This window comes from Streptomyces sp. NRRL WC-3618 (genome assembly GCF_001280005.1).
Taxonomy (GTDB): Bacteria; Actinomycetota; Actinomycetes; order Streptomycetales; family Streptomycetaceae; genus Streptomyces.
Window position 1 is genome coordinate 55579 of sequence record NZ_LGDW01000040.1, and the last position, 43106, is coordinate 98684.

A 43106-nucleotide genomic window follows, 5' to 3' on the forward strand; every position below is an offset into this window, starting at 1 on the left:
GGCCCGGTCCTCCTCGAAGACCGTCCGGTTGAAGTCGTATACCGCCTGGACGGGTTGATCGGTGTCGAAGTCCCGGGCGATCGGGGCGAACATACGGGTCAGGCGGGCGGACACCGGCGAGGCGGCGTTCATGATGTTCAGCCGCCCGCCGCCGGGAAAGTGCACCACCAGGGTGGCGGTGAAGGGCAGGTGGACGTCGAAGTGGCGCAGCCACCGGAAGCCGGGCGGGGCCTGCTTGCCGCTGCCGTGTGGGTAGTTGGAGGCCGTGCTCCAGTAGTCGACGGAGAAACCGTGCTCGTGGCGAACCGGGGTGTAGTCGGGCACGACCGTGTCGTCGGGGTCGCCGAAGGAGTCCAGATGCACGAAGCCGAAGTGGGCGACGTCGAGGAAGCCTTCGAGCTGGCGGCCGGCGAACGCGGCGATGTCGATGCTGGGGCAGTTGATCCGCTGGAATCCCTCGTCGTCCCAGTGGGCCATGGACGGGATCATCGGGTCGGCGTCCGGGGCGGGCCGCAGGCAGGTCCACACCAGCCCGTACCGCTCGACGACGGGATAGGTCCGCAGGTTCAGCCGCGACGGGATCTTCGACTCGGGGTGCGCCGGCACATGCACGCACCGCCCGCCGTCGCCGAAGCGCAGACCGTGATAGGCACAGGTGATGCCGCTCCCGTCGCCGCCGCCGAGGCTGAGCGGTACGCCCCGGTGCGGGCAGATGTCGTGGGCCACGACCACGTTGCCGCTCACCCGGTAGGCCACCAGCGTCTCGTCGAGCAGGCGTACGGCGGTCGGCGCGTCGCCGACCTCGCCCGAGAGGGCCACCGGATACCAGTGCTGGGTGAGGATGGCCCAGTCGTCGGGGTCGAAGGTGCAGTCCCGGGGCGGGGCGGGACGGGGAAGAGCAGTGGTCATGCAGAAGGTCCTTCTACGGATTACGCGGCCGGATACGCGGCCGGAACGGCCCGGCAGCCGCGTGCAAGGCTCACAGTCCAGGTCGGCGGCACAGGAAAACGCGTGGAACAGGCGGCGGGTGACAAGCCGATTTCCGAAGCGCGACGCCTGCGGAGCCGCTGACCGGGCGGGGGCGTCGGCCTCGGACAATCGGTAGGCGGTCAGGCGTCAGACCGCTCGGACGCCGAATGTGAACCGTGCGCCACACGTCCACGGGTCCAGGCCGACTGGTGGACACGGCAACGGAGATCCGTGACGCACTTGCTGACGAAGCTCATCGCAATTCCCTCCGTGCTCAGTGCCGACTGCGACTCGCCGGACGACCAAGCCGAGAGTGACTTACGCAAATTGCCTAGCCATTCCATGATTGTTACCTAAGGATTTCTTGGCCGGATTGGAACCGGAGGGGAGAAATCGACCCCGCGCAGGACCGCGGCAGCCGCGAGAAACTCGGCGGCGAGTAGACCTCGTCTACCGGCGCGTAGGTGGGTGCGGTCATCGGCTCGGCCATTCCCGGAGCGGGTACCGTCGTGGGCGGTGTCGTCGGAGGCGCCCTCGGCAGCGGTGCGGCGTCCGAGGCCGCCGACAAGGTCATGAATCGGTTCTGGCTCTCGATGGAGGCATGCTCAGCATGAGGGGTACCGAGCCTGTCGGACTGCTGAAAGTCGTGATCGTGTACGAGCGGCCCTCGGCGAACAGGGTGGTCTGTCACGCTCGTTGCGTCAGTGTGGGGCGGAGTGTCTTCCCTGGTGATTCGGTGCTTCCGCTGGACAGCCCGCAGGGGTCCGGGGGATCCCCGGCTCGGGTGGTGCGGATTCACCGGCTGCCCGTCGGGGAGTTCACCGAACTGACCCCCGGCTGGAGCGCCGCCATCGATCTCGAGGCGCCCGAGGGCACGGACCTGTCCTGGGTGCAGCCCATGGCGAACCTCCCGGTGGTCCTTCCGGCGGCCCCGGTGGAGGACGGACAGGCGGGCTGAGCACCGCCTTCGGCGGCGGCCGGCCGGAGCCCCCGACAGGCCCTCGGCGACCAGGACAAGGACTTCGCGTTCCCGTTTGGTGATGCCTGTCGGCACCGGGGGTGCGGGGGCTGACCGGGCGGCGAACTCCTTGATCAGCCGCCGACTTCCGTGCCGGTGGCCGCTCAGGCGACTGCCGCCGGTTGGGGCTCACTGAGGGGAAGCCAGGCGGACGAACTCGCCGTTGTGGTGCAGCAGTGGTCCTGCGCTCACCCCGGGGCAGGCGTCGAGTACGCGGCCGACGACGAGCGCGTGGTCCGCGACCGTCTGGACGCTGACCGTCGCGACCACCAGAGACGCGAGCACGCCGTCGAGCACGGGGAGCCCGAAGGCCCCCCGGTGCCAGGTCGCCGGGCCGAACTTCGGCGCGCCCGGCCGGGCGAACCGGCGGGCGACGTCCTCCTGACCCTCGGCGAGCAGGTTGACGATGACACACGGTGCCCTCGCCATGGTCGCCCAGGATGCCGTGTGCAGGCCGACGGCGAACGACACATGGGGAGGTTCGAGCGCGACGGAGGCCAGGGAAGTGGCGCACAGACCGACGGGGGCGTCATCGCCGGCGGTGATGACCGCGACCCCTTTGGCGTGATGGCGCATGACTGCCCTGAACAAGGCGGGACGCATGGTGCCGTCCCGCTCGTCACCGTCCGACCGCGTCGTGGAGATGTCCGTCGTCACGTCGCGCTCTCCGGCTCCCGCGCCTGGTCGAACAGGCCGTCGGCGCGCTGCTTGATCCGGACGGTGAACGGCGACGGTTCGCCGGGACCGTACGCGGCGAGGTGCGCCCGCCAGTCGGCGTACGCGCCGTCGGTGTCACCCAGCGCGTACCGGCTGTCCCCGCGCCGGTAGAGCAGGTCGGGGTCCTCGTCCGCGAGGGCGGGAACCGCGATGTCGAGGTCCGCGAGCGCGCGGCGGTGCTCACCGAGGTCGTGCAGTGCGACGGCTCGGTTGGCCCGCAGTACGGCACTGTCGTCGAGCTCGACGGCGTGGTCGAGATCGTCGACCGCTTCCGCGAGCCGGCCCGCGGAGTATGCGAGGACGGCGCGGTTCGCCCAGGCGGCGACGTAGTCCGGGTCCGCCTGGAGGGCGGCGGTGAAACTCTCGTACGCGCTGTGCTCATCGTCTTCGGCCAGCAGAGCGCCTCGCGCGCACAGCAGGTTCGGGTTCTCGGGATCCAGGGCCAGGCCCGCTTCGATGTCGGCCCAGGCCCGCTCGGTCTGTCCGAGTTCCATGAGCAGGTCGGCGCGGTTCACGAAGGTGTCCACATGGCTGGGATCGAGCACGGCGGCGTAGTCCAGGTCCCGTAGGGCGCCCTTCTCGTCACCGAGTTCGCGCAGCAGGTCCGCCCGGTTGAAGTGGGCCTCGTGGAACGGCGGGCTCAGCCGGACCGCTTCGGCGTAGTCCTCCAGGGCGGCGGCGTGGTCACCGGCGGCGCGGCGCTCGCCGGCCCGCTCGAAGTAGTAGTCGCCGTAGTCGGGATCGCGGCTGATCACCAGGTCGTAGTCCCGCAGCGAGCCGGTGTGGTCCCCGAGCGCGGCGAGGATCTGCGCCCGGTTGTAGCGGAGCACGGAACGGTGCAGGAGCTGCTCGTCGGGCCCGAGATCCGCGTCGGTCATCGCGATCGCCTCGTTCACCAGCGCCAGCGCGTTGCCGGGTTCGCCGCGGTGCAGCTCGACAAGAGCCCGTGCGTTGCGCATGAACGCTCCGACGAACACGCGCCGGTGCGGATCGGGATTGCTGTCGGCGAAGGCGATCGCGGTGTTCACCCATTCCATCGCCCGCGTCTCGTCGTGCATGCCCTTCGGCAGATGGCGGGTGTAGAGCATGGCCATCATGTAGCAGCTGTTCATGTGGATCTCGGGTTCGATGCTGCCGGCCCGCAGTTCGGCGAAGTACGAGAACCCCTTCTCGCCCCGGCGCAGATAGGAAAGACAGGCACCGATCTTGTTGGTGAGGTTCCAGTACGCCTTCGGCCGCTCATCGCCGAGCAGCAGTCGTCCGCGCTGGGAGATGTCGAGCGCCGCCTCGTAGAAGCCCGCGTCGAAGCAGGCCTCGGTGGCCTCGACGAATGCCGTTGCGGCAGCGGCGGGGTCCGTGCCGTGCTCCAGGTGGTAGAGATGCGCTCCGAGGTTCGTCCCCGGTGTGGCGAGGGCCGCCAGCTGTGCGGCGCGGGCGCTGTGGCGACGGGCCCGCTCGTCCGCCGGAAGGGCCGCGTAGGCACGTTCCGTTTCGGGGTCCGTGCTGGTTCCGTCGGCGTCGATGAACGACTGGGCGGGATCGGTGCCGGCGGGCAGCGGGGGCGCGGATCGCGTCGGCCGCGCCGCGTGGTCGGCGTAGGTGCCTACCGCACGGCCGAGTTCGTCGTCGGTGCCGCCGTCGGTCTCCGTGACCATGGTCAGCACCTCCGGGTCGCAGCGGCGCAGGAGCACGCCCACCAGCTCCCGGTCGGTGGGATCCGCGTCGTCCAGCTCGCGGAACTCGATGACCACGCCGTCCGGACGCATCAGGCGCGCCCAGTCCATGAGCAACTCCGCGATGCCGTGGGAGACCCGCAGGGTGCGGGCCACGGAGTAGAAGCGGGTGCGTTCCGCACGGCTGGCGAGGCTGGTGAGGGTCTGCGGCGCTATCGGGACCAGCGGGGCGAGGTCCGGGGCGAGCGAGATGATCTCGACCGCCCTCGCCTCCACCAAGTCGGCGTGCCGCTCGACGAGTTCGGGCACGACGGCGCGCAGGAGAGCCCCGCCCCCGGTGTAGGGTCCGCGGAGCCGGCGGTGACAGCGCACCACGAGGTCGGGCTCGGGCGGTGGCGGAAGGGTGCTGTCGACCGGGGCGCCGGTGCCGAGGACGGTCCAGTGGCGCCGCGGCGAGGATGCGGTCATGACGGTGCTCCTTGGTTGGTGGCCTTGCGGGCGCGTCGGTCTCGCATGGTGACGTACAGCAGCAGACCGATCTGAAGAGATGTCAGGCCGACGAAGCTCGCCGCGTCGAGCAGACCGCTGGTCGTGGTCCCGCCCCTGAACCGGTCGGTGATCTGCGACCAGAAGTGCGCGGTGGTCGGAATCCCGGCCCAGAGGAGACTGGCGATGGAGAAGCCGTAGCCCGCCACCAGCAGCGGGGCGTACCAGCGTGCGGTCGCCCGGTCCCGGTCCGACCAGTCGGCAGTGGGCTCCGGAGGTGTCCGGCGCAGCAGGCGCCGCAGCAGCGCGCGCAGTTGGAAGCGGGTGGCGTTCTGCAGGTCCGAGCAGCGCAGGGCGTTGGCCAGGACGTAGTAGAGGTCGGTCTCCAGGTAGAACATGAACTGCCAGATCAGCCGCATCACACAGGTGAACGCCACGGCCAGGAACAGCGCGGACCACCAGGCCGGCCCGTGGCCGCGCAGGGCGAGCGACAGCAGCGTCATGCCTGCGAGCAGGACGGCGTCGGCCAGCATCCCCGCGACGAACGGAAGATAGCGCCGTCGTCGCTCCACGCTGAACAGGGAGTCCAGCCGGGTCTCCGCGACCAGGTAGTACAGCCGCCGGCTGATGGTCAGCGTGGAGGGGAGGCCGAGCCGGCGCCCGGAGAGCGCGTGGAAGCCCTCATGCACGAGGATGCAGGGGATCTGCACCACGGTCAGGGTGATGGGGATGAGCGAGAGGTGGTCGGTGAAGAACACGGCGTGGTACGAGGGCCGCAGGGACCGGTCGCGGACCATCACCACGATCGCCGCGCCGATCAACGCGGCGTAGCACAGCCAGGCGGGCCAGGAGAACGTCCACCGTCCCAGCCGCTGCCACCGCACAGGCGCGGCGGCCGGGTCGTCCTCACCCTCGGCCCGCAGGAAGCCGAGTTCACCGAGGACCTCCAGGAAGTCCTCGACGTCGAGGGGCTCGCCGCACGTCTCCTCGTACCATGTCGCCACGTCGGAGACCGGCACACCGGAGTCCAGCATGCGCAGGGCCTGCGCGCCCTCCTCGGGGAAGACCGCGTAGGAGGCGATGTCCGGTCGTCCGACCATCACCCCGTCGTCCTCGGGGATCATCGTGAGCTTGTGCAGGCGCACAGTGGTGCTGTCTGAAGAGGCCACGGTCATGGGGCAAGCGCCTCTCTGCGTGAGAAGTGAGCGGAGCCGGACTCCGGGTGGATGCCCGGAGCCCGGCTCCGATCTGGGCCTGACCTAGGGGTGTCCCTAGAGGGCGGAGCAGCAGTAGTACGCAGAGCTCGTCAGCCGGATGGTGCCGGCCTTGCGGATCGACATCTTCTTCATGGTGTCCCTCCTCCCTCTCTCCTCGGGTGAACGGCGGAACCCGGCCAAGTCTGCGGACGAGGGACAGCGCGTACGTCCGCACCATGACGTATGCCGGGCTGCGAGAATTGACTAGTTGGGGCCACCGCCGGGCTCGGCCGGCCGGTCCGATGAGTGGACCCGGGCACGACAGCCCGCCTCTGCGCGTATCACCCTGTCCTCGACCAGTCCGACGGGGGGAGTGATCGTGATCTGGGCCTGTTTCACGTGCGCGTGTCCTGGTGTTCCGGGTGCTGAAGCCGGGCGGAGGCGCGTCGTATGAGCGAATCGCCTGCCTTCGTAGGACGGGACAGGGAAAAGAAGATCGTGGCCACGGTGCACGAGCGCGCGGCGGGCGGCCGGGCCCAGGTGCTTCTGATCACCGGCGAGGCCGGTCTCGGCAAGACCCGGCTGGTGGAGGAGCTGGGTGTGCTGGCCGTCGCCGCCCATGGCGGCACCAGCGTGCGAGTCGGTGCCGCGGTGCCGCTGAGCGGCGCCGGCCTGCCGTACGGGCCGTTCGTGGAAGCGCTGCGTGACGGCGCCGAGGAGCTGTTCGCCGATGACGGGACGTGCGGTGTGCTGACGGCGCGGCAGTATGCGTTCGAGCGGGTACTCGCCTTTCTGTCCGGTCTCTCGGACCGTTCTCCGCTGGTGTTCGTGCTGGAGGACCTGCACTGGGCCGACGAGTCCACCCGCGCTCTGTTCGCCTTCCTCGCGGTCCGGCTGCGGCGCCAGCGGGTCCTGGTCGTCGGGACGGTCCGCGAGGAGGATCTCGGCGATGACGCACGGCGCTGGTTCGCGGAGCTGACCTACCGTCCCCGGGTGACCTGGCTGCGACTCACCAAACTCGCAGACCCCGAGATCGCCGTCCTGGTGGCCGGTCTGCTCGCGGCCGACGACGGGCAGGCCGGTGAGATGGACGTGGCCGCCGTGGTCTCCGCCGCGGGAGGCAACCCGCTGTACGCGCGGGAACTCGTACGGTCCGCCCCGCACTGGCCGCCGCTGGCGATCGCCGAGCCCGTGCTGGCCAGGGCGTCCCGCTGCGAAGCGCCGGTCCGCGAGGTGATCGACCAGATCGCGGTGGCCGACGGAGGCATGTCCCATGAGCTGCTCGCCGCGACACTGCGCCGCTCCGAGAACACGCTGCTCGCCTCGGTCCGCGCGGCGGTCGGCCTGGGGCTGCTGGCCACGACACACGACGGCTACGCCATCCCGCACGGGCTGGTCCGGCGGATCCTGTACGCCGATCTCCTTCCCGGGGAGCGCCGCTTCCTGCACCGGCGTCACGCGGCCGCACTCGCACAGCGCACAGGGGATGCGGACCCAGCGCGGCTGGCCCACCACTGGTACCTGGCCGGCTGTTACGACCAGGCCGCGGGCGCTGCCCTCACCGGGGCGCGCCTCGCGTTCACGGCCCGTGCCTACGAGGAGGCCGACCGGTTGTACGCCCTGGTCGCCGAACTGGAGCAGTGGATGCCCGAACGGGGACCAGGGGTGTGGGAGGAGGCGGAGCGGGCGGCGGCCCTGGCCGGGCACCCCGGGCGAGCCGCGCGGCACAGCGCGCGGGCGCTTGCCGCCAACGAGGCGGGGACACCCGCGGACCGGGCCCGGATCCTCGAACGCGCCGGCGGTCACCGGTGGGAGGCAGGCGACCTCAGGGGCTCCGTCGAGGCCCGGGAGCAGGCGGTGGCACTGCTGGACGGACATCCGCCGTCGGCGTTACGGGCCCGGCTCCTCGGCTCGCTGGCCACCGCGCGACTGCTGCTCGGTACGCCGGACGGTGTGCTGGCGATGGCGCGACGCGCGCTGGAGATGGCCAACGAGGTCGGTACGCCGGCCGAACAGGCCCACGCCCTCACCGCGCTCGGCGTCGTCCGGGCCCGGTACGGCGATCCCGGCGCCGCAGCGGACGCGTTGCGCGCGGCGTGCGCCCAGGCACAGCGGGCGGGCGCCGTGGAGGATGCCGTACGTGCCATGAGCGGTCTGGTGAACGTACTCGCCGGCGCCGGCCGTTTCAGCGAGGCTCGAGAGGTGGTGCGGCTCGGTCGGCAAACGGCGAAGGACCTGGGGGCGCCGCCCACCCTCACCGCCGCCCTGGAGGCCGGCGCGGCGGCGATCCTCGTCGCGTCGGGACGGTGGGCCGCGGCCGATCGGCTGCTGCACGAACTTGTCGGCAGGGTGACCCCGTATACCGCGAGGCATCTGCTCCTTCTGCAACTGGAACTGGCTGTCGCCCGCGGAGAACGGGCACGCGCCACGGATCTGGCCGCCGCGCTGAACGTGACGTGCGACGACCCGCTCGTGGCCGGCCCGGCACACGCCTGCCTCGCGGAACAGGCGCTCGACGCCGGTGATCCGGTCACGGCCGCGGATCAGGTGCTCCGCGGCTTGATCGTGCTGGGAGGGGGCATGTTCTCGGCCGAGGAGATCCGGCTGCTGGCGGTCGGGAGCCGTGTCGGAGCGGACCTCGCGCGGCTGCCCGAATCGATGCGGCCGCAGGGACTGCCCCCGGCCTGGGACACGGTCGCGGGCACCTTCTCGGACCGGGTCCGCATCGCCGTCGAACGGCACCCCGGCGAACCGCAGGTGATCGCCTACGGCGTCCTGGCCGCCGCCGAGCACGCCCGGACGGTCATGACCGACGACCGGGTGACATGGCGGACGGTGGCCGATGTGTGGCGTGCGGCGGGTCTGCCGTACCGCGAGGCGTATGCCCGCCTCCGCGAGGCCGAGACAGCGCTCCGGGCGAGCCGACGTGAACAGGCCGGGCGCGCCCTTGCGGCCTGCGTGAGCTTGGCCGGCCCACTCGGCGCGGTGCCGCTGCTGCGTCTCGCCGAGGAACTGGCGGAGCGCGGCAGATTGACGCCGCATCTTGCCCGGAGGGGCCGTTCCGCCGTGCTCCGCGGCAGGTTCGACCTGACGGAACGTGAGTCACAGGTGCTCGCCCTGCTGTCCCAGGGCGCGAGCAACCGACAGATCGCCCGGTCCCTGTTCATCAGCGATCGCACGGTCGCCGTGCACGTGTCGCACATTTTCTCGAAACTCGGCGTCCGAAACCGCACCGAGGCAGCGATCGCCCGCACACACCAGCTCGCGACGCCCTCCTGACGCTTCCGAAGCATTAGACCGTGCGCCTGACGCTTCGGCAGTGCCGCATAGGGCCCCGGCGGGCCATGGTGGAGAACCTCACGGCGGGCCGACCCTATGTCCCTTCCCCTGGATCCTCTGAGGAGTCACGTCATGCCAGTCGGTCGTGCGGAAGACGTGGACCTTGATTACGAGACCGTCGGGGAAGGCGACCCCCTCGTCTTCGTGCACGGCTCATGGAACGACCACGGTTCTTGGCAGCCCGCGATCGACGCCGTCGCCGGCGCGTCGTTCCGGGTGATCAGCTACGACCGCCGGGGCCACGGCCGGAGCGAGGCGGTACCGGGTCAGGGCACCCGCAGGCAGGACGAGGACGACCTCGCCGCCCTGATCGAGGGTTGGGTTGCACCTGGATGTGGGACGTGCCGGGCTGGTTTCCGGTGGCCGGGTCGGGCGCGAGGTGCGGTACGTCGTGCGGCCCGCGACGCTGGATACGACGGCGCGGTGGATAACCACGCTCGCGGCCGACTGGGATCGGCGGCCGGCGGGCGTCAAGCGCCTCGCCGAGGAGGCGGAGCGAGAGGAGAGAATCGATGACCGATCACAGGACCGGAACACGTGAGGAGTGGCTCGCGGCCCGGCTGGAGCTGCTCGAGGCCGAGAAGGAGCTGACGCGGCGAGGCGACGAACTCGCGCGCCGGCGGCAGGAGCTGCCCTGGGTTCGCATCGACAAGGACTACCGCTTCCAGACCGGCGAGGGCACGGCATCCCTGGCCGATCTCTTCGCGGGACGCTCGCAGTTGCTCATCTACCACTTCATGTTCGGACCCGAATACACGGCCGGGTGTCCGTCGTGCTCCGCGATCGCGGACGGCTTCGACGGCTCCGTCGTTCATCTCGCGAACCACGACGTCACGCTCTGCGCGGTGTCGGAGGCTCCGATCGCGAAACTGGAGACGTACAAGCAGCGGATGGGCTGGCACTTCCCTTGGGCGTCGTCGTTCGGCAGCGACTTCAACTACGACTTCCATACGTCCCGGACCGAGGAGCAGTGGCAGTCCGGAGCCGTCGAGTACAACTTCCGTACGACGGACATACGGCCGTCCGAAGGCGAGGTGAGCCCCGAGCTCGCCGAGATCGCGTCGAGCACGGGAACGGACTGGGCGACGTACACGCGCCAAGGGCCCGGGGTGAGCGCGTTCGCGCTGGACGACGGCGTCGTCTATCACACCTACTCGGCATACGCGCGCGGGGTGGACGGCCTCTGGGGCATGTACCAGTGGCTCGACCGCACACCACTCGGGCGTAACGAGACCGGCTTCTGGTGGCGCCGCCACGACGAGTACGACACCCCGATGGTCACCGAGTAGGCCGACGCCGCAGGCGAGCGACTACAGCGGCGCCGGCGAAGAAGCCCCCGGGATCAGCAGGCGTGGGCTGCCCGTGCCGTTGGCGGGCACGGTCCACAGGTCGCTGCTGCCGATCTCGCCGTTGGTGGGGAGGGCGTAGGCGACGGTGTTGTTGTCGAGCCAGGTGGCCTGGTCGTCGACGCTGTGGCGTTCGGCGAGCGCCGTTTCCTTCAGGGTGCTCAGGTCGAGGACGTATTCGTGCCACAGGGAGGTACGGGACAGGACCCGCTTCTTGAAGGCGACGCGTGTTTCGTCGGGGGAGAGCGAGGGGCACTCCACGTTCTCGGTCATGGTGGTGACCTTGCGTGCGGAGAGGGACCCGCGGACCAGGTACGTCTTGTTGCCGGTGTTGAGGGTGGCGTAGAAGGTGTCGTCGTCGGAGGCGAAGGTGACGCCCCAGAAGTTGACGTCCGAGGCGCGGTAGGGCCTGCCGTCCAGGACGATGGAGAACGTCTCCAGACTGGGCGTCAGCTTCATCGCGCGGGTGTCCAGGACCGTGGTCCGGGTGGAGAAGAAAGCGGACGCGTAGGACTCGCCGGAGACGAAGACGGTCCAGGCGACGAAGCGGCCGCTGGGCGAGACCCGGGCCCGGCTGGGGGCACCCGCGAGCGGGTAGGTGCGCAGGGTGCGGAGGTCGGCGTCCAGGATCAGGGCGCGGTTGCTCTGCTTGAGGACACCGGGGACGGACTGGAGGCAGATGCCCGTGCCGGCCGCCGCGTAGAAGCGGGCGCACTTCAGGTCGGACGCGGTCCGGCCTGCCCCGGGGTCGGTGGACGGGACCGAGGCGACCGCGGTGCGGTGCGGACCGGCGGCCGCGTTGACGAACGCCAGACGGCTCTTCTGGTCGAGCGTCAGCTTGCCCGTACTGATGACGGGGTCGCCCGGCTGTGGTCGGTTCGCCCGGTCGGCGCGGTCGGCGGCGTGCAGGACCACGCCGGTTGCCAGGCCCGCGAGGAGCAGTACCCCGGTGACGAGTATCAGCAGGCGGCGGCGCAGCGATGTCATGTGGATCCCCGGGGCTTTGGGACGGTGGTGGTGGTCATCGGGTTTCGTCAGTCGGCCGCAGCACCGTGCCCGCGACGGCCGCGCAGCACAGCAGACCGATCGCCGATCCGGCCAGCGCCGGACCGTCGCCCCACACCGTCCAGGCGGCGCCGAAGGCCAGCGAGCAGCAGAAGCGGGCCAGCGCCTGGCTGGTCCCGACGAGGGCGAGGCCGGTGGCGCGCAGATGCTCGGGCACGATGTCGGCCAGGGCGGCCGGAAGCACACCATCGGTGGCCGCGTAGAACACGCCGTGCAGGGCGAGTACGAGGAAGGGCAGGGCCGGCGTGGCCGGGGCCCACAGCAGCAGGGCGTAGCCGGTGAGCAGACTGACATGCCCGGCGAGGAACACGGTGCGCCGCCCGATCCGGTCGGCCAGCGCGCCGAGGGGTACGGCGAGCAGCAGGAACACCGCGGCGGTGCCCAGCGGCAGCAGCGGGAACCACGCGTCGCCGATGTCCGCGCGCCGTTGCAGGAGCAGATAGACGAAGGCGTCGCTGACCGTCGTCAGGCCGAGCAGCGCGGCGCAGCCGGCGAGTGCCCGCAGCCGGGGCAGCTTCAGCAGCGCCAGTGCTTCGCGCACGCGCACGGGCGGCTTGCCGTCGGCCGCACCCGCGTCGTCCGGCGCACCCGCGTCGTCCGGCCGCGCACCGCCCCGTTTGCCGGGTACGAACAGGACGAGCACGAGCACCCCGAGGACGGCGACGCACGCGCTCACGCCGAACACGGCGTCGTAGCCGTCGGCCGCCGCGCGCAGGATGAAGAAGGCGGCCAGCGGGCCGAGCATCGCGCCGGTGGTGTCCATCGCCCGGTGTACGCCGAAGGCGCGGCCCTGCTTCTCGGACGGGGTGGACAGGGAGATCATCGCGTCGCGCGGGGCGGTGCGCAGGCCCTTGCCGGTGCGGTCCAGGGCGAGCACCGTGCCGAGGGCGCCGACGCTGCTCACGAGCAGGAGCAGCGGTTTGCACAGCGCGGACAGTCCGTAACCGATTCCGGCCATCAGCTTGTGGTTGCGCACCCGGTCGGCGAGGTGCCCGCCGGTGAGCTGGACCAGCGCGGCGGCGCCGTTGTATACGCCGTCGAGGGTGCCGAAGACCAGCGGGGTGAAGCCGAGGGTGGTGACGAGGTAGAGCGGCAGAACGGCGGTGACCATCTCCGAGGAGATGTCGGTTATCAGGCTGACCGAGCCGAGCACGAGCACGACCGGCGCGACCCGGTGCCCCGCGCCGCGTCTTCGGCCCTGTTCGCTGTCCGCCCGCGCGGGGGCGGAACGGTCGGTGAGATACATGATCGAGTCGAACTCCAGGTGCGGTGCGCTCAGTTCTGCCGGCTGCTCTCGTCCCGTAGCCAGGTGCCGAAGTCCTGGGCCCGGATGGCCTTACCGGCTCTCCGGCGGGCGGCGACCGCTGCCGCGACGAAGACTACGACACTCATGAAGAGCTTCGGATCCCTGCGGACCAGGGCTTTCAGATCCGCCGTACTCGTGCGCGCCGAGGCCTCCTCGGGTGCTCGATGCTGTTCGACCTGGGCCGTGGAGACCGCGGCCCGCACCCGTCGTTTCATCAAGTCCTGCCAGGTGCGCGGCGGGTGGACCACGACACTCGCCGCCCCGACCACGAGCCGCTCCTCGGGCGTGAACGCCAGGGACGCCGCGAGGTCGTCCGCCATCAGCGGCGGGAGTGCGGCGATCCGGGCGTGCCCGGCCTTGGAGACCGCGATGACGCCCCGGCCGAACAGTCCCGCGCGTACGGCGGGGAGTTGCTGCCACACCCGGTAGTAGGCGCGCACCCGCCAGGCGCAGCCGGCCAGCGGGATCTGCCGCTCGGGGGCGGTGGCGAGGACGTCCGAGGCGTCGTCGCCCAGGGGCTGCGTCAGCGCCCGTACGTCGGCGCCGGTGATCACGACGTCGGCGTCCACGTAGACGCGGGGGAAGCCGCGTGCGTGGTCGTCTCCCGCGCGCAGGGCGGCGTGTTTCGAGGGGGTGGGTATGTCGACCACCCGGACGCGCGGTCCCCGAGCGGCCGCGACCTGTGCGGTGTCGTCGGTGCAACCGTTGCATACGACGACGATGTCCGTCTCGTCCTCGGCGGGGCCGGCCAGCAGCGAATCGAGGAGTCGGCCGATGACTTGCCCCTCGTTGTGGGCCGGGATCACGATGCTCGTCACATGGGCAGTATGCCGTCAGTGTCACTAATGCGATGTGTGTTTCGTTCAACCGTTCCCCTTGTTGCGTTTGGTGGTCTAGATTGAGTGCCGCCGGACCGATTTGGGTGGGGAACTGTTCCTTGACTACGTGTCACGGTGCGGCTTTTTGCACGGATTTGAACTTGCAGGAAAGTGCATGCTGGGGGGCGTGAGGCGGTTGGGGAACCGCTGTAGCTCCCTTGATTTCCAGTGCCGCTGTGTGGAGGGCACTTCGATCGGGGGGTAGCCGCGCATGTGGTGGGGGGAGCATGGCCATTGAGGTCACGCATGAGCAACTGGTCGTGGGACGCAGACGGCCCGAGGCTCGCCGAAGACGTTGGGATCGGAAGTATCGATTCTCCTTGCTGGTCGCGGACGGTTTCGCCGCCGTTGTCGCGGCCTTCCTGATCCACGCGGCCTATGGCCGCTGGCCGGTGGCCCTGGTGCTGCCTCCGATGTGGATCCTGTCCATGCTCGTCCATCGCTCCTACGACCGCACCGTCCTGGGTCTGGGAACCAAGGAGTACCGACGGGTGCTCCGAGGCGCGCTCACGCTGCCGGCGCTGGCCGCGGGTGCGCACTATCTGCTGGCGCACGACGAAGCTCTACTCCATGACATGGTCATGGCCGTAGCGCCCGTTGTCGCGATCGCCCTGCCGGGCCGCTACGTGCTGCGCCGTCGGCTGCACCGAAGATGGGCGCGCGGCCGGGACCGGAGCGCGACGCTCCTGGTCGGGCCGTCTCGCGGCATCGTGGAGCTGGTCGCCGTACTGCGTCGCGGCGGCGCACAGGAACTGCAGGTCGCCGGCGTGTGCCTGAGCGATCCTAAGAACCGGGCGGAGATCCACAAGTTGGGCCTTCCCGTCCTCGGCGGCGTCGGCGACATGGACGACGTGGTCCGGGTCATGGGCATAGGCACCGTGGTCGTGCTGCCGGTTCCCGACTCCGATGCCTCCGTCGTACGCCGGATGTCCTGGACAGCCGCCGTGCAGGGCGTCGAATTCCTGCTGGCACCCGTACTGACCGACGTGTCGGCGCCCCGGCTGGCGGTACGCCCCACCAACGGGGTGCCGCTGCTGCGGATCCAGGCACCCAACCTCACCCGGATCTCCCGGCTGCCCAAGGAACTCCTGGACCGGTCGCTCGCGGCGGTGCTCCTGGCGCTCCTCGCGCTGCCCCTGCTGCTGATCGCCCTGATCGTCCGGCTGGACAGTTCCGGGCCGACACTGTTCAGGCAGCAGCGGGTGGGCCGGTACGGCGACCACTTCACCATGTTCAAGTTCCGCACCATGCGGCCGGATTCGGAAGCTCTGCGGGCGGAACTGGAACACCTCAACGAGAACAGCGACGGACTGCTGTTCAAAGTGAAGGAGGACCCCCGGATCACCCGGGTCGGCTCGGTACTGCGCCGCACGTCGATCGACGAACTGCCGCAGCTGATCAACGTGTTGAGCGGCCACATGTCGCTCGTCGGCCCGCGCCCGCCGCTGCCGGAGGAGGTCGAGGAGTACCCGGCGGAGGTCAAGCGCCGACTGCTCGTCAAGCCCGGTCTCACCGGGCTGTGGCAGGTCAGCGGGCGTTCCGACCTGCCGTGGGACGAGGCGGTCCGGCTCGATCTCGGATACGTGGACAACTGGTCGATGGGACTCGACCTGGAGATTCTGGCGCGCACCGGGTCCGCCGTGGTGCGCGGAACGGGGGCCTACTGATGGACCGAGGGAAGAGGAACCAAGTGACGCAGACCACCGAGCCGTTGGGCGTCGCGGTCGTCGGGGCGGGCTACTGGGGTCCCAATCTCGTCCGCAACTTCCAGTCCAGCGAGCAGTTCCGGCTGCGCTGGCTGTGCGACCTCGACGTGGACCGCGCCCAGCGCGTCCTCGGCGGCTACTCGACCGTCCAGGCCACCGCGGACTACGCGGCCGTCCTCGCCGACCCGTCGGTGCACGCCGTCGCCGTCGCCACGCCCGCCGGCACCCACCTCGACATCGCCCTGGCCGCCCTGCGCGCCGGAAAGCACGTCCTCGTGGAGAAGCCCCTCGCGGCGACCTACGCCGACGGGATGCGTCTGGTCACCGAGGCGGAGGAGCGCGGCCTGACCCTGATGTGCGACCACACCTACTGCTACACGCCCGCCGTGGGTCGTATACGGGAACTGGTCCGCTCCGGGGAGCTCGGCGACATCCACTTCGTCGACTCGGTGCGCATCAACCTGGGGCTCGTCCAGAAGGACATCGACGTGATGTGGGACCTCGCCCCGCACGACCTGTCGATCCTGGACTTCATCCTCCCGGACAACGTCGAACCGGTCGCCGTCGCCGCCCACGGGGCCGACCCGATCGGCGCCGGACAGGCCTGCGTCGCCTATCTGACGCTTCAGCTCAACACGGGGGCCATCGCCCACGTGCACGTCAACTGGCTGTCACCGACCAAGGTCCGCACCACCATGGTGGGCGGCGCCAAACGCACCCTGATCTGGGACGACCTCAACCCCGCCCAGCGCGTGGCCATCTTCGACCGGGGCGTGGACCTGGCCGCGCCGCAGGAGATCGGCGCGGACGAGCGCCGGGACATGCTCGTCTCGTACCGCTCCGGCGACATGGTCGCGCCCGCCATCGGCGAGAAGGAAGCGCTGCGCAGCATGGTCGACGAGTTCGGCGACTCGATCAGACAGCGCCGGGCGCCGCTGACCGACGGCCGGGCGGGCCTGCGGGTGCTGGACATCCTCGAGGCGGCCTCCCGGAGCCTGGAGTTCAAGGGCGCGGTCGTCGGACTGCGTGCCGGGCGTTGACGTTCCCATTCACTGAGAGGGCAGGGCAGTTGAGCAGCGTACGAGGCAAGAAGATCCTGGTCACCGGGGGAGCGGGCACCATCGGCTCCAACCTCGTCGACCTCCTGGCCGAGGGCGGCGCCCGCGAGATCGTGGTGCTGGACAACTTCGTCCGGGGCCGCCGGGCCAACCTCGCCAAGGCCCTGCCCAGCGGGGTCGTGGAGATCGTCGAGGGTGACATCCGGGACGCCGCCACGGTGCGGAAGGTCACCGAGGGCGCCGATCTGGTGTTCCATCTCGCCGCGATCCGTATCACCCAGTGCGCACAGGAACCCCGGCTGGCCAACGAGGTGATGGTCGACGGCACCTTCAACGTCCTGGAGGCCGCCGCCGAGGCCGGGGTGGGCAAGGTGATCGCCTCGTCCTCCGCGTCCGTATACGGCATGGCCGAGACGTTTCCGACGACCGAGCGTCACCACGCGTACAACAACGACACGTTCTACGGCGCGGCGAAGGCCTTCAACGAGGGCATGCTGCGCAGCTTCCACGCCATGTACGGCCTGGACTACGTGGCGCTGCGCTACTTCAACGTGTACGGCCCCCGGATGGACATCCACGGCCTCTACACCGAGGTGCTCATCCGCTGGATGGAGCGCATCGAGGCGGGCGAACCGCCGCTGATCCTCGGCGACGGCACGCAGACCATGGACTTCGTCGACGTCCGGGACATCGCCAGAGCGAACGTGCTGGCCGCCGAGTCGGATCTCACCGACGAGGTGTTCAACGTCGCCAGCGGTACGGAGACCTCGCTGCGCGAACTCGCCGACGGTCTACTGGAGGCCATGGGCGCGTCGGACCTGGAGCCGGAGCACGGGCCCGCCCGCGCGGTGAACGGGGTGGTCCGGCGGCTCGCGGACACCACCCAGGCCGCCGAGCGGCTCGGTTTCACGGCGCGCATCGACATGCGTACGGGGCTCAAGGACCTGGTGGAGTGGTGGCGTGCCGAGCGCGCCGCCGACGCCGACGCCGCTGCGGAGGCCGCCAAGTGAGTACCGACCGCATCCCCGTGATGATCCCCTGGCTCGGCGAGGAGGAGGCCAAGGCGGCCTCCGACGCGGTGCTGTCCGGGTGGGTCGCCCAGGGCCCCCGGGTCGCCGCGTTCGAGCGGGCGTTCGCGGAGCGGGTGGGCGCGGAGCACGGCATCGCCGTCAGCTCCTGCACCACCGCCCTGCACCTGTCCCTCGTCGCGCTCGGCCTCGGGCCCGGCGACGAGGTCGTGGTGCCGTCACTGTCGTTCATCGCCACCGCCAACGCGGTACGTTACGTCGGCGCCGAGCCCGTGTTCGCCGACGTCGACCCCGCCACCGGCAACCTGACAGTGACCACCGTGGACGCCGTCCGCACCCCCCGCACCAAGGCCGTTCTCGCCGTCCACCAGGGCGGCGTACCGGCCGACGTGCACAGCCTGCGCGCCGCCTGCGCCGACTGGGACCTGCCCCTCGTCGAGGACGCGGCCTGCGCCATCGGCTCGACCGTCGGCGGCAAGCCCGTCGGACAGGGCGCGCTGATCGCCGCCTGGTCCTTCCACCCCCGCAAGCTCGTCACCACCGGCGAGGGCGGCATGATCACCACCGACGACGCGGAGTGGGCGGCGCGGCTGCGCCGGCTGCGCGAGCACGGGATGAACGCGTCGGCCGCCGAACGCCATTCGAGCAGCAAGCCGGTCCTGGAGAGCTACCTCGAGGTCGGCTACAACTACCGGATGACGGACGTCCAGGCCGCGATCGGTCTGGTCCAGCTCGACAAGCTCGACGCGATGATCGCCCGCCGACGCGAACTGGCGGCGCGCTACGACGTGTTGCTGCGGGACGTCCCGGGCCTCACCCCCGTGCGCGACCCCGAGCACGGGCAGAGCAACTTCCAGTCCTACTGGGTGCTGTTGGACCAGGACTTCCCCGCCGGCCGGGACGACCTGCTCGCCGTGCTCGCCGAGGCCGGCGTCTCCGCCCGGCGCGGGATCATGGCCTCGCACCTCGAACCCGCCTACGAGGGCCACCCGAGCGCCCCCCTGCCGGTCACCGAGCGCATCAGCCGCGACTCGCTGATCCTGCCGCTGTTCCACACGCTCACCGAGGCCCAGCAGGACCGCGTCGTGGCGGTCCTGCGTGAACAGGCCCGTGGATGAGCGGACTGCTGATCATCGGCGCGGGTGGCTTCGCCCGGGAGACCGCACAGGCCGTACGGGACGCGGGTGACATCGAGCTGCTCGGGCACCTCGACGACAACGCCGCCCTGCACGGAACCGAGGTGGACGGCGTGCCCGTACTCGGCGGCTGCGACCTGGTCCACGACCTGCCCGAGACGCGGGTCGTGATCTGCGTGGGCAACCCCCGGGACTACGCGTCCCGCGCCCGTCTGGTCCGCAGGCTGGGCCTGCCCACGCACCGCTACGCCACCGTGGTCCACCCGACGGTGTCGGTGTCGGCGACCTCGCGGGTGGGCCCCGGCTCGGTGCTGCTCGCGCACTGCGTGCTGACCGCGGCCGTGGAGGTGGGCGCGCATGTCGCGGTGATGCCGCACGCCGTCCTCACCCACGACGACGTGGTCGAGGACTTCGCCACGATCGCCTCCGGCGTCCGGCTGGGCGGGGGAGCCCGGCTGGAGCGGGGTGCCTATGTCGGCTCCGGCGCCCTGGTCAGGGAGGGCACGGTGGTCGGCGCCTGGTCGCTGATCGGGATGGGAAGCGCCGTGCTCGGTGATGTGCCACCGGGCGAGGTCTGGGTGGGGAGCCCGGCCCGGCGGCTGCGCGAGGCGGCGGCGCCCGCGCTCGACGAACTGTTGACACAGCAACTGGGGGGACCAGTCGCATGAACCAGATTCCGTTGGTGGACCTCAAGGCGGCCCACGAGGAAGTCGCCGAGGAGGTACGGGCCGGATTCGAACGGATCCTGGCCAACACCGCCTTCATCGGCGGCGACGAGGTGCGGGCGTTCGAGCGCGAGTACGCCGATTTCGGCGGTGTCGCCCACTGCGTGGGCGTCGCCAACGGCACCGACGCCGTCGAACTCGCCCTGCGCGCGAGCGGGGTCGGGCCCGGCGACGAGGTCGTCATACCCGCCAACACCTTCATCGCCACCGCGGGCGCGGTGGCCCGGATCGGCGCACGGCCCGTCCTCGCGGACTGCCTGCCCGACGACACCTACCTGCTCGACCCGCAGGCCGCCCTGGACGCGGTCGGCCCGGCCACCCGCGCGGTGGTGCCGGTGCACCTGTACGGACAGATGGCCGAAGTGACGGAGCTGTCCGCTCAACTGCCCGACCACGTACGGCTCGTCGAAGACGCCGCCCAGTGCCAGGGCGCCACCCGCGACGGCCGGTCGCCGGGCAGCGGCGGAATCGCGGCGACCAGCTTCTACCCGGGCAAGAACCTGGGCGCGTACGGCGACGCGGGCGCGGTGCTCACCGACGACGAGGAGTCGGCCGACCTCATCCGCGCGATCGCGAACCACGGCGGAGTCGCCAAGTACCGCCACGACGTCCCCGGGTTCAACAGCAGGCTGGACGGACTCCAGGCCGTCGTCCTGCGGGCGAAGCTGGCGCGGCTCGCGGACGGCAACGCGGCCCGGCGGGCCGCGGCGGCCCGCTACGACGAACTGCTCGCCGAACTGGCGTCCGCCGGACGGATCGTGCTCCCGACGACGGACCCCGGCAACCTCCACGTATGGCACCTGTACGTCGTCCAGGTCTCCGGCGCGGACCGCGACGACCTGGTGGGCAAGCTCAACGCGGAGGGCATCGGCGCCGGGGTGCACTACCCGGCCCCCGTCCACCTCACCGAGGCGTACCGGCATCTCGGCCACACCCCCGGCGACTTCCCCCACGCCGAGAAGGCGGCGCAGCGGATCCTCTCGCTGCCGCTCTTCCCCCAGATAAGCCCCGATCAGCAGCAGCGCGTCGTGGACACGCTCGCCAAGGCGCTCCACAGCTGATCGGCCCCCACATTCACGCTCCACCCCGACTCACGGGTCGGTCCGCACAGTGCACAGCACCGCTGAGAGGTACACATGAACAGATGGAGCAGACGGATCCGGGGCGGGCGCCTCGCCGTCGTGGCAGCGCTGATATGGGCGGTGCTTCCGAGCGCCCTCCCCGCCCAGGCGGCATCCGATCCCTGCGGAGCGGGCTCGAACCCGGTCGTCTGCGAGAACTCCAAGCCGGGCAGCCCCATGTCCGACTGGTACTCGCCCAACTCCTACGGTGGCATCAAGGGGTTCTCCACCAAGGAGAGCGTCCAGGCCGGTGACACCGTCCAGTTCAAGGTCCAGTCGCCGGTCTCGTACCACGTCGAGATCTACCGCCTGGGCTGGTACGGCGGTGACGGGGCGCGCCTGATATCGACCCCGGCCCAGACCGCGGTGACCTATCCGGCCAACTACTTCAACCGCCCCGCCGGTTGCACCACCAAGAGCGGCACCGGCCTGGTCGACTGCGGCAACTGGCCCGTGACGGCGAACTGGACGGTGCCCGGCGACGCCGTGTCCGGCCTGTACATCGCCAACCTGACGCAGAACGACGGCGACGGCCTGATGCCGTACCCGTTCGTCGTGCGCAAGGACTCCAGTACCTCCGACGTCGTCCTACAGACCAGCGACCAGACCTGGCAGGCCTACAACGACTACGGCGGCCAGGACCTCTACGGGGGCGCGGGCCCCGCGCCCGACGGCCGGGCCTACGAGGTCAGCTACAACCGGCCGCTGGACATCGGTGGTGACAACGGCATCTACGGCTCCGAGTTCATGATGCTGTCCTGGCTGGAGCGCAACGGATACGACGTCAGCTATCTGTCGGGCGTGGACGTGTCGACCAACGGCGCGACCCTGCTGCCGAAGCACAAGGTGTACCTGTCCTCCGGCCATGACGAGTACTGGACGCAGAGCCAGTACTCCAACGTCCTGGCGGCCAGGAAGGCCGGCGTCCGGCAGGCCTTCTTCAGCGGCAACGAGGTCTTCTGGAAGACCCGGCTCGCCGCGAGCAACGACGGCACGAACACAGCGAACCGGACCCTGGTCTGCTACAAGATGACCAAGATGGCGCAGGGCAACGGCATCGCCGACCCCAGCGGCACCTGGACCGGCACCTGGATGGACCCGACGAGCACCAACTACGGGCAGACCTACCAGCCGCCGAACATCCTCACCGGCTCCATGTTCACGGTGAACGGCTACCGCGCCGACGCCATCACGGTTCCCGGCGCCTACGGCAGGAACCGGATCTGGCGCAACACCTCCATCGCGAACCTCAACGCGAGCCAGACCGCCACCTTCCCGACCGGCACCCTCGGCTACGAGTGGGACAGCGATCTCACCAACAGCACCAGGCCCGCCGGAGCCATCGACGTGTCGTCCACGACGGTGGACATCAACGACGGCAAGTACCGCCTCGACTGGGGCAACATGTACGGCAACGGCACGGCGACGCACAATCTCGTCGAGTTCCGTGACCAGGATTCCGGGGCCCTGGTGTTCGGCGCGGGGACCGTGCAGTGGTCGTGGGGTCTCACCAACCTCCCCGCGTACGACCCCGCCGACGTCGTGGTCACCGAGGACAGCCGGATGCAGCAGGCGACGGTGAACGTCCTCGCCGACATGGGCGTCCAGCCGCTGACCCTGCAGAGCAACCTCTCCTCCGCCACGGCCACCACCGACACCGCCGGCCCGGCCGTCACCGTGACCAGCCCGGCCTCCTCGGTCACCGTCCCGGCACTGAAGCCGGTCAACATCACCGGCACCGCCACCGACTCCGGCGGCGTGGTGGCCCGCGTCGAGGTGTCCACCGACGGCGGAACCACCTGGAACGCCGCCACCGGACTGACGTCGTGGACCTACAGCTGGACGCCGACCGCCCCGGGCGCCGCCTCCATCAAGGTCCGCGCGGTGGACGACAGCGTCAACATCGGCGCCGTCACCACCATCCCGGTGACCGTCGGCCCGCAGGCCTGCCCCTGCACCATCTGGCCCGCCACCACCGTGCCCGGCACCATCAACGGGGGCGACGGCGGTCCGCTGGAGCTCGGCGTCAAGATCCGCACCACGGTGGCCGGTTCCATCACCGGCGTCCGCTTCTACAAGTCACCCGCCAACACCGGCACCCACACCGGCAGCCTGTGGAGCGCCTCCGGCACCCGCCTGGCCACCGGCACCTTCACCAACGAGACGGCCTCCGGCTGGCAGCAGCTGAACTTCGCCAGCCCGGTGACCGTCAAGGCCAACACCACCTACGTCGCCTCGTACTTCGCCCCCAACGGCGGATACTCCTACGACGGCGGCTACTTCTCCGGCAGCGCGGCGGGACTCGCCCCGCTCACCGCGCTCCAGTCCGGCACCGACGGCGGCAACGGCGTCTACCGCTACAGCTCGACCAGCGCCTTCCCGTCCTCGGCGTCCTCGGGCAGCAACTACTGGGTCGACGTGGTGCTGGACACCGCGGCGGCCAGTACGACCCCGCCCGTCGTCACCTCGAAGTCCCCGACCTCGGGGGCGACCAACGCGTCGATCACGGCACCCGTGTCGGCCGTCTTCGACCACGCCATCGACACCGACACCCTGACGTTCACCCTGAAGGACCCGAACGGCAACACCGTGCCGGGCACCAAGACGCTCCCCGCGTCGAACAAGGCGACCTTCACCCCGTCGACCGAACTGGAACTGCACACCACGTACACCGCGTCCGTCCAGGCCGAGGACCTGTGGGGCAACGCCATGACGGCGCCGGTGACTTGGTCGTTCACCACCAGTTCCATGCCGCCCGGGGTCAGCTGCCCCTGCACGCTGTGGAACTCCGGCACGGTGCCGGCCAGGACCGCCGTCACCGACGACCCCAACTCCCTCGAACTGGGCACCAGGTTCCAGTCCTCGGCGAGCGGCTGGGTCACCGGCGTCACCTTCTACAAGGGCGCCACCAACACCGGCACCCATACGGGCAGCCTCTGGTCCGCCGACGGCACGCTCCTCGCCTCCGGCACCTTCACCACCGAGTCCGCCTCCGGCTGGCAGACGATGACGTTCGCGAACCCGGCGGCGATCAGCGCCGACACCGCGTACGTCGTCTCCTACCACGCGCCGAACGGCAACTACGCGGTGGACGGCGGCTACTTCGCGTCGGCCCACAAGTCCTATCCGCTGACCGCCACCGCCGACATCAGCACGGCCCACAACGGGCTGTACCGGTACGGCAGCGGCGTGGCCTTCCCCAACGGCTCCTACGGATCCGCGAACTACTGGGTGGGCCCGGTCTTCACCGCCGACGACCCGTCCGCGGCGCTGGCGCAGCCCGCCACCTCCTCCGAGGTGACGACCTCCTCGCTGGCGCACACCGCCGACTCCGCGAACGCCCTGGTCACAGCAGTGCCCAGCACGGCCAAGCTGTCGACGGTGAAGGCGACGGTGACCGTCCTGCCGGGCGCCACGGCCGCCGCCGCGACGAAGCTCAAGGTCAAGGCCGTCCTCTCCTACAACCGGGCCACCCACAAGGTGTCCGTCCACCTGTCCGCCCCGCTGCCGGACGGCACGCGGTTCAAGATCACGGTCATGGCCCAGGACAAGCAGCGCCACACGGTGGCGTCCCGGGTCTGGACCCTCACCAGCAAGACCGTCCACAAGAAGAACTGACCGTCCACGAGAAGAACCGACCGACCACAACCCACTGTCGGTGGCCTCCCGCACACGCGCGGGGGGCCACCGCCGGGGATTGGCTTTCCCAACCGATGAGCACCGTCAGTGTTGTGATCCCGTGCTACAAGTACGGCCATTTCCTCGCCGACTGCGTGAGCAGCGTCCTGGACGAGCAGGACGGCGTTGACGTCCGCGTACTCATCATCGACGACGCCTCGCCCGACGACTCGGCGGAGACCGCGCTCAAGCTGGCGGCCTCCGACTCGCGCATCCAGGTGCGCGTCCACGAGAGCAACAAGGGCCACATCGCCACCTACAACGAGGGCCTCCTCGAGTGGGCCGACGGCGACTACGTCGCACTCCTGTCCGCCGACGACCGGCTGGTCCCCGGCGCCCTGGTACGCGCCGCCGCGCTGCTGGACGCCCACCCGGAGGCGGGGTTCGCCTACGGCCGCCCGTTGCGCTTCCAGCACGGCGGCCCGCTGCCCAAGGCCCGTACGAGCGGGACCGGTTCGGTCGTCTACCCCGGGCACTGGTGGCTGGACCGCCGCTTCCGCGAGGGCACCGGCTGCATCACCTCGCCCGAGGTCGTCGTCCGCACCAGCCTCCAGCGCGAGGTCGGCGGCTACGACCCCGAACTGCCGCACGCCGGCGACATCGAGATGTGGATGCGGCTCGCCGCCCGCGCCGACGTCGGCTACGTACGCGGGGCCGACCAGGCCTTCTACCGCGTCCACGGCAACAACATGTCGACCACCGACTTCGGCGGCCAGCTCGACGACCTCCGCCAGCGCCTCGTCGCCTACGACTCCGTACTCGACAAGTGCGCCGACCTGCTGCCGCAGGCCGACCGGCTGGCCGGCGCGGTGCACACCCGTCTGGCCCGCTTCGCGCTGCGCCGCGCCTACCGCGCCTACGACCGGGGGCGCACCGACGTCGTCCCGGTCGACGAACTCGTGGCCTTCGCGCAGGAGTGCCTGCCGGAGTACGAGGCCCTGCCCGAGTACCGCGCGCTGCGGCTGAGACAGCAGATCGGAGCGAGGACGATGCCGTATCTGCAACCGCTGGTGTGGTCTGCCGTGGCCGAACGCGGGCGGGAGTGGCTGTGGTGGGAGTCCTGGAAGCGCCGCGGCATCTGATGACCACGCTCAACCCACCGGCCCCGCCCGACCCCTGTCGCGGCGCCCAGCGTCCGCCCCGGGACTCAGCCCGCCACCGGAACGCCACCGACCTGGACACCTGGCTCCCGGGCGGCGTCCTTCCTGTTCCTGCGCCGCAGCGCGTACTGGTCGAACCACAGCGCGCTCAGCAGCGCGACGGTCGCGCCCAGCAGCGCCGTACCGGCCAGCGCCCGGCTCTTGGTGCCCTGGACCGGGGCGGCGCTCGGGGCGACCAGCACGGAGGGGTTGATCCGCGCCTCCGCGTAGACCCCCTGTGCCTCCTGGACCTCTGCCACATGCCTCGCGTAGACGTCGATGATCCTGCGGACCGTCGTGTCGGCCGCGACCGGGTCCGCGCCCCGCGCCTGTACCTGCAACGAGGGGATCAGATAGGCGGGCGTCGCGCTGGTGCCGCTGTTGCGTGGGATCAGCTGGTATGTGCCATGGACGCCGGCGGAGCTCAACTCCTTGCGTCCCGCAGGCGACACGAGTTGCTGGATGACCCCGTACGAGAGGGTGGCGAGCGGCGGTTGGAGATTCGTCAGCTGGTTCGGCTGACTCCCCGTCATCGGCGGCTTGAGGACGACGACCGCCGAACTCACGTACTGCGGGGCGGGGCGGATCACCGGATAGGCCCCGGCGGCTGTCAGCAGGAGCGCGAGCACAAGGACATACCAGCGGCGGAGCAGCGCTTCGGCGACGTCACGGGGCGACACAGTGATTCCTTCCGTCGACCCCGATCCTCGCAGGCGCGGGGGCGGACCGCCACCAGATCACGAGGCCCAAGCCGGGCCGCAGCCCGGACGGCCGGTCACGCGGCACCGGGCCGGGGGGAGAACTCATGAGCCTCGGCGACATCTGGGCGATCATGTGCAGGCGTTGGTACTTCATGGTGCCGCTCACCCTGCTCAGTCTTCTCGCCGGCGGATACCTGTACCGGACCATCCCGGTCTCCTACGCGTCGCAGAGTTCCGTCACGCTCCTCGACTCCACGGCGGTCGCCGACATGGCGCCGACCTTCGGCAACCCCATCTCGAACGCGGGCGGTACCCTCGTCGTCACGGCGGACGTGCTGATCAGGACGCTCCAGTCGAGCGACTCGGCCAAGGAACTGCACTCCCGAGGTGTCACCGACCGCTACACGGCCGGTTTCGCACCGGAGGCCGACAGCCCGCTGCTCACCCTGAGTGTCACCGGCACCGACCGGGCGAACGTGCTGCAAGAGACCGCCACGCTCACCAAGTTCGCCGCGGAGCAGCTGAAGGCCCTTCAGGCGGCCTCCAGGGTGCCGGCGAAGTACTCCGTGCAGGCAGCGCCGGTCGTACTGCCGCAGACACCGGTCTCACAGTCGAAGGCCCGGTACCAGAACATCGCCGCGGTGCTCATCGTCGGGATGGTCAGCGCGTTCCTGCTGTCCATCCTGGCCGAGGGAGTCGCGGTGGTCCGCCGCCGCGGACGCGCCACGGCCGGATACGTCCCCCGGCGCCACCGCGCCAAGCCCCCCGAGCAGACGCCAAGGGGCCCGCTGGTGCGCAGCCTTGACGCCACGACGATCCTCACCGGCTATCTGGCGCTGGCCTTCTTCGTCCCGTCGAACCTCACCCTGCCCGCGCTCGGCGGTGTCGGCACCCCGGCCAACGTCTTCGCCCTGCTGGGACTCCTCTGGTACCTCGCGACCTGGCTCGGCGGCCGTATCCGTCCCGCCGAGGGCACCAGGCTGCCGCGCGTGGCGATGTGCGTGCTCGCCGTGGCGGTGCTGCTGTCGTACCTCGCGGACGCGTCCCGCGACAGCTCCCACCAGGAGGTCCTCGGGGCCGACCGGGGGCTCATCGGACTCGGCGTGTGGGTGGCGCTGGTGGTGCTGGCCTCGGCCGGCATCCAGGAGCGCGGCCGGCTCGAGACCCTGATGCGCCGACTCGTCGTCCTGGGCACGGTGGTCGCCCTGATCGGCTACTACGACTTCTTCGCGGCGACCAACATCGCCGACTCCATCCACATCCCCGGCCTCCAGTCCAGCACCGCCGGGATCAGCGCCATGGACCGCGGCTCGTTCACCCGGCCGCGCTCCACCACGGCCCATCCGCTGGAGTTCGGCGGGATGCTGGCCATCCTGGTCCCCTTCGCCGTCCACCAGGCGTTCGATCCCGTACGCCGTCACGCCGGCGCCATGCGCCGCTGGGCCCCGGTGGCGATCATGGCGGGCGCGCTTCCGCTGACGGTGTCCCGGACGTCCATCATCGGCGCCGCCATCGTGATCCTGGTGATGGTGCCCCGCTGGAAGCCGGCGCGCCGCTGGGCCGCGATCGGGATCGTCCTGGGTTCGGTGGCCGGCTTCAAGGTGATCATTCCCGGACTGATCGGCACCATCACCAACCTGTTCGCCACCTTCTTCGCCGGTTCCGACAGCAGCACCCAGGCGCGCACCGTGAAGTACGGCGCGATCGTCCCGTATCTCGACGAACATCCCTGGTTCGGACGCGGATTCGGCACCTTCACCCCCGACCTGTACTTCTTCACGGACAACCAGTACATGCTGACCCTGGCCGAGATGGGCGTGGTGGGGCTCGTCGCGCTGCTCGCCCTGTTCGTCACCGGGATCCACACCGGCGGTGCCATCCGCCGCCTCGCCCGCGACGACTCGGACCGGGAACTCGGACAGGCGTTCCTCGCCTCGGCGCTGGTCGCCCTCGTCATCAGCGCCACCTTCGACGCGCTCAGCTTCCCCATGTACGCCGGGATGTTCTTCCTGACCCTGGGGGCCGGCGGCAGCTACCTCGGCTTCATCCGCCGGGAGGCCGCCGCCGCTCAGGCACCCGCCGCGATCCCCGTCCCCGCCGAGGCATCCGAAGCCGAGCTTCCCCAACTCGTGGAGTCCCGATGAGCACCGTCGCCGTCATCGTCGTCACCTGGAACAGCGCCTCGGTGCTCCCCGGGTTCCTCGCCGCGCTTCCCGAGGGCATGGCCGGCCTCGACTGGCGGCTCGTCGTCGCCGACAACGACTCCGCCGACGACACCGTCGAGGTTCTCCGGACGCTGGCCCCCGACGCCACGGTCGTGCAGACCGGCCGCAACGCCGGGTACGCGGCCGGGGTCAACGCGGCGCTGGGGGCGGCCGGCGATCACGGCCCCGCGCTCATCTGCAACCCCGACATCCGGATGCGGGAGGGCTGCGCGAAACGCGTCGTGGACAGTCTCGGGGACGGTGTGGGGATCGCCGTACCCCTCCTCTACGAAGAGGGCAGGGACACGCCCCACCACTCCCTGCGCCGCGAGTCGAGTGTGCTGCGGGCGCTCGGCGAGGCCGTCATCGGAAACACCCGCGCCGGACGCTTCCCGCGCCTGAGCGAGCTCGTGACCGACGCCTCCGCGTATCAGCGGCCCACACGCGCGGACTGGGCGACGGGTGCGCTCATGGCCATCTCGGCGGAGTGTCTGGCCGCCTGCGGCCGGTGGGACGAGTCCTTCTTCCTCTACTCGGAGGAGACCGAGTACTGCCTGCGCGCGCGGGACCGTGGCTACGCCACACAGTTGGAACCGACAGCCGAGGCGGTCCACCTGGGCGGCGACTCCCAGGTGTCCCCCCGCCTCTGGACCCTCCTCACCCTCAACCGCGTCCGCCTGTACCGCAGGCGCCACGGCCCCCTCGCGACGGCCGCTTTCCGCACGGCCGTCCTCCTCCGCGAAACCTCCCGAGCCGCCCTGGGCCGCCCAGCCGCACGAGCAGCGGCAACCGCCCTGGCAAAACCGGGAGCCCTGAACAAAATTCCGGCCCCCTAACCTCCTCGCCACGCCCGGTCCCCGCGACGAAACCCTGCCCCCGCAAAAGGGGCGCGGGGAACTGCGCGACAAGCCACAACGGCGCGGCAGCCGCCCGACAACTCTTCCCGGCACCCCCGTAGTGCCACGACCTCCCCGCCACGCCCGGTCCCCGCGACGAATCCCCGGCCCCTATAAGGGGCGCGGGGAACTGCGCGACAAGCCACGACGCAGCAACCGGTCCGCGTCATGCCTGTAGGCCAGGTTGTCTAACGCACCGGCTCCGTTCTGACGGCGATGAGCGACTTCGGCGCACCGAGCACCCGCTCGCTGAGCAGCACCGACCCGGGGAACAGATAGCGCATCTCCGTGCGGGTCAGCAGCTCGATGTTGATCACCGCGTCCATCGCCGACTCCGGACTGTCGGGTCGGCTGTGGACGAGCGGCCAGCGCCGGACGAGACGGGCCCTGGCGGCCAGCGGCAGGAACTGAAAGCCAGGAGCCACGAAGTGCGGCTCGACGGGGAAGTAGCGGTACGGCGTCTGGATCCAGTGCAGCGGGGCCAGCGACTCGACGGCCGACACGAACTTGCGGCGCTGGCTGTGGCCGCCCACGTGCTCGATCGTCGAGTTGGAGAACACCAGGTCGTAGCCGCCGGTGGCACTCAGTTCGGCGGCGACCGCCTCATCGGTGACGTCGGCGACCTCCGCGGTGATCCAGTCGGGCAGTTCGGCGGGATGCTCCGCCAGGTTGATCAGGTGGACGTGCTTGGCGCGCACGGGCGCGCGCAGCCACATCTCGGCCGTTCCGCCCAGGTCCACGACGCTCATGTTCTCGATGCCGGGGAAGCAGCGCCCGAACCGCTCCCAGCGGGCGACGCGCATGCGTTCGCCCAGCGAACCGGGCGCGTCGACGAACTTGTTTCGGAGGGCGCGGGAGCGGGCCATTGGGATCAACCACCTGTGGTCGGAACGAGAGAGCGAGATGAAGGAGAGGGGAGTGACGATTGGCGGGGCCGGGCGGATTACCCGGCCGTCACCACTGGGTGTAGAAGCTGGCCGGGTTCACCAGGTACCGGACGGTGGGGTGCGGCACATGGACGACCCGGTGCCCGCGGCCGTACCGGCGGATCAGCTCCCAGTCCTCACGGGGCATCACCTCCGGCGTCCGGCGCAGCCGGCTGAAGTGCAGAGAGCCGTTGCGGCGGGCGACGAAGGCGTTGGTGTCGAGGAAGGACTCGCGGGCCGCCCTGCGCCGGTCGAAGGGCACCGAAAGGACGTCCCGTTCGCTACCGTCGGGCAGGACGCGGCGCAGCGCCGTGTAGACGCCGGCGGGCCCGCCGGGGGACTCCAGGACAGCCAACGCCCGTTCCAGATGGTCGGGTTCCCACAGGTTGTCGTCGTCCAGGAACGCCACGTACCGCGAGCGGCTGAGGCGGATGCCCACATTGCGGACGATCCCGGCCGTGCCGGTGTTGTGCGCCAGGGAGACCGCGAACAGCCGTGGATCGTCGGGGAGTTCGGACAGTCCGGCGCCGTCGTCGACCACGATGACGACCTGGTCGCGAACGGTCTGGTCGAGCGCCGAGCGCACCGCGGCCCGCAGCGCCTCGGGACGTCGGTGGGTGGCGATCACCGTGGCGACCAGCGCCGTGGGCGGCGACGGCAGAGTGGCGGCCAGGCGTCGGGTCTCGGCGTCCTCGGTCCGGCGCAGCCGCACCGCGGTGGGGGCCAGCAGGACCTTGTTCCTGATCTCGTAGAGCACCAGCCAGCCGAACAACGCCTTGAGCAGCGTCCAGGGCGCCCGTGCGACCCGGCGTACCGCCCCGCTGACGATCCCGCTCATGACGTCGGCTCCGGCTCGACCGGGCGGCCGTCGGACATCCGGTTGTCGCGCCACACGTTTCCGGCGCCCCCGGCGTTCCAGTGGGCGACCACGCCGTAGCCGCCGGACCCGGGGTGGTACTCCGTGGAGAAGACGTTGCCGGTGACCCTGATCCCGGTGGCGCCGGTGCTGCCGCCGTAGAGGGCGTACGCGCCGCCCGCGATCCAGTTGTCGTCCACGGTGACGTTGCGGACCACTCCGGTGTCGGCGAACAGGCCGATGCTGCCCGAGGCACCCTGCTTGAGGCTGTTCGGGTTCAGCAGGGTGTTGTGGCGGATGACCAGGTGCCCGGTGTTGCCGCCGCCGCTGATCACGGTGTTGGTGTGCTGCCACTCGCCGCCCAGGTTGACGAACGGAACGATGTCGTGCACGTAGTTGTCGTGCAGGTTTCCCTGCCCCATGGACAGGGCGTCGCCGAACACCGAGACGTCGCACCAGCCGACCTCGATGGGACTGCCCCCCATGTTCGACACCGCGTAGTCCACGCCGCCGTTGTCCGGACCCTTGCCCGGCACCGCCGTGACGGTGGAGTGCAGGACCTTCAGACCGCTGTATCCGGGACGCAGGTTGATGCCCCACCAGTTGTCCGAGGTGATCCTGGTGTCGATGACGGTGACGTTGTTCGCGTAGATGTCGAGCGAGCCCGTGATGTCCTGGCCCCGGATGACGAGCCCGTCGGTACGGATCGCCCAGGCCCCGGTCTTTTTGGGCTTGAGGGCGATACGCGGACCGGTGCTGTCGGCGTCGGGGAAGCCGCAGTCGCCCGGAGAGTCGCACTTGGTTCTGGCCACCGGAGTGGCGGGCGCACTGCGGGTGGCCGTCGGCGGGGTCGGTTTCCCGGCCGGGGTGGGCTTCTTCGCCGGGGTGAGCCTGGCCGTCGGCGACGGCGTGGGGGAGGGGGAGGGGCGGTCCGTCGCCCCGCCGACCGTCGCCGACGCGGTGGCGCTCGGTGACGGTGGGGGGCTGCTCGTACGGCAGATCGGCCCGTCGGCCGGGCAATGCTGCGCCGTGGAGTGTTCCGATCCCGAGCAGGCCACTGCCAGAACCGCCAGCAGTCCCGCGAGCAGCGGTACCGCGAGGGAGTTGCGGCTGACGCGCCGTGACATGGGGTTCACCTCAAGTCCTTCTGGGCGGGCCGGACCGGTACGGAGGACCGGTCCTGGCCGCGGCGGGGCCGGTCGCCGCGGCCGACGCCGCGCAGGAAGTCGCGGCTGGGCAGTACGCACAGCGTGTAGCCGGCCAGGGCGATCGTGCTGATGGCGAGGAGGGCGAACCGGCCGTCGCCCAGCAGGCGTTGCAGGCCGAGGATGATCGCGGCCATGACGGCCCCGCCCAGGAAGGGCCACGCACAGGCCCTGGCGATCCGGCCGGCACCGATGCCGCCCCGACTGAGGGCGACCAGGAACACGGGCACGACAAGGCCGCCGGCGACCAGGACATGGGCCTGGGAGACACCGACGATGCCGTTCACGCGGGCGGCGACCAGCAGCACCGGGACCAGGGCCGCCAGCCACAGGCCCTGCACCAGGAAGAGCGACCGGCGCTGTCCGATCGCGACCAGGCAGTCGTAGGCCAGTTCGCTGCCGATACGGATCAGGCCGAGGACCATCAGCCAGGGCAGCGCCGCGGCGGCGGGACCCCACCGGTCTCCGTAGATCAGCTGGATGGCCGGCTCCGCGAGGCAGGCCAGCAGGACGCACAGCGGGACGGTCCCGGTGATCACCACACCCAGGGCCCGGCTGAAGCCCTGGGCGAGCGCCTGCGGCGACTCCGCCAGCCGGGAGAAGCCGGCGAACGAGACCCGGCGGGCGGCCTCGGAGATGATCCGCACGGGCCAGCCGGACATGTTGAAGGCGAGGACGTAGAAACCCAGCGACACATTGCCCAGCGTCGCGCCCACCACCATGGTGTCGACGTTGACCACCGCGAGGGCCAGCATGCTCGCCCCCGCCAGCGGAAGCCCGAACCTGAGCAACGCCCGCGCCTGGTCGGGATCCCAGCCGAACTTCAAGGTGCCCGGTGCCGCCAGGGCGCAGCCGACGAGCGTCACGAGGTTTCCCGCCACGGCTCCCCAGGCGAAGCTCATCGCGCCCCAGCCCTCGAAGGCCAGCAGCAGCGTCACCGAGGTGCTCACCACGAAGTTGAGCCCGTCGACGAGCATCCGCCTGCCCTGGGCGAACTCCCGGGTGAGGAAACCGGCGGGCACCTGTGCCACCCCGTCGATCACCACGCACAGGCACATCACCCGCAGTACGCCCGCCGCGTCCGGCGAGCCGAGCAGGCCCGCCACCGTCGGTGCCGCCGCGAACAGCGCCACGTACAGCAGGCCGCTGGAGAGGGCGCTGAGGGTCAGCACGGTCGGCGCGAACCGCCGTGCGTCGCCCTCCCAGCGCACGATGGCCAGGCCCACGCCCAGCTCGTTCGCGGACAGCAGGACCAGCAGCACGGTCTGGGCGATGCCGTAGACGCCCCACTCCGCCGGTCCGAGGGCGAAGCGTGCCAGCAGGATGCCGGTCGCGAAGTTGCCCAGCCGCATCACGACCGTGTTGATCAGGCTCCAACGGGCCGCGGAGCGGACCTTCGTGCCCAGGGAGGCGGCAGCGGGCGGAGCGGGAGTGCCGCTCGGCTCAGCGGTCTCGCTGTCCGGTGTGCGAACGCTGTCCATGAGTCGACTCCTCGTCGAGCGGCTCGGCGGCGGGTGCCACGACCGTCGTGGTCCGCCCCGCTCTCGGCTCCGTGGCAGGCCTGTTCCCGGCGGACCGCGCCCAGGTGGGCGGGGTGCGCAGAGCGATCGTCTGTTCCGCCCTCGACTCCTCGGCCGCCGGCCGGGGAGCGGTGACGCGGGATTCGGCCACCGGCGCCGGCTCGGGGGCTTCGACCGGCTGTACGGTTACCGCCGGGGCGGCCGCCGGGTGCGAACGGCGGCGCGCCTCCACGTAGAAGGCGGCGACCAGGGTCAGTACCAGGCCCGCGCCGCCGGCCATGATCATGTACTCGAGCCGGGTCTTGGTCTGCGCGGCCGGCGGCTGCGGGACCACGATCGTCATCATCTGGATCATGGCCTTCGGCGCGACCGACTGCTGCTTCTGGAACTGCTCCAGCCGGTCCTTGGCGTACGCGGTGAGAATGCGGTCCGATTTCAGGACCGACGCCCTGCCCGTGCCGGTGACCGTCAGCCACATCAGCGGCCCCTGGGCGTTGTCGGCGATCTTGGCCTCGAACATACCCCTGGCTCCACGGGACTTGAGCTCCCGGATCGAGTCGTCGGAGTTGAGGTTGCGGGCCAGGCTGTCGGCCATGCCGGTGAGCGAGGTCTGCGTGCTGAGGAAGGGGTTGCCGCCGTAGGCGACGGTGGCCTTCGGGGAGTTCAGTAGTTGCACCGTGCTCTGCGACTGGTAGGTGACCGGAACCAGCACCACCACGGCGGCCACCAGACCGGCGGTCAGCAGCAGCCCGGGCAGCAGGACGTACCAGCGCCTGCGCATGACCCGGAAGATCTCAGCGAGATCCATGGCGGTCCCCCCTTGCGGCCAAATGTTCTACGAGCAGGTGTTTCAAGCGGATCATATGGGGAACGTGCGTTCGCTGGTTGTCGGCTGGTCGGTCGGTCTCAGCCGAGTGCTCGCGGTGCCCCCCTCCAGCAGCACATCGGCGATCCGGTCGCTCGCGCGGCCGTCCCACAGGTCGGGCCTGCGCGGCGCGGGCGGCGCGTCCAGCACCCCGTTCACGATGGACACGATGCGCGCGGGATCCCGGCCCGCCAGCACGTTGGTGCCCTGCTCGACGGTGATGGGCCGCTCGGTGTTGTCCCGCAGGGTCACACACGGCACGCCCAGCGCCGTGGTCTCCTCCTGGATGCCGCCGGAGTCGGTCAGCACGACGCGGGCGGAGTCCTGGAGGGCGATGAAGTCCAGGTATCCGGCGGGCGGTACGAGCCGGATACCGCCCGGCACCCCGATGGCGGCCAGCCGCTCCGCGGCCCGCGGATGCACGGGCAGGACGAGCGGCAGGCGCCCGGCGATCTCCCCCAGGGCCTTGAGCAGCCCGGTGAGCACCTCGGGGTCGTCCACGTTGGCCGGCCGGTGCAGCGTGACGAGCCCGTACTCGCCCTTGGCCAGGCCGTGTTCGTCCAGGACGGCCGAGGCCCTGGCCCGCTCCAGGTTGGCCAGCAGCGTGTCGATCATGACATTGCCGACCAGGTGGATCTGGTCCTCCCGGTAGCCCTCCGCGCGCAGGTTGTCGACGGCGTCGGGGGAGGGGGCCAGCAGATAGTCGCTGACCCGGTCGGTGGCGACGCGGTTGACCTCCTCCGGCATGCTCCAGTCGCGGCTGCGCAGGCCGGCCTCGACGTGGGCCAGCAGCGGGCCGGCCTTGGCGGTGACCAGGGCACAGGCCAGGGTGGAGTTGATGTCGCCGACCACGACGACGATGTCTGGGGACACCTCGCCGATGAGCGGCTCGAACGCGGTCATCACGCGTCCGGTCTGCTCGGCGTGACTGCCCGACCCGACCCCGAGGAAGCGGTCGGGCGGACGGATACCGAGGTCGGCGAAGAACACGTCGTTCATGGCCGGGTCGTAGTGCTGGCCGGTGTGGACGAGGACCACCTCGGCGCCCCGGCGTTCCAGGGCGTCCATCACCGGTTTGATCTTCATGTAGTTGGGGCGCGCCCCGGCGACGCAGACGATTCGCGGCATGGCTCAGAGCACCTCGATGGTGGGCCCCGACGACAGCCGGCGGCGGCAGTCGAGGACGAAGGGAGCGTGTTCGGCCACGAGTTCGTAGTCGAAGCTGTCGTGGTCGGTCAGCAGGACCACCACATCGGCGGCCGTCAGCTCCTCAGGGGTCAGTTCGACCCGGACCAAGCGGCTGTCCACCGGCAGACTCTCGACCACGTGCGGATCCGCCGCCCTGACCTGGGCCCCCATGTCCAGCAGGAGCTGGGAGATGCGCAGCGCCGGCGACTCCCGGGCGTCGCTGGTGTTCTTCTTGTACGCCAGGCCGAGCAGCAGGACGCGCGAGCCGTTCACGGACCTGCGTCTCTCGTTGAACAGGTCGCTGATCCGGCGCGCCACGTACTCGGGCATGTGGTTGTTGATGTCGTTGGCCAGCTCCACGAACCGGAAGCTCTGGCCGAGTTCGCGCTGCACCCGCCAGGACAGGTACGAGGGGTCGATCGGCAGGCAGTGGCCGCCGACGCCCGGTCCGGGCGTGAACTTCATGAACCCGAAGGGCTTGGTGGAGGCCGCGTCGATGGCCTGCCAGACGTCGATGTCCAGGTGGTGGGCGAACATCGCGATCTCGTTGACCAGCGCGATGTTCACATGCCGGAAGGTGTTCTCAAGAAGCTTGGCGAGTTCGGCCTCCTTCGGCGAGCCCACCGGCACGGTCGTGTCGACGAGTTGCGCGTAGAAGTCCTGAACGGCCTTGAGCGAGGCCTCGTTGACCCCGGACACGACCTTCGGCGTCTCCTTGAACCCCCAGACGGCGTTTCCGGGGTCGATCCGCTCCGGGCTGTACCCGAGGTGGAAGTCGGCGCCCGCGGTGAGGCCCGAGCCGTCCTCCAGGACCGGCGCGAACAGCTCCTGGGTGGTGCCGGGATAGGTCGTCGACTCGAGGACGACGGTGGCTCCGGGGCGCAGATACCGGGCGAGGGTGACCGCCGACTCCTTGATGTACCGGAGATCGGGAGTGCCCTCGTGCAGCGGTGTCGGCACGGTCACCACGGCGATGTCGAAACCGCCGCAGTCGCGGGCCGCCTCACTCGGGCGGTACGAGCCGTTGTCCAGAGCCGCGCGGATCCGCTCGGAGGAGACGTCCTCGACGAACGACTCACCGGCGGCAAGGGTCTTGACCCGCCGGGAGTCGACGTCGTAGCCGATCACCTCGTGTCCGACCTCGGCGGCGCGGATGGCCAGCGGCAGGCCGACGTATCCCTGTCCGACCACGACGACGCGCATCAGTGACTCCTGTTCGCGGAGGCGGGTGACGGGGTGGGACGGATGAACTCCCGCGCCGTCATGAGAAGGAAGGCAGCGTTGGTGGTGAGGTAGCGCCGGCCGAGGCGGCGCGGCTCCTGGAGCGCGCGGTAGAGCCACTCGACTCCCCACCGCTGCCAGGACTCGGGGGCCCGCTTGGTGATCCCCGCGAGGATGTCGAAGGAGCCGCCGACTCCGTGCACGACGCGGGCGCCGGTGCGTTCGCCGTAGGCGGCGGTGAAGATCTCCTTCTTCGGCGAGGTCATGCCGAGGAACAGCATCTGGGCGCCGCTGTCGGCGATCGCGCCCGCGATGGCTTCCTGCTGGGAGTCGTCGAAGTAGCCGTTGCGGCTGCCGGCCACCTTCAGGCCGGGGAAGCGGTCGGCCACCCGGCGCAGCATCTCCGCCAGCACCTCCTCCTTGGCACCGAGGAAGTACACGGACATGCCCGCCGTCTCCGCCTCGGCCAGCAGCCGCAGGAACAGGTCGATTCCGGCCACCCGTTCGGGCAGCGGGGCACGCAGCACCCGGCCGGCCCAGACGACGGCCTGTCCGTCGGCGACGACGAGATCGCAGCCGGAGACGGCGTCGGCGAGGCGCTGGTCGCGCCGCATGTTCACCAGCTTCGCGGCGTTGACCACCCCGATCTCCAACTGCCTGCCGTTCCGGACGGCTTCGAGGCAGCGCTCGACGGTCTCGTCCATGGTCAGCGGGTCCAGTTCGACCCCGAACAGGATCTGGCGCTCGCTCATATTCGTCCCCCCTGCCAGGCGTGGAGCATCCAGCCGAATTCGTACGGCCGGCATTCGCGGTCCACGGACAGGGGCCGGTACACCCGGTCCAGGGACCGCAGCCGGAGGTTCGGAGCGACTCGGGTGCCGAGGCCTCGGGCGGCGCGTACGGCCTTCTTCGGGTCGCCCCGGTAGACCTTGCGCCAGGTGACACCGAGGTCGTCGAGGATCATCGGCTCCTCGTGGCCGCCCGCCAGTTCGGGCACGAAGGTCATCCAGCGCAGGCCCTTGCGGATCGCCGCGCCGAAGTCGGTGCCACCGGCGTCGGCCAGGTCGAACAGCGCGGTCGGCGCCATCGCGTGCTGGTGGACGCTGTAGACCGGGTAGCCCTCCACGACACCGCCGGTGCGCGCGTCGTAGTGCCACCACCACTGGCCGCCGTCGCCCTGCAGCTCACAGATACGGGCCGCGCACGCCTCGGACGCGGCCAACGCCTCCGGATCGCCGGCTCCGTCGCCGCTGGCGTGTGCCAGGGCCAGGGCCTGGAGCGGGTACGTCTGGTCGGCGAAGCAGCTCACATGGGACCGGTACCAGGGCACCAGGCCGGGCCCGGTGGCGTGCGGGAACAGCGGACTGTTCCCGATCCGGGCCCGCAGCAGGCGGTCGCGCGCTGCGCTGAAACGTCTCTCCACGTCGGCCGACCGGCGAGCCGCCGCGAGCGCGGACAGCACCCAGGCCGCCTCGACCGTGTACCGCGGCCGGCCGTCCTCGTCCAGCGCGTCGACCCGCGCGAGCGCGTCCGACAGCTTGGGGTGGTCGGTCTCGGCGGCGGCCCAGGCGATGAGCGCCGCGTCCCCGAGGTTGGTCACCGCTGGCAGCGACTCGACCAGCAGACCCGCGAACTCCTGGGCCGTATGCCCGCCGAGCACCGCGCGCTGACGGTCCTCGGGGAGGAACCGGGCACCCAGCACGGTGATCGCCGCGTACCGGGTACTGGTGCCGCGCCGCTCCAGGGTCCAGGAGCCGTCGGCTGCCTGCCGGCCCGCCACGGTGAAGACGAAGGCTTCGCCACCGGGAAGGAGCATCGCCGGAAGTCCCGACTCGGCGACGGCCAGCAGCCGTTGGGTGAGCGCGAGCAGCGGCGGTTCCTCACGACCGAGCGCTGCCAGACGTGTGGTGGTCATCGTTTGGGCACACCAACCCCCCTGTGGGTCCTGTGTTTTGAGCAGACTGGATCACCGCCGCGTGACTGGGCACGCGGCGGAGGACAGATGTCGGACGCCGTCCCGTGAGGCGTCGGACATCAAGCGTCGAAGCGGTTGTCGCTCCTCGCTCTGGGCACAGGCGTATCCACCCGGTAACCCCCCCTGGGCACTGGTTCGTGTGTGCTCATTGTGCGTCGTCTGCATAGATCGCACACATGTTATGCCTATAGATGTTCGAAGATTTGCGTTTTGGGGGATGTGGAAGTCAGGCGCGCTCGACGAGCTCGCCGTCCAACTCGTCGTACAGCGCACCCGTTTCGGGGCACTCCCACGCGCCCGGCTCGCCCTCCCGCTCGATCAGCCGTACGCCGGCCCGGCCGACCCAGCCGATCCGGCGCGCCGGAACACCGGCCACGAGTGCGAAGTCCGGCACGTCCCGGGTCACCACGGCGCCCGCCGCGACAAGCGCCCAACGGCCGATGCGCACCGGCGCCACGCACACGGAACGGGCCCCCACGGACGCCCCCTCGGCCACCACCACCGCCACCGCTTCCCAGTCGCCGCCGCGCTTGAGCCGGCCCTCCGGGTCGACCGACCGGGGGAAGTGGTCGTTGGTGAAGACCGCCGCCGGGCCGACGAACACCCCGTCTCCGAGCACCGCCGGTTCGTAGACCAGGGCGTAGTTCTGGAGTTTCACGTTGTCGCCGATGCGTACGCCCGGGCCGACATACGCTCCCCGGCCGACGATGCACCCGCTGCCCAGTCGGGCGTCCTCCCGGATCTGGGCCAGATCCCAGACCGTCGTCCCGTCGCCGATCGTTGCCGTTTCGTCGACCTGGGCGGTCGGCTGGATCCTGGAGCTCACCTGGTGGAACCTTTCTGCTCACCGGGGCGGCAAAAGCGCCTTCACGGGATCACCATACTTACGCCGGATCGGCCGACGACGGTGACCGGCGCCCGGTCGTGGACGGTCCGGCGTCGGCCTTGACGGGGAGAGCGGTTTCGGGGACGACAGCGAGAAGGCGACCAGGGTGGCGCCGCACACTGTTGACGCCCGTCGGCCGCCGTCGCCGTGTCGTCAATTCACAGATTGAGCACCGAAGTTCATCAACCCTTCAAATGTCAAGCGCTACGCTCAGCGGCATTCGAGTGGCCGATGGCGCCCACACGCCGCAGCGCTCGCTCCCCCCACAGGCACAGGAGACTCGGCGTGCAGCACGGCGACGTAGTGGTGATCGGCGGCGGCTATGCCGGCGTGCGGCTGGCGAAACGACTGGACGACACGGCCCGGGTCACCCTGGTGGACCGCAAGGAGGTCTTCTTCCATCGCATTGCCTCCCTGCGCGCCGGCGTGTGCCCCGAGTGGACGATCACCCCGTTCATTCCGTACGACCGGCTGCTGCGCAACGGCCGCGTGGCCGTGGGCAAAGCGGTCGGCGTCGACACCGCCGAGCGGAAGGTGACGCTGGCCTCGGGCGAGATCCTCCCGTACGACGTGGTGGTGATCGCCACCGGCGCCGACTACCCGGAACCGGCCAGGTTCACCGGCACCACCGTCGAGGAGGCCGCCCGGTCGTTCGCCGGGCACCAGCGGAACATCGCCGCCGCCGAACACGTCCTCGTCGTCGGCGGCGGGCCCTCCGGCGTCGAACTCGCCGCCGAGATCCGCCTGGCCCGCCCCGGCGTCAGGGTCACCCTCGCCCACTCCGGGCCGGCGCTGCTCCATTCCACGGGCAGTGAACGGGTCGGGAAGAGGGCCCGTGTCTGGCTGGAATCGCATGACGTGGAGGTCCGGCTCGACTCCTTCATGTCACCCGGCAATGACTTCGGCACCTATCGCGACGCCCACGGTGGCCTCATCGGGGCCGACCGCTCCTTCTGGGCCACCGGCACCACCCCCAACACGTTCTGGCTGCGCATGGCCGGGCTCGGCGACTGGCTGAACGCCTCCGGGCATGTGAGGGTCGACCGGACGCTCCGGGTCGAGGGCTTCCCGGACGTGTTCGCCGTCGGTGACGTGAACGACATCAGCGAACTCAAGATCACCCCCGTCGCGCTCGCCCAGGCGGACCTCGCCGTCCACAACATCCGCGCCCAGCTGCAGAGTCCCGGCAGACATCGCAAGCAGCCCCGCTTCTACCGGTCGCTCCACCGGGCCCCGCTCATCGTGCCGTTCGGGGCCGCCGACGGGGTGACCATGGTTCCCGTGCCCGGCGGCGAGACCGCGATCCTCGGCGGCCGTACCGCCACGCTGGCCAAGGCCAAGACCCTCATGACCCCCTACATGAGGCGCCAGCTCGGATACACGGCGGCCTGAAGCCCGCCCTCGTGGAGACCGTGTGGAGGGCTTGCGGGGGCCGTGTGGGCAAAGCCTGCGGCAGGTTCTCGACTGCGGTTCCCGCCCCCGTTGTTACCGCCGCGTACATCCTGGGGTAGGGTCCCTCCGTTTCCAACTACCGGCTGAACGCGGGCCGGTACGGGGAGTGTTGGAGGGGCGGCGAAACGATGAATACCCAGTGGGGCGACGGCGGACCCGTGGACCTGGACGGCATACGGCTGGAGGAGCTGACACCTGAACCGCTGCTGACCAGGGACTACGAGACGCGCCCCTCGCTCGTGTACGAACGGCTGCGGCAACAGCACGGCCCGGTCGCACCGGTCGACCTGCTCGGCGTACCCGCCTGGCTCGTCCTGGGCTACCAGGAGTCGCTCCAGGTCCTCCAGGACGATGCCGGGTGGCCGAAGGGGCTGGAGAAGTGGCGGGCGCGTTCGGAGGGCAGGGTGCCCGCCGACTGGCCGCTCGGACCGTCCCTCGAGGTCAACCACGTGCTGATCCAGGGCGGCCCCGGTTACCGCCCGTTGAGGGCCGCGTGGGACGTGGCGCTGAAACCGTTCCAGGATCCGGGCCACCCCCAGGCGCGGCGGCTGAAAAGGGCCGTCGCCGCCTATGCCGACGAACTGATCACGTTGATGGGCCAGGGCGGCGGCACCGGTCTGGCGGATCTGTCGGCCCAGTTCTCCCGGCCGCTGCCACTGATGGTGGCCAGTAGCCTGCTCGGCTTCCCCGGATCACAGGGCGACGACGCGCTGATGGACATGTGGCGGGTACTGGACGCGGGCCCGGACGCGGAGCCCGCCCTGGAGCGGCTGCTGGCGACGCTCGCCGAACTGGCGGCGGCGAAACTCGAGACGCCGGGGGACGACTTCCCCTCGTACCTGATAGCCGCGCACCCCGGACTCTCGGTCGACGAACTGGCCCGCGAACTGTTCATGCTGCTGGGCATGACCTCCGACCACGTCGGCATCCTGGTGGCCAACACGGTGGTCGAGGTCATCTCGGGCGAGAGCACCGTGCGAGCCAGCCTTTCCGCCGGGATGGTCAGGGAGACCATGAACCGGGTGGTCATGCGTAAGCCGCCGCTGGTCAACTTCGTGCCCCGCTTCGCGGCCAGGGACACCCGGCTGGGCAACTACACGATCCGGGCGGGCGATCCGGTGTGGGTCTCCTCCGCCGCGGCGCACGACGACCCTCTCTTCGCCAAGAACGTGTGCCCGAGCACCACGCTCAGCACCCGGGCGCACCTGTCCTGGGGCGCGGGCCCACGCCAGTGCCCGGCGCGGGAGCTCGCGTCGACGGTCGCGGCGGTCGGCGTCGGCCGGCTGTTCGAGCGGTTCGTGAACCTGGACCTCGCCCTTCCCGTCGACCAACTCCCTTGGCGTTCCTCGCCGTTCATGCGAGGCCTACGATCACTGCCCGTACGGTACGACCTCGCCGCGCTGCCCGAGCAACGGTTGGCGTACGACCCGGCGACGCAGTCGGCACGGACGGAACTGCCGGACCCGTCGGCACGGCAGCGCTCATCGCTGTGGCGCTACCTGACGGAGCTGATCCGCACCGGCCGCTGAGGCGGCGTTGCGGCGGGCCGCAGTGTTTGGTGTACGCCGGGGACGTGCGTGACCCTGGCTCGGTGGCTCGGTGGCTCGGTGGCTCGGTGGCTCGGTGG

At 70.6% G+C, this 43106-nt stretch carries 34 protein-coding genes (1 of these 34 running past the window's edge); 16 read left to right on the forward strand and 18 right to left on the reverse strand.

Annotation, left to right across the window (positions count from 1 at the left end):
• On the reverse strand, positions 1-909 hold the 5' portion of the coding sequence (locus ADL01_RS06220; protein ID WP_053740876.1) for an aromatic ring-hydroxylating oxygenase subunit alpha. The gene continues 135 nt to the left of window position 1, outside the view; only the first 909 of its 1044 coding nucleotides appear in the window; the start codon lies at positions 907-909; its stop codon lies beyond the left edge, outside the window.
• 844 nt (positions 910-1753) lie between these two features.
• Between ADL01_RS06220 and ADL01_RS44525 the strand changes: the two genes are divergently transcribed.
• Positions 1754-1927, forward strand: a complete 174-nt coding sequence (locus ADL01_RS44525; protein ID WP_159049465.1) for a hypothetical protein — start codon at positions 1754-1756, stop codon at positions 1925-1927.
• 189 nt (positions 1928-2116) lie between these two features.
• On the opposite strand, the gene ADL01_RS06225 is transcribed toward ADL01_RS44525, so the two are convergent.
• Genes ADL01_RS06225 through ADL01_RS06235 form a run of 3 tightly spaced genes read right to left on the reverse strand, consistent with a single transcriptional unit; the run spans position 2117 to position 6038 of the window.
• Complete coding sequence (locus tag ADL01_RS06225; protein WP_234354521.1) at positions 2117-2644, reverse strand: flavin reductase family protein; 528 nt, start codon at positions 2642-2644, stop codon at positions 2117-2119.
• A complete protein-coding gene (locus ADL01_RS06230; protein WP_053740877.1) occupies positions 2641-4845 on the reverse strand; it encodes a tetratricopeptide repeat protein in 2205 nt (734 codons plus the stop codon). The genes ADL01_RS06225 and ADL01_RS06230 overlap by 4 nt, the downstream gene beginning before the upstream one ends.
• On the reverse strand, positions 4842-6038 hold the full coding sequence (locus ADL01_RS06235; protein WP_063783463.1) for a hypothetical protein: 1197 nt from the start codon (positions 6036-6038) through the stop codon (positions 4842-4844). Before ADL01_RS06235 ends, ADL01_RS06230 begins: the two co-directional genes overlap by 4 nt.
• A gap of 471 nt (positions 6039-6509) precedes the next feature.
• Here ADL01_RS06235 and ADL01_RS06240 point away from each other — a divergent pair, with 471 nt between their 5' ends.
• The 3 genes from ADL01_RS06240 to ADL01_RS06245 all read left to right on the forward strand — a co-directional run bounded on the left by ADL01_RS06240 (position 6510) and on the right by ADL01_RS06245 (position 10687).
• Positions 6510-9338 carry a helix-turn-helix transcriptional regulator gene (locus ADL01_RS06240; RefSeq protein WP_053740879.1) on the forward strand — a complete coding sequence of 943 codons (2829 nt, stop codon included), beginning with the start codon at positions 6510-6512 and terminating at the stop codon, positions 9336-9338.
• Between the two features lie 132 nt (positions 9339-9470).
• Positions 9471-9914, forward strand: coding sequence for an alpha/beta fold hydrolase (locus ADL01_RS47435; protein WP_324614580.1), 444 nt, complete (start codon positions 9471-9473; stop codon positions 9912-9914).
• Positions 9911-10687 (forward strand): DUF899 domain-containing protein, encoded by a 777-nt coding sequence (locus ADL01_RS06245; protein WP_053740880.1) that lies wholly within the window; start codon positions 9911-9913, stop codon positions 10685-10687. Before ADL01_RS47435 ends, ADL01_RS06245 begins: the two co-directional genes overlap by 4 nt.
• A gap of 21 nt (positions 10688-10708) precedes the next feature.
• Here ADL01_RS06245 and ADL01_RS06250 read toward each other — a convergent pair whose 3' ends face one another.
• Genes ADL01_RS06250 through ADL01_RS06260 form a run of 3 tightly spaced genes read right to left on the reverse strand, consistent with a single transcriptional unit; the run spans position 10709 to position 13933 of the window.
• Positions 10709-11731: a TolB family protein gene (locus ADL01_RS06250; RefSeq protein ID WP_053740881.1), complete on the reverse strand. Its 1023-nt coding sequence runs from the start codon at positions 11729-11731 to the stop codon at positions 10709-10711.
• Between the two features lie 34 nt (positions 11732-11765).
• A complete protein-coding gene (locus ADL01_RS06255; protein WP_063783464.1) occupies positions 11766-13055 on the reverse strand; it encodes an MFS transporter in 1290 nt (429 codons plus the stop codon).
• Positions 13056-13084: 29 nt separating this feature from the next.
• Positions 13085-13933 carry a glycosyltransferase gene (locus tag ADL01_RS06260; protein WP_053740882.1) on the reverse strand — a complete coding sequence of 283 codons (849 nt, stop codon included), beginning with the start codon at positions 13931-13933 and terminating at the stop codon, positions 13085-13087.
• Between the two features lie 380 nt (positions 13934-14313).
• On the opposite strand from ADL01_RS06260, the gene ADL01_RS06265 reads away from it, so the two are divergent.
• The 8 genes from ADL01_RS06265 (at position 14314) to ADL01_RS06300 (ending at position 25527) form a co-directional block, all read left to right on the forward strand.
• Positions 14314-15660 (forward strand): sugar transferase, encoded by a 1347-nt coding sequence (locus ADL01_RS06265; RefSeq protein WP_234354522.1) that lies wholly within the window; start codon positions 14314-14316, stop codon positions 15658-15660.
• 23 nt (positions 15661-15683) lie between these two features.
• The gene (locus tag ADL01_RS06270; protein WP_199834766.1) at positions 15684-16739 is read left to right on the forward strand and encodes a Gfo/Idh/MocA family protein; all 1056 of its coding nucleotides are present in this window, start codon (positions 15684-15686) and stop codon (positions 16737-16739) included.
• A gap of 29 nt (positions 16740-16768) precedes the next feature.
• Positions 16769-17767, forward strand: a complete 999-nt coding sequence (locus tag ADL01_RS06275; RefSeq protein ID WP_053740885.1) for an NAD-dependent epimerase/dehydratase family protein — start codon at positions 16769-16771, stop codon at positions 17765-17767.
• Positions 17764-18903 carry a DegT/DnrJ/EryC1/StrS family aminotransferase gene (locus tag ADL01_RS06280; protein WP_078960351.1) on the forward strand — a complete coding sequence of 380 codons (1140 nt, stop codon included), beginning with the start codon at positions 17764-17766 and terminating at the stop codon, positions 18901-18903. Before ADL01_RS06275 ends, ADL01_RS06280 begins: the two co-directional genes overlap by 4 nt.
• A complete protein-coding gene (locus ADL01_RS06285) occupies positions 18900-19589 on the forward strand; it encodes an acetyltransferase (protein ID WP_053740886.1) in 690 nt (229 codons plus the stop codon). Before ADL01_RS06280 ends, ADL01_RS06285 begins: the two co-directional genes overlap by 4 nt.
• Positions 19586-20707 carry a DegT/DnrJ/EryC1/StrS family aminotransferase gene (locus ADL01_RS06290; RefSeq protein ID WP_053740887.1) on the forward strand — a complete coding sequence of 374 codons (1122 nt, stop codon included), beginning with the start codon at positions 19586-19588 and terminating at the stop codon, positions 20705-20707. The genes ADL01_RS06285 and ADL01_RS06290 overlap by 4 nt, the downstream gene beginning before the upstream one ends.
• A 120-nt stretch (positions 20708-20827) precedes the next feature.
• Positions 20828-24385, forward strand: a complete 3558-nt coding sequence (locus ADL01_RS06295) for a DUF4082 domain-containing protein (protein ID WP_234354523.1) — start codon at positions 20828-20830, stop codon at positions 24383-24385.
• Positions 24386-24480: 95 nt separating this feature from the next.
• The gene (locus tag ADL01_RS06300; RefSeq protein ID WP_053740889.1) at positions 24481-25527 is read left to right on the forward strand and encodes a glycosyltransferase family 2 protein; all 1047 of its coding nucleotides are present in this window, start codon (positions 24481-24483) and stop codon (positions 25525-25527) included.
• Between the two features lie 65 nt (positions 25528-25592).
• Here ADL01_RS06300 and ADL01_RS06305 read toward each other — a convergent pair whose 3' ends face one another.
• Positions 25593-26264, reverse strand: a complete 672-nt coding sequence (locus ADL01_RS06305) for a hypothetical protein (protein WP_053740890.1) — start codon at positions 26262-26264, stop codon at positions 25593-25595.
• A gap of 125 nt (positions 26265-26389) precedes the next feature.
• Here ADL01_RS06305 and ADL01_RS06310 point away from each other — a divergent pair, with 125 nt between their 5' ends.
• Together ADL01_RS06310 and ADL01_RS06315 are read left to right on the forward strand one after the other, a co-directional pair.
• Positions 26390-28429, forward strand: coding sequence for an O-antigen ligase family protein (locus ADL01_RS06310; RefSeq protein WP_053740891.1), 2040 nt, complete (start codon positions 26390-26392; stop codon positions 28427-28429).
• Complete coding sequence (locus ADL01_RS06315; protein ID WP_053740892.1) at positions 28426-29325, forward strand: glycosyltransferase family 2 protein; 900 nt, start codon at positions 28426-28428, stop codon at positions 29323-29325. The genes ADL01_RS06310 and ADL01_RS06315 overlap by 4 nt, the downstream gene beginning before the upstream one ends.
• A 248-nt stretch (positions 29326-29573) precedes the next feature.
• On the opposite strand, the gene ADL01_RS06320 is transcribed toward ADL01_RS06315, so the two are convergent.
• From ADL01_RS06320 to ADL01_RS06365, 10 genes are all read right to left on the reverse strand, one after another.
• Complete coding sequence (locus ADL01_RS06320; RefSeq protein ID WP_078960352.1) at positions 29574-30251, reverse strand: hypothetical protein; 678 nt, start codon at positions 30249-30251, stop codon at positions 29574-29576.
• A gap of 88 nt (positions 30252-30339) precedes the next feature.
• On the reverse strand, positions 30340-31149 hold the full coding sequence (locus tag ADL01_RS06325) for a glycosyltransferase family 2 protein (protein WP_053740893.1): 810 nt from the start codon (positions 31147-31149) through the stop codon (positions 30340-30342).
• A complete protein-coding gene (locus ADL01_RS06330; RefSeq protein WP_234354524.1) occupies positions 31146-32294 on the reverse strand; it encodes a hypothetical protein in 1149 nt (382 codons plus the stop codon). The genes ADL01_RS06325 and ADL01_RS06330 overlap by 4 nt, the downstream gene beginning before the upstream one ends.
• 5 nt (positions 32295-32299) lie before the next feature.
• Positions 32300-33853 (reverse strand): oligosaccharide flippase family protein, encoded by a 1554-nt coding sequence (locus ADL01_RS06335; RefSeq protein ID WP_053740895.1) that lies wholly within the window; start codon positions 33851-33853, stop codon positions 32300-32302.
• Positions 33816-34700, reverse strand: coding sequence for a chain length determinant protein (locus ADL01_RS06340; protein ID WP_053740896.1), 885 nt, complete (start codon positions 34698-34700; stop codon positions 33816-33818). The genes ADL01_RS06335 and ADL01_RS06340 overlap by 38 nt, the downstream gene beginning before the upstream one ends.
• Positions 34701-34751: 51 nt before the next feature.
• Positions 34752-35885, reverse strand: a complete 1134-nt coding sequence (gene wecB / locus ADL01_RS06345) for a non-hydrolyzing UDP-N-acetylglucosamine 2-epimerase (RefSeq protein ID WP_053740897.1) — start codon at positions 35883-35885, stop codon at positions 34752-34754.
• Between the two features lie 3 nt (positions 35886-35888).
• A complete protein-coding gene (locus tag ADL01_RS06350; protein ID WP_053740898.1) occupies positions 35889-37148 on the reverse strand; it encodes a nucleotide sugar dehydrogenase in 1260 nt (419 codons plus the stop codon).
• Positions 37148-37918, reverse strand: a complete 771-nt coding sequence (locus ADL01_RS06355; RefSeq protein WP_053740899.1) for a WecB/TagA/CpsF family glycosyltransferase — start codon at positions 37916-37918, stop codon at positions 37148-37150. Before ADL01_RS06355 ends, ADL01_RS06350 begins: the two co-directional genes overlap by 1 nt.
• Entirely contained in the window at positions 37915-39081 is a 1167-nt protein-coding gene (locus ADL01_RS06360; RefSeq protein ID WP_053740900.1) for a hypothetical protein, read from the reverse strand. The genes ADL01_RS06355 and ADL01_RS06360 overlap by 4 nt, the downstream gene beginning before the upstream one ends.
• 286 nt (positions 39082-39367) lie before the next feature.
• Entirely contained in the window at positions 39368-39967 is a 600-nt protein-coding gene (locus tag ADL01_RS06365) for an acyltransferase (protein ID WP_053740901.1), read from the reverse strand.
• 345 nt (positions 39968-40312) lie between these two features.
• Here ADL01_RS06365 and ADL01_RS06370 point away from each other — a divergent pair, with 345 nt between their 5' ends.
• Together ADL01_RS06370 and ADL01_RS06375 are read left to right on the forward strand one after the other, a co-directional pair.
• Positions 40313-41419, forward strand: coding sequence for an NAD(P)/FAD-dependent oxidoreductase (locus ADL01_RS06370; protein ID WP_053740902.1), 1107 nt, complete (start codon positions 40313-40315; stop codon positions 41417-41419).
• Between the two features lie 188 nt (positions 41420-41607).
• Positions 41608-43008 (forward strand): cytochrome P450, encoded by a 1401-nt coding sequence (locus ADL01_RS06375; protein ID WP_053740903.1) that lies wholly within the window; start codon positions 41608-41610, stop codon positions 43006-43008.
• Positions 43009-43106 lie beyond the last annotated feature (98 nt).

What these genes read in the sequence shown, in the direction of transcription:
- ADL01_RS06230 (WP_053740877.1), bottom strand. Translation starts at nt 4,845, where the DNA reads ATGACCGCATCCTCGCCGCGGCGCCACTGGACCGTCCTCGGCACCGGC.
- ADL01_RS06235 (WP_063783463.1), bottom strand. Translation starts at nt 6,038, where the DNA reads ATGACCGTGGCCTCTTCAGACAGCACCACTGTGCGCCTGCACAAGCTC.
- ADL01_RS06240 (WP_053740879.1), top strand. Translation starts at nt 6,510, where the DNA reads ATGAGCGAATCGCCTGCCTTCGTAGGACGGGACAGGGAAAAGAAGATC.
- ADL01_RS47435 (WP_324614580.1), top strand. Translation starts at nt 9,471, where the DNA reads ATGCCAGTCGGTCGTGCGGAAGACGTGGACCTTGATTACGAGACCGTC.
- ADL01_RS06245 (WP_053740880.1), top strand. Translation starts at nt 9,911, where the DNA reads ATGACCGATCACAGGACCGGAACACGTGAGGAGTGGCTCGCGGCCCGG.
- ADL01_RS06250 (WP_053740881.1), bottom strand. Translation starts at nt 11,731, where the DNA reads ATGACATCGCTGCGCCGCCGCCTGCTGATACTCGTCACCGGGGTACTG.
- ADL01_RS06255 (WP_063783464.1), bottom strand. Translation starts at nt 13,055, where the DNA reads ATGTATCTCACCGACCGTTCCGCCCCCGCGCGGGCGGACAGCGAACAG.
- ADL01_RS06285 (WP_053740886.1), top strand. Translation starts at nt 18,900, where the DNA reads ATGAGCGGACTGCTGATCATCGGCGCGGGTGGCTTCGCCCGGGAGACC.
- ADL01_RS06290 (WP_053740887.1), top strand. Translation starts at nt 19,586, where the DNA reads ATGAACCAGATTCCGTTGGTGGACCTCAAGGCGGCCCACGAGGAAGTC.
- ADL01_RS06300 (WP_053740889.1), top strand. Translation starts at nt 24,481, where the DNA reads ATGAGCACCGTCAGTGTTGTGATCCCGTGCTACAAGTACGGCCATTTC.
- ADL01_RS06310 (WP_053740891.1), top strand. Translation starts at nt 26,390, where the DNA reads ATGAGCCTCGGCGACATCTGGGCGATCATGTGCAGGCGTTGGTACTTC.
- ADL01_RS06315 (WP_053740892.1), top strand. Translation starts at nt 28,426, where the DNA reads ATGAGCACCGTCGCCGTCATCGTCGTCACCTGGAACAGCGCCTCGGTG.
- ADL01_RS06320 (WP_078960352.1), bottom strand. Translation starts at nt 30,251, where the DNA reads ATGGCCCGCTCCCGCGCCCTCCGAAACAAGTTCGTCGACGCGCCCGGT.
- ADL01_RS06325 (WP_053740893.1), bottom strand. Translation starts at nt 31,149, where the DNA reads ATGAGCGGGATCGTCAGCGGGGCGGTACGCCGGGTCGCACGGGCGCCC.
- ADL01_RS06330 (WP_234354524.1), bottom strand. Translation starts at nt 32,294, where the DNA reads ATGTCACGGCGCGTCAGCCGCAACTCCCTCGCGGTACCGCTGCTCGCG.
- ADL01_RS06335 (WP_053740895.1), bottom strand. Translation starts at nt 33,853, where the DNA reads ATGGACAGCGTTCGCACACCGGACAGCGAGACCGCTGAGCCGAGCGGC.
- ADL01_RS06340 (WP_053740896.1), bottom strand. Translation starts at nt 34,700, where the DNA reads ATGGATCTCGCTGAGATCTTCCGGGTCATGCGCAGGCGCTGGTACGTC.
- wecB (WP_053740897.1), bottom strand. Translation starts at nt 35,885, where the DNA reads ATGCCGCGAATCGTCTGCGTCGCCGGGGCGCGCCCCAACTACATGAAG.
- ADL01_RS06350 (WP_053740898.1), bottom strand. Translation starts at nt 37,148, where the DNA reads ATGCGCGTCGTCGTGGTCGGACAGGGATACGTCGGCCTGCCGCTGGCC.
- ADL01_RS06355 (WP_053740899.1), bottom strand. Translation starts at nt 37,918, where the DNA reads ATGAGCGAGCGCCAGATCCTGTTCGGGGTCGAACTGGACCCGCTGACC.
- ADL01_RS06360 (WP_053740900.1), bottom strand. Translation starts at nt 39,081, where the DNA reads ATGACCACCACACGTCTGGCAGCGCTCGGTCGTGAGGAACCGCCGCTG.
- ADL01_RS06375 (WP_053740903.1), top strand. Translation starts at nt 41,608, where the DNA reads ATGAATACCCAGTGGGGCGACGGCGGACCCGTGGACCTGGACGGCATA.